The sequence below is a fragment of the Pseudomonas sp. Sample_22 genome (genome assembly GCF_004307635.1).
GTDB lineage: Bacteria > Pseudomonadota > Gammaproteobacteria > Pseudomonadales > Pseudomonadaceae > Aquipseudomonas.
In genome coordinates this window covers 1-57,671 of record NZ_RCNY01000016.1, presented here as the reverse complement: position 1 = coordinate 57,671, position 57,671 = coordinate 1, and the positions used below count along the sequence as shown (strand labels likewise).

Genomic DNA, 57,671 nt, shown 5'->3' with positions numbered 1-57,671 from the left:
GTCCAGTTCCTGGGATTTGTTCAGCAGTTGCGTATAAATCTGCGACGCCACTTCCACATCGCGGGTCAGGTTGAGCAATTCCTGTTGCGTGGCGGGCAGGTCCTGGGCCTTGCTCTCCAGTGCCTTCTGTTGCTGGGTCAGCTCGCCGAGCTGGGTCATCAGCGCGCGGTACGCTGGATGCTGTTTGGTGAACTTGCGGTCCAGCTCCGCCTGTTGCATTTTCAGTTCGGAGATCCGCGTATCGAGGCTGACAACCTGTTCCAGCACCGATTGGGTTTCGAGGGAAATATTGACCGTCTTGCCACGGGTTTGATAACCGTTGAGTGCCTCGCTGGCCTTGGCCAGATCACGCTTGACCTGCGGTAATTGGCCTTGCAGGAACTCCAGGCTCTGCGCCGCTTCCGCCGAGGTGCGTTGCACGTTCTGCTGCACATACAACGAAGAGATCTTGTTGAGGATTTTCACGGCCTCGGCCGCATCGGTGCTGGCCAGGGCCAAACGGATGATTCCCGATTCCTTGCCTTGCTCGGAAATATCCAGCGCATCCTGGTAACCCTGAATGGTCACGATCCGCGGATTGCGCACCACTTCGAAACGCGTGCCGGGGTTTGCCGACAGCTGAGCGATCAAGCCTTCCACGTCGTCCTGTTTGAACGCTTGGCCAGCGACGCCGTCGACCAGCAGGTTGTCGTTTTCATCGAACAACTGGAATCGTTGCTGCTCACCGGCGACCAGCGTGAGTTTCTTGCCGAGCAGTTCTTTTGGCAGATTGAGCCGGCTGATCTCCAGTCGCTCACCACCCCAGGCGTAGCTGTTGAGACCGAAACGCGGGGCCGCGACACTGAACTCGGTTTCGCCGCGATAACGTCGGGCAAGAAAACCGCCGATGACCGGGAAGGTATTGGGGGTGACATCGATATCCAGGCGCAGGTCATCGACCGTTTTGCCGATCACCGCGCGGGACTTGATGATGCCGATTTCGGTCACCGAGGGCGATTGCCCGCCGAGCATGCTGTTGAGATCGGAAAACCCGAGCATGTCGTTCTTCTTCGGCTCGACCTGCACCAGCGCGTTCGCCAGGTACACCGGTGTCGCCAAAACCGCATAGGCAACGCCGGTCACCATAAAGGCTCCGGTGAGCGCGCCGATCAACCATTTCTGATCGATCAAACTGCCAAATATACCGAGAAGATCAATGCTGTCTTGATCGTTGTCGCGGGTGCCGATTACGGACGGTAACTGCATAAGTCTGTTCTTACCATTCATTGATCTGAAGAATATTCATCAACGCGCGAGGCGTTGCGCCCATGAGCTAACAGCATCTTCAATCAATGCATGGGCATGAATAAAAGCGGCCTTGCCTTGACGATATGGATCTTGTATTTCGCGCTCGCTCTGCCATTTACCGAGCAGAAAGACTTTGCCTCTGGCGTGAGAGGCAATATTCAATACTTGTTTTACATGCTGTTTTTCCATGACCAGAATCAGGTCTGATTCATTGACGATGTCGGGCGTCAATTGCCGCGCCTTGAAGGCTTCGGCACAGTGCCCACGGTCTTCGAGAATCTGCCGGGCCGACGCTTCCATGGACTCGCCCACCCTTGCGGACAGCCCTGCGGAGGCCACTGCGATCGTTGTAGAGGCCAGCGCGTCACGCAGCAAAAGCTCTGCTGTCGGACTTCGGCATATATTGCCCACGCAGACGACCAGGATCTTTTTGAACAAAATTTTACTTTCCCGAGTAATGTCAAACGGCCAACATGTCGCGAGGGTTTTAATGAACCCCACGAATCTTCCTGAACTCAGAAATAGATTCACCTGTTAGTACCGAAGCATTAAGTACCACAGCACTTAAAAGGCACCCAACCACAATTAGCGGACTAAAAATAACTGTGATTTTCAGCCGATAGATTTCCGACAAAAAATAACATTCATGCACTTCATACCCGCTTCATTATCGAAACGTGAGTAAAGAGATATCTATTCGAAGTTGTCACTTCTCATCAGGAGAGCAGACATGAAATCAGCACATCTCAAACGACTCGGCGCGCTAAGCCTGATCGCGCTGGGTGCAACGACTCAGGTTCAAGCCAGCGAACTGTTCCCTAACCTGCCCACCAAGACCATTGGTGTGCAGGTCAAGATCCAGAGCTTTTCCGCTGCCGACGCCGCGCAGATCAAAGCGGCAGGGTTCAGCTTTGTACGCTTCGGTGTGTGGAGCGACAGCCTGACTGCTGCGGCCTATCAGAAACAGGTCAGCGATGCCTTTGCGGCGGCCAGGTCCGCTGGCCTGCCGGTTTTGCTCACCGTACGCGCCATCAAGCCGTTGATGGCCGCGACAGGCAATATCAGTGAGCTGACAACGGCTGGCGAATCGTTTGCCAACACGGTGTCGAGACTGGAAACCTCCTACAGCACGCAGCTGGTGGCGATTGAAATCTGGAATGAACCCGATCTTGAGACCTATTGGCCGACACGCAATTTCGACACGACATTCGTGCCGTTCATGAGCGCCATGTGCAAGTCGCTGCAAGACAAACCGCAATCGACGCCACGGGTCGGCTTCGGCTTCGCCCGCCCACCGACTGCGGGCTCCGCCTCGACGGTAGCGCTGAACCGCATCGTCAGCGAACACCCGAAATGCCTGAATGCCATTTCCTACCACCCCTATGGCATGACGAGCACCCAGATCAGCAACGCACAGACGTTTATCCAGCAAAACTTCCATTTGCCGGGCGTCATCAGTGAATGGGGTGTTTCGGCGCTCACTTCCAATGGTGGTGCTGAAGGACAAGCCAGCAAAATCGCTACTTTCATTGCCGATGTGAAACGGCTGAATATCCCGCTGACCTCCATCTACGAATGGAGAAACACTGAATCGGGCAGCAATGACCGGGAGAAGAATTTCGGCCTGCTGACCTCCGACGGCCAACCCAAACCGGCGAAAATCACAGTCGAAACCCACCTGAACGCCGAGTAGCCACCGTGCAACCGCGACCGGTCTGTTCGCAGGTCGGTTGCTTTGAACCTGTGAGCTGTTTTGGCATCGTATTCATCGATACCTCGCCCCGCCTTTAAAACAATCGTTGTCTGGTTGTTGCCGCAGGGGCCATCGATACACGTACACACCCTTGAGTGGCTGTCAGCGCTCGGGTAATGTCATCAGACCCACAGGACAGAGCACGCCCATGACTTCCAAGCTGGAACAACTCAAACAAATGACCACCGTGGTTGCCGACACCGGCGACTTCGAAGCGATCGCTCGCGTTAAGCCGGTAGACGCCACCACCAACCCTTCCCTCCTGCTCAAGGCTGCGGCCATCCCCGCTTATGCCGAACTGCTGAACGCTTGCGTCAATGACTGCAAGGGCGATGTAGGCCTGGCCAGCGACCGATTCGGCGTCGCGGTGGGGCAAGAAATCCTCAAGGTCATTCCGGGCCGTATTTCCACCGAAGTGGATGCACGCCTGTCGTTCGACACCGATGCCGTGCTCAAGCGTGCGCACCGCCTGATCGAACTGTACGAAAAGGCCGGCATTGGCCGCGACCGCGTGCTGATCAAGATCGCCTCCACCTGGGAAGGCATCCGCGCTGCCGAGATCCTGGAAAAGGAAGGCATCCAGACCAACCTGACCCTGCTGTTCTCTTTCGCCCAGGCCGCGGCTTGTGCCGACGCCGGGGTGTTCCTGATTTCGCCGTTCGTGGGCCGCATCTACGACTGGTACAAGAAAGCCACCGGTAACGAGTTCACCGGCGCGGATGATCCGGGCGTGCAATCGGTGACGCGTATCTACAACTACTACAAGGCCAATGACTACAAAACCGTGGTCATGGGCGCCAGCTTCCGCAACCTTAGCCAGATCGAACAACTGGCCGGCTGCGATCGTCTGACCATCAGCCCGGACCTGATCGACAAGCTGGCGGCGGACACCGGCAAGCTGGAGCGCAAACTGGCGCCGGGTCACGCCGGTGAAGCACGCCTGAACCTCAACGAAGCACAGTTCCGCTGGCTGTCCAACGAAGACGCCATGGCGACCGAAAAACTGGCTGAGGGCATTCGTCAGTTTGCTCGTGACCAGGAAAAACTCGAGGCACTGCTGCAAGCCAAGCTGTGATCTGAGTTGGCGTAATGCAAAAAAGGGCGAACCCTGGTGAGTTCGCCCTTTTTTATGGTGCTGTGGCAAATGAGATGTGTGGCGAGGGAGCTTGCTCCCGCTGGGCTGCGAAGCGGCCCCAAAGGCCACAACCGAGTAGCATCAGGCATACAATAGTCGAAGGTTTTACGGCTGCTGCGCAACCGAGCGGGAGCAAGCTCCCTCGCCACAGTTCAGCGGTGTTCTGAAGGTTTACAGGGAATCAGTGCCGCTCCAGCGCATTCACCAGGTCATGGAACGCTTCACGGTTGGAATCGTTCAGGCCCATGAGGATCTTGTGCGCTTCGAGCACTTTGATGCGCACCACTTCTTCAGACTGATCCTGATCTGGCAGGTCATCCAGGCATTCCGGGCACGGCACAGGCTTGTCAACGATGTTGAACACCTGCTCGAAGCCCATGGATTGCAAAAGACGGGTAATGTCTTCGTGGGTGGTGACGACGGTCGGCAGCAGGCCGACCTTTTGCCGCGAAAGGATCGACAGCTTGGCCAAAAGGCCCAGGGTGGTGCTGTCGATGCTGCGGGTTTCGGTCAGGTCGATCACAATGGCGTTGAAGTTCAACGCCGTGAAGATCCGATCAATAGTCGCATCCAACGCCGAACACAGGGTCAGGCGAACTTCACCGACGAACTTCAGGACAAAAGTGCCGTCCTGCTCGGCGAACTGGATTCTACCGGTACTCATTGAAGATTCCTGCTCAACACCAACAGGGCGATATCATCCGGCATCTCCCCTAGCGTGGCCAATCCAAAAACCTGCCGCAGACCATCCAGGCTGCCGCCCGCTGCCTTGACCCGTTGGGGCAACGCAGCTTCTTTTTCTTTGAGTGTGGGTTCTGGCAAAAGGTCCAGAATGCCATCAGACATCAGCGTCAGGCTGAACGTCGGCGGCAGTTCCAGCACGTGGTCTTCGTAGGTGGCCTCGTTGAAGAGGCCAACCGGCAAACCACGCCCTTCCAGATAACGAACACTGTCGGGTGTGTACAACACTGGCAACGGCAAATGACCGCCGATGCTATAGGTCAACAAACCTGTCTCCTCGTCGATGACTCCACCGACCATTGTGACGTGCTTACCCAGCTTACAACTGATCAGCCCCCGGTTGATATGACCAAGGACTTCTGAAGGCTTGAATTCCGGCAATGTGCCGCTGCGCTTCGATTCGAACAGCAGGCGCGTGGTCATGAACTTCAGCAACACCGTAACGAAGGCTGAAGAGGCGCCATGACCGGAAACGTCGGCCAGATAGAACGCGACTCGACGCTCGTCCACCCGGAAATAGTCGACAAAATCACCCGACAGATACAGAGACGGGATGATCTGGTGGGCGAACTTGAACTCGTCAATGGTCCAGGGGCTGACCGGCAGCATGTTCATCTGTACCTGGCGACCGGCGTTCTGGTCTTCCTGGAGCAGGTTAAGGCTGGCGGCGAGTTCGCGGTTGGCCTTCTCCAGCTTCTCGCGGTAGCGCTGGTTTTCCAGCAGCAGACGCGATCGATCCAGGGCTCGACGCACAGAGTGCTCGAGCACGGCCAGATCTTCGAGAGGCTTGATCAGGTAATCCGCCGCACCGAGGCGCAAAGCCTCGACCGCATCGTTCATCACACCGGCACCGGATACAACGATCACTGGCGTCTGCGGCGCGAGTTCGGTGACCTGGCGAATGAGTTCGAGTCCGCCCATCTGTGGCATGCGCAGATCGCAGATGACCAAGTCGGGCTTGTCTTGCTCGAATACCTGAAGACCCTGCTGGCCATTGCTGGCCTGCAAGACGCTGAAACCACTGTCTTCCAAATAGGCGGCGAGGCTCGCGCGCACTACTTCGTCATCATCGATTATCAGCAGCGTGGCACTGGTTTTTGGCATGTGGGCAAACGGCGCCAGAATTAGGTTGGCGTAGCGGCTCGGATTTTAGCCCGGCTCACACTACTGGATTCGCTTCTAGCCTCTCTGTTGCACTGTTTTCGAGCATTCGCCCTATTCGCATGTACACCAGAGGTGCCCTTCTAAGGCGCAGACGGTACTCCCATCCGCGAGGCGTTTCAAGCTCACGCCGATGGTCGCTTGACATCCATCCATGTCAAATCACCGGGAGTTATAAAAACCGCCAGAACCGAAACTCAATGTAAGGACCGCAGTCGCTCAAAAACGCAGAAGGCGGCTCGATGGCCGCCTTCTGTCTTAACCGGTAAAGATCAAAAATCGTCTTCAACCTGACCGTCTTTCACCTTGAATTCACGGTTCTGCAAGTACGCATTACGAATGAAGGTGTACTTGTCACCCGTGATCAGCTTCTCGGACGACAACAGGTTCGCGCGAGTATCGACGATGTTCAGACCGAAGATCGAGTTACGCACCGGCACATCGTTGATATAGCGGTACGGGCCGGTGTAACCGTCGACATACTTCGACGGCGCATCACGCAATGTGCTCGGCCCCAGCAGCGGCAGCATCACGTATGGACCACTGCCGACACCCCAGTAACCGAGCGTCTGGCCGAAGTCTTCGTCGTTGCGTTGCAGGCCCATCTTGGTACCGACGTCGAAGAAACCGAGAAGGCCGAAAGTGGTGTTGAAGATCAAACGAGCGGTGTCGACACCGGCCGCCGCAGGTTTGGCCTGCAAGATATCGTTGGCGAGGTTGGTCACTTCGCCGACGTTGCGGAACATGTTGTGGATGCCGTCTTCAAGGAACTGAGGCGTCACGAACTTGTACCCCTGGGCCAAAGGCTTCAGGGCATAAGTGTCGAGCACGTCGTTGAATTTGTAGATCGGACGGTTGATGCTTTCCCAAGGGTCGTCTTCCGACGCTGCCTGGGCAACGAACGGAACCAGCAACGCGCTGGCACACACACAAAGCTGAGCGAAATGGTTGCTCCAGCGCATATAAAAACTCCTTGGATTGTACCGTCGCCTAGGACTGAGCCGGGCGCAAAGACCGCTAGTATAAGATGTAAAGGCTACTTTAGGCAGCATCCCCCTTGGGTGCGCTCGGGATTCGTGTGGCTGTCATCGATTCACCTCCGTGTCACTCAACTGTCATCGCTGCCCGCTAGCCTCGAGGCTATTTCAGGGTCGTCGACATGCCGCACGCCGAAACCAAGCCTCAATCTGCGCCAAACCTGACGGCCGTGCTGTTCGGGCTCAGTGGTTGCCTGGTGGATTTCGGCGCTCATACGCGTCTGAACGGCAGTCATTCAGTCGAGCACACCGAAGCCACTCCGGGCGCCCTCGAAAGCCTGCACAGTTTGCAGCGCCAACAAATACCGTGCGCATGGCTTGATGAGCTTTCGCCGGCCATCAGCCGATCCCTGGCGATTGCGTTGCCGGCATGGATCAAATCTTCGCAACACTCTGCAACAAACAACCCCTGGCCGGCTCCAGATGCCTGCTGGCGAGCATTGATGGCACTGAATGTCGAGAGACTGGACGGCTGCGTGCTGGTCAGTGGCGAACCGCGTCTTCTGCAATCGGGGCTGAACGCCGGATTGTGGACCATCGGGCTGGCGTCCTGCGGTTCGCTCTGCGGCTTGTCACCCGCACAATGGCAAGCCCTGTCCCAGCAGGAACGGGATATCAGGCGCGGCAAGGCGACCCTGCAACTGTTTAGCCTGGGGGTGCATTCGGTGATCGATCATCTCGGTGAACTCGACACCTGCCTGGCAGATATCAGCTTGCGCCGGCTCAAAGGCGAAAAGCCCTGATTGCGACCCTATGAAGCATGCAGGTTACGCAGGAGTGGATTAATCTTAAGGTCAGCCATAGACCTTTGGCGCATCGCTGCGGTCTATGCCAGTGCCATTTGAGAGAAGGAAGAACGCCATGCCTGCCCGCGAACTGCAAGAACAGCTCAATGCCCTGCGCGAGCAATTGGAACAGAATCCTCCGCTGTCCGAATCCGAGCGCGAAAACCTGCACGAACTGATGCAACAGATCGAACTCAAGCTCGAACTCGAGACCAAGACCCAGGACGCCAGCCTCGCCGACGGTGTCAACCTGGCCATCGATCGCTTCGAACTCGAACACCCTACCCTTGCCGGCACCTTGCGCAATATTGGCCAGGCCCTGGCCAACATGGGGATCTGACCCGCCAAACGCATAAAGCCCCGCTAGCGATAGCGGGGCTTTTTAATGTCTGCTGCCTGAAATGCAGTCCACTGTAGCAGCGAGCCTGCTCGCGATGACGGCGTGTCAGTCGACATCAATGGTGTCTGACATACCGCTATCGCGAGCAGGCTCACTCCTACAGGGTTTCGTTACTGACGGACCAGGCGATGGTTCGGCAATTGAACCTCTTCAGTGCTGCGGTACGGGTTGATGTCCAGCCCGCCACGGCGCACATAACGCGCATACACCGTCAGTTTTTCCGGCTTCAGCAAGCGCTGCAGATCGAGGAAAATGCGCTCTACGCACTGTTCGTGGAAGTCCGAGTGCTGGCGGAAGCTGACGATGTATTCAAGCAAACTCGCGTGATCCAGCGCCGCGCCACGGTAATCCACCACCACGCTGCCCCAATCCGGCTGGCTGGTGACCGGGCAATTGGATTTGAGCAAATGGCTGTGCACGCTCTCTTCAACAGTGCGCGAGTCATCACACCGCAGCAGTTCCGGGCGCGGATGCTCGTAGTTGCTGACGCTGATATCCAGTTCGTCGATGCACACGCCGGGCAGCGCCACGACGCCTTCGGCTTCGACATCCTTCAGGCTGCGAACCCGCACGCCAACCGGTTTGCCGGCAGCTGCCGACAGGTCTTTGACCAGCGTCGCTTCGAGGGTTTCGGTGTCGGCGAACGGCGTCTGGTTCAACGAGTTGAGATAGAGCTTGAAGGACTTCGACTCGATGATGTTCGGCGAATCCGCCGGAATGCTGAACTCACCGATCGCCACCACGGGCTTACCCGACGGCAACAACCACGACAGCTCGAAGCAGTTCCAGAAGTCGATACCTTTGTAAGGCAAGGTTTCAGCCGTCAAGCCGAGTTCGGCCCACTTCGCGGTACGCGGGATCGGGAACAGCAAGGACGGCGTGTAAGTGGCGATGTATTCGCTGGATTTACCCAGCGGCGAGTGTTCGGCTGCGGGATGCATGGCGGAAACCTGACTGAAGAATCAGCGGATTCTATCAGCCTTTGCTTGCGCCTTTGAGTGCTTACTGACTGACAGTCAATTTGCCGACCATGCCGGCCTGGTAATGACCGGGGATATTGCAGGCAAATTCGAGGTGAGTGGCCTTGTTGAAGGTCCAGGTCAGTTCGGCTGTTTTCCCCGGCTCCACCAACACACTGTTGGGATCGTCGTGTTTCATGCCGCCCTTCATGTCATGTCCCATCGAACTGTGATCCATACTGGCCATTGCACCGTGGTCCATTTCTTTCACCCCAGTAGGCGTGAACATGCCACTTTGCTGCATTTGCACCATTTCCTGCTGGTGCTTGGCATGCATCGACGCGTCACCCAGGTTGAATTCGTGCAGCAATTGGCCTTTATTCACCAGCACGAAACGCACGGTCTCGCCAGATTTGATCGCAATGTTCCCGGGGGTGAACGACATGTCACCCATTACCACTTCAATGCTACGGGTCGCCTTGGCGGCAGAGGCCGGCTGGCCAAAATCGTAAGGGTGCGCCGGCGCAGCCCATGCGGGCGAAGTCAGCGCCATCAAACCCGCGACTGCCGCCAGCGTTTTGCGCAAAAACATAGTCATACTCCAACCAGGTAAGGTTCAGCCTGTGCAAAACTCTAAACGGCGATCACTGCCCGCAACCTGACAGCCAGATTACAACTTTGTCAGGCGGGCCTGCGCCGTTGACGCCCACGGTATAAAGCCTTCTCAATTGACCCGAGCCACCCATGAAACTGCTGATCGTCGAAGACCAACCGAAAACCGGCCACTACCTGCGCCAAGGCCTGGCCGAAGCCGGGTTCAACACCGAACTGGTGGCCGACGGCAACACAGGCCAGCAATTGGCATTGAGCGGCGATTACGCCTTGTTGATTCTCGACGTGATGCTGCCAGGTCGCGATGGCTGGCAGATTTTGCAAGCCGTGCGCAGTGCGGGTCTTGATACACCGGTACTGTTCCTGACCGCGCGGGATGCGGTGGAAGACCGGGTCCATGGCCTGGAGCTGGGCGCCGACGACTATCTGGTGAAGCCCTTCGCTTTCTCCGAACTGTTGGCACGGGTACGCAGCCTGTTGCGCCGTGGCAGCGCATCGCCCCAGGAAACCAGCCTGCAACTGGCCGATCTGCGCCTGGACCTGATACGCCGTCGGGTAGAACGCAACGGCCAGCGCATCGATCTGACGGCCAAGGAGTTCGCCCTGCTGGAAATGCTCCTGCGTCGCCAGGGTGAAGTCCTGCCCAAATCGCTGATCGCTTCCCAGGTCTGGGACATGAATTTCGACAGTGACACCAATGTCATCGAGGTGGCGATCCGCCGATTACGCCTGAAGGTCGACGATGAATTCCCCAACAAACTCATCCACACCGTGCGCGGCATGGGTTATGTGCTCGAGGAGCGCCCTGCCTGATGCGTCGACTATCCTTGAGCAGTCGTCTGGCGTTGTTGTTCGCGGCATGCACGGCTGTGGTTTCGCTGTTCGCCGGGGTGTTGTTCAGTCGTGCCAGCGAAACGCACTTCATTGAACTCGACCAGCAATTGCTGGATGGCAAGCTGATTGGCCTGCGCCGCGCGCTACACGAAATTCAATCGAGTGACAGCAAAATCAAACTGGCCGATGAGTTGAGCCGCCAGGCTGACCTGTCACTGCGCATCACCGGAAGCGATGGCAAGCGCTGGTACGACAGTTCGGCAAGCCTGCCCGACAATCTCCCGCAACAATCGGGGCTGTCGACAATCAACAACGACGGCACCGATTACCGCGTCCTGAATGCGCCACTATTTACCGACAAGCCCGACTCGCCGCAGTTGACTCTGTTGCTGGACATCACTCACCACCAGCATTTCCTGCAACGCATGCAGCACCTGATCTGGCTGACGGTGGGTCTATCGGCCCTCGCCACTGCACTACTCGGCGCCTGGGCCGCACAAAGCGGTTTGCGGCCGTTGCGGCGCATGAGTGCGGTCGCCAAGGGTGTTTCGGCACAATCGCTCAACGCACGCCTGCCCGAAGCGAACATGCCGCCGGAACTGGCGGAACTGGCCCACCACTTCAACGCCATGCTCGGGCGCCTCGACGACGCCTTTCAGCGGCTATCGGCGTTCTCCGCTGACATCGCCCATGAACTGCGCACTCCACTGTCGAACCTGTTGACTCACACTCAAGTCACCCTCACCCGCCCCCGGCCCATCGAAGATTATCGAGAAGCACTGCACAGCAACCTCGAAGAACTGCAATGGATGGCGCAACTGGTCAATGACATGTTGTATCTGGCGAAAGCCGATCATGGCCTGCTGATGCCCCAGTGCGAACCGTTGGAATTGGCCGACGAAGTCGATTTCTTGCTGGATTTTTTTGCGCCGTTGGCCGAAGACGCGCAGATCAGTTTAAGTCGCGAAGGCCGCGCCCTCATAAAGGGGGATCGCAATATGCTGCGCAGGGCATTCTCCAACCTACTGGACAATGCGCTACGTTTTACACCGCCAGACGGTCAGATCCGAGTGGTTATCGTCGACTCGGCTGACAGTTCGATTCTACGTTTTGAAAACACCGGTGATCGTATTCCCGATACCCTGCTTCCACGCTTGTTCGATCGTTTCTATCGTGCGGATCCAGCGCGGCGAAAAGACGACAGTGAACACGCAGGACTGGGTCTGGCAATTACCCAGTCAATTGTCCATGCGCACGGTGGTGAAATCTCCTGCACATCCAGGCAACAATCGACTTCATTCATAATTCAGTTCAACAAGCGCGCATAGTGCCTGCGCACAGCTAACACATAGTTCATTACAAACAACTCCACTCGATAGCTCCTCATTAACTCATCCTCGCTATATAGTTTTTTCACTCCTCACCAAGAGTTCACGAATACCTATTGCGAGAATAAAACCATGGAAGAAAAAACAACTGCAACACTGGTAGCTCAGACAATGCTCGCCAGTGACTTTAACGCACAACTTGGCAACCGAGGTGCTTTCGCAGACGACAGACCTCGCATCACGATCATTGCTGGAGGCGCGTTGATACTGACCGCCGCGCAAAACAACGCCACGTCCCCGCATGCCCAGTTGTTTTATTTCGGCTTGAATCCAAACATTCGTAGTGGCACCCACACGATTCCTGGGCCAATGATAACAAGCCTGGTCTATCAAGAAAGAAAGGAAAGTCAGTGGACGTCGTTCGGTGCCATAGAGGGTTCAATGACACTGGAACTGGATCAAGTGCGTAAACGTTTTAAAGCGACATGCTCGTTTACTGTTAAAAACATCAACGAATCAATTGAGGGTGTTGCCAACATGGATGTTTATATTAGCGAGTGGCCAACAGCAATCTGATTGAGCAACACTTTCGCAGCAAGCGACGCTCCTGCCGGAGCGTCGCTTGCACTGGTAATCCTTATGAATACCGCAACGCATGCGCCGGCTCGATCTTCGCCGCTCGCCACGCCGGGTAAACCGTGGCCAGGAAGCTCAGGACAAACCCCGCGGTGCAGATCAACGCAACATCAGCACCTTGCAACTCGGACGGCAAGTTGCTGACGAAGTACACATCGGAACTGAAGATGTGCTGCCCGGTTACCCGCTCTACCCAGCCCACCATCTCGCTGACGTTCAACGCCGCGATCACGCCGAGCACACCGCCAATCAGGGTGCCGACGATACCGATAACCGTGCCCTGCACCATGAAGATCGCCATGATCTGCCGTGGCGTGGCACCGATGGTGCGCAGGATCGCGATGTCCGCGCCCTTGTCGTTCACCACCATGATCAGGGTGGCGATGATGTTGAACGCCGCCACCGCAACGATCATCAGCAACAGCAGGCCGATCATGGTTTTTTCCATTTTCATCGCGCTGAACAGGCTGCCCTGGGTGTGAGTCCAGTCATCGGCCTTGTAGGCGGCACCGAGCCCGGTGGCGATATCGCCCGAGACTTTTGGCGCAGCGTACAAATCCTTCACCGCCAGACGCACGCTTTGTACCTGGTTCGGCTCCCAATGCTGCATCTGCGCAGCATCGGCAAGGTGGATAAGCGCCATCGAGCCATCCAGCTCGGCACCGACCTTGAACACACCGACTACATTCAGACGCTGCATGCGCGGGGTGATCCCACCCGGTGCAGTGCTGACTTCCGGAACGATCAGGGTGATTTTGTCGCCGACGTTCAGGCGAAAGCGCCGCGCCGTGATCTCGCCGATCACGACGCCGAATTCACCCGGTTTCAAGGCATCGAGACGCCCCTGGACGATGTGCTTGGCGACGATCGACACCTGACCTTCCAGCGCCGGATCGACACCGCTGACCTGGATCGGCTGCATCGTGCCCTTGTAGGACAGCATGCCTTCCATCTCGGTGAACGGCACGGCTGCGGTCACTTCCGGGTTTTTCATCGCCGCCGCCGCGACCGGCTGCCAATCATCGATCGGGTTTACACCGACGATGGTGGCGTGCGGCACCATGCCGAGGATGCGCGAGCTCATTTCACGCTGGAAGCCGTTCATCACCGACAGCACCACGATCATCGCCAGCACCCCCAGGGCGAGGCCGATCATCGAAGTCATCGAGATGAAGGAAACGAAGCGATTGCGGCGCTTGGCGCGGGTATAGCGCGTGCCGATAAAGATCGATAACGGTCTGAACATTCGCTGGGGCACCGTATAAAAATAAAAGACCCGAGGCCTGTTCAGGCCTCGGGTTTCAATCCGTCAGATGGGCGTCAGGCAACCTTCCTGCAAGTGCAGGACGCGGTCCATCTGGCGGGCGAGGTTCATGTCGTGGGTCACCACCAGGAACGCTGTGCGCATCGAGGTGCTGAGTTCCAGCATCAAATCCTGAATGCCTTCGGCGGTGTGCGAATCGAGGTTGCCGGTCGGCTCATCGAGCATCACCAGACCCGGATTGTTCACCAGAGCCCGGGCAATCGCCACGCGCTGCCGCTCGCCACCGGACAACTCGGCCGGTTTGTGCTCCAGGCGATGCCCCAGCCCCACCCGCTCCAGCAACGCCGTGGCACGCTGGCGCGCTTCGGGGATCGCAGTCTTGCCGATCAGCAGCGGCATGCAGACGTTTTCCAGCGCGGTGAATTCCGGCAGCAAGTGATGGAACTGGTACACGAAGCCAAGCGCGCGGTTACGCAGCAAACCGCGCTTCTTCTCGCTCAGCGCCGAGAGTTCTTCACCGTCGAGCCAGACGCTGCCCGTTGACGGCGTATCCAGACCACCCAGCAAATTGAGCAAGGTACTCTTGCCCGAACCCGACTTGCCGACAATCGCTACACGCTCACCCGGGTGCAACTCCAGTTGCAGACCGGCCAGTACCTCAACCGACTCCGGGCCTTCCTCGTAGGACTTGCCCAGGCTGCGGCAGCTCAAGATTGCTTTTTCACTCATGCCCGACTCACTCATAACGTAGCGCCTCCGCAGGCTGGGTGCGCGCGGCACGCCAGGCTGGATACAGGGTGGCGAGAAAACTCAGGACCAACGCCGCAGAGCAGACCATCACAACGTCCTGGCTCTGCACCTGCGACGGCAGATAATCAATGAAGTACACGTCGGCGTTGAGAAACTTGTGCCCGATCAAGCCTTCGAGGGCGGAGATCGCGGCACTGACGTTCAACGCGGCGAAGATCCCGACCACCGCGCCGATCGCCGTGCCGACCACACCGATGACCGTGCCTTGCACCATGAAAGTGCGCATGATCGTGCCCGGCGTGGCACCCAGCGTGCGAAGGATCGCGATGTCGCCCTTCTTGTCGTTCACCACCATCACCAGGGTGGAAATGATGTTGAAAGCGGCGACGGCAACGATCAGCAGCAGCAACAGGCCGATCATGGCTTTTTCCATGCGGATCGCCTGATACAGGTTGCCGTGGGTGCGCGTCCAGTCGCGGGCGTAGAAATGATCCTCGCCGAGCTCCCGGGCAATATTCCACGCGGTACGCGGTGCCTGGAACAGATCATCGAACTTCAGGCGCAGGCCCTGGACCTGATCCGGTTTCCAGCGATGCAAGCGCGCCAGGTCCTGAAGGTTGGTGATGCCCAGGTAACCATCGAGTTCGCCCGCGCCAACGTGGAAGATGCCCACCACGGTAAAGCGCTTCATGCGCGGGAACATCCCGGCCGGGGTCACCGTGACTTCGGGCGCCACGAACGTCAGCTTGTCGCCAACCGCCGCACCGAGTTTCGCCGCGGCCTTGTCACCGATGACAATGCCGAACTCGCCTGGCACCAGGTCGTCGAGTTTGCCCTGCTGCATGAAGTGATCGATGATCGACACCTGACGCTCCAGCGCCGGGTCAATGGCATTGAGCAGTACTTTCGAGACCTTGCCGTTGTTGGTCAGCAAACCCTGCATTTGTGTAAATGGCGCTACGGCCGTCACCTGCGGGTTCTGCTTGACCTTGGCGGCCAGGCTTTGCCAGTCGCTGATGGCTTCACCGGATTCGATGGTCGCGTGGGGCACCATGCCCAGCACGCGGGTGCGCATCTCATGATCGAAGCCATTCATGACCGACAGCACGACGATCATCACGACCACGCCGAGGGCGAGCCCGATCATCGAAGTCAGGGAAATGAATGACACAAAATGATTGCGACGCTTTGCACGGGTGTAACGCGTGCCGATAAATACGAAGAGAGGTCTGAACATGTCGGGGCTTGTTCGGAGGGAAAAGGAACGTCCTTGTGGCGGGGGTCGATAACCAGCTTTACACTCAGACCACCGCCGCTACCATGGGTTCGCCATGTCGACATTAGATGAAGAAGATCGCCGCGAATACTACCGTATCGAGGACACGATCGCACTGGAAATTCGGCCCCTGTCCGCTACCGAAGCCACAGGCCAGGAAGTGTTGCAGGATGCTTCCCCACTCTTCAACCTGCTCAGCGAATTGCACCTGAGCGAATTCGAGTCGCAGCACCTGTTGCGCCAGATCAATGAGCGCGACCGCAACATCGCCGCGTTCCTGAAGTCCCAGAACAAACGCATCGATTTGCTGAGCCAGGTCATCGCCCTGACGGTGCTCGGGCAAATTGGCGAACCGCAGCCGGTGATCATCTCCGAGGGTGGCATCGACTTCCAGCACCCCACGCCAATCGCCGCCGGCTCTCGCCTGTCGGTCAAGCTGGTACTGATGCCACAAGCCTTGGGTTTGTTGCTGCGCGCTCGGGTCACTCATTGCGACCGCAAGGGCGATGGTTTTGACGTCGGCACCGAATTCGAACACCTGACCGACGCCCAGCGGCAACTGTTGGCCCGGCATATCTTGCAAAAGCAGGCCCAGGAACGACGCCTGGCCCGCGAACAACTCGAATCAGGCAATTAATTTAAGGAAGAACCGTGACCCTCATCTACGGCCATCGCGGCGCCAAGGGCGAAGCACCGGAAAATACCCTGACCAGTTTTCAGGAATGTCTCAAGCACGGCGTGCGCCGCTGCGAACTGGACTTGCACCTGTCCAAGGACGGCGAGTTGATGGTCATCCACGACCCGACGCTCAAACGCACCACCGACCGGCGCGGCAAGGTAGCCGAGCACACGGCCGCCGAACTGGTGACGTATGACGCGCGCAAGGGTGGCCCTGGCTGGATCAAGCCGTGCCCGATCCCGACCCTGGAAGAGCTGTTCGAAAAATGCGATTTCGAGCATTGGCAACTGGAAGTCAAAAGCGCCTCACGCACCCGCGCCGCGACCACCGTTCTGGCGATCCGCGAAATGGCGCAACGTCATGGTTTGCTGGACAAGGTGACAATCACCTCAAGCTCCCGTGAAGTGCTCAAGGCCGCGCTGGACCTGGTGCCGGACGTTTCCCGTGGCCTGGTGGCCGAGTACGCCTGGCTCGACCCGTTGAAGGTCGCGGCAAGCTATGGCTGCGAGATTCTGGCGCTGAACTGGACCCTGTGTACGCCGGAACGCCTGCAAAAGGCGCAGCGCCAGGGGCTGCATGTGTCGGTATGGACAGTCAACGAGCCCGCGCTGATGCGCAGACTCGCCGACTTCGGCGTTGACAGCCTGATTACAGACTTTCCCGGTTTGGCCACTGCCACGCTCGAGAATTGCTGAAATCGGTCTCCCCGGCCGGCTCAGGCCACCGGCCGGAGCCGCTCAAAAAAGCCGGTTGAGGCCATCGTACGCCGCGACCCGATAGGCTTCGGCCATGGTCGGGTAGTTGAACGTGGTGTTGACGAAATACTTCAGGGTATTGAGTTCGCCCGGCTGGTTCATGATCGCCTGGCCGATGTGCACGATCTCCGAGGCCTGATAACCGAAGCAGTGCACGCCCAGCACTTCCAGGGTTTCGCGATGGAACAGGATCTTCAGCATGCCTTGCGGCTCGCCGGCGATCTGCGCACGCGCCATGCTCTTGAAAAACGCCTTGCCCACTTCGTACGGCACCTTGGCCTGGGTCAGCTCTTGCTCGTTCTTGCCGATCGAGCTGATCTCCGGAATGGTGTAGATGCCGGTCGGCACGTCGTTGACGAAACGCCAGCTGCCATTGTCGACGATACTGCCCGCAGCGGAACGGCCCTGGTCATGGGCGGCACTGGCCAGGCTCGGCCAGCCGATCACGTCACCGGCGCCATAAATGTTCTGGATGCCGGTGCGGTAATTTTCATCGACTTCGATCTGGCCACGGCCATTGACCTTCACGCCAATGTTTTCCAGACCGAGCTGATCGGTGTTGCCAGTACGGCCATTGCACCAGAGCAAGGCATCGGCCTTGATCTTCTTGCCGGACTTGAGGTGCAGGATCACGCCGTTGTCCACGCCTTCGACGCGGTCGTAGTCTTCGTTGTGGCGAACCGTGATGTTGTTGTTGCTGAAGTGGTAGCTCAACGCCTGGGAAATTTCCGAGTCGAGGAAGCTCAACAACTGGCCACGGTTGTCCACCAGTTCAACCAATACACCCAGACCACTGAAGATCGAGGCGTATTCGCAACCGATCACGCCGGCGCCATAAACGATGAGTTTGCGCGGGGTGTGGCCGAGGCTGAGGATGGTGTCGCTATCGTAGATACGCGGGTGGTGGAAATCGATGTCCGCCGGGCGATACGGACGCGAGCCGGTGGCGATGATGATGTGCTTGGCCACCAGTTTCTCGACCACGCCATTGGCGCAGACCACTTCGATGGTTTGCTCGTCGGCGAAGCTGCCGGTGCCGAAGAACACGTCGACGCGATTACGGGCGTAGTAGCCGGTGCGCGAGGCGACTTGTTTGGAGATGACTTTTTCGGCGCTTTTCAGGACGTCCGGGAACGAGAACCAGCGCGGCTCACCAATGGCCCGGAACATCGGGTTGGTGTTGAACTGCATGATCTGCCGGACCGAGTGACGCAGTGCCTTGGACGGGATGGTGCCCAAGTGAGTGCAGTTGCCGCCGACCTGGCGACGGCTATCAACCATCGCCACCTTGCGCCCTGCTTTGGCGGCGTTCATTGCCGCGCCTTCTCCCGCCGGGCCGGAACCCAACACCACCACGTCGTAGTTGTAGACAGCCATGCGTACTCCTCAGAACAGGCCGTGGCGCCATCGGCACCTGCGGCTAAATCACGCCAATCTGTGGCATGAAGGAACAATTTGGGGCCAGTGCAGAACCCGGACACAGTCTATAGAAGCGTCAACGCCGCGCACATTAACCCTTGGTCGCGTCGTAGGCTAGTTTTGCCTGCACTACAACGCCACTTTTCAGTGCTTGAAGCGCCGCAGTCATTCGGTTTTTCCAGCGTTGATGCGTTCAAAAGCGTGACTGGTACGTGTGACGAAACCTGTATCGGCACGGATCACAAAAAATGCGCCGATACCGTGTCTTTCCGCGTAATCCCAACCGCGCTCCGGGCCGAGTATCAACAACAGCGTCGATAAGCCATCGGCCATCAACGCCGAAGGATGAATCACTGTGACCGACGCCAGTGTGTGTGCGACCGGTGTACCGGTGCGGGCATCGAAGGTGTGGGAATAACGCTTTCCATCCTGCTCGAAATAATGGCGGTAGTCGCCGGAAGTGGACAGGCCGTAACCGTCGATGGAGACAATGCGCTCCACCACCTGCTGATTATCTCGTGGTTCTTCCAGTGCGATGCGCCATGGCGAACCGTCGGCCTTGTTGCCGGAGGCTTTGAGTTCACCCGTGACCTCGGCGAGATAGTCGTGGATGCCCATCGCCTCGAGTCGTGCGGCAATCGTGTCCACCGCATAACCGGCGGCGATACTGTTGAAGTCGACCTCGACGGCGGCGTTCTTGCACAACTGGTCGCCGTCGATACGCAGATGGGCATATCCCACGCGCTGCCGCACTTCGGCAAGCGCTTGCGCCGTCGGGACTTTTTCCTCGCGAGCCTGGGGGCCGAAGCCCCAGAGATTGAGCAGCGGCTCCACGGTCAAATCGAACGAACCTTCACTTTGCTCTGACAGCTGCTCGCCGACGCGAACCAATTCGAGAACCGGCGCGGGCATTTTCTGACAACTGTCGACGGGCAACCGGTTGAAGCGTTCGATATCGGAGTCGCTGCGGTAGGTCGACATTTGCCGGTCCACTTCGGCCAGGATCTTTTCGACTTCGACCCGCACCTCTGCCAGAGCGGGAATACCGACGTGACGAACGTATTTGATCGAATACGTGCTGCCCATGGTCTGGCCGCCAAAGCTTTGCATGGCGTCGCCATTGCTGCAGCCCGCTAATGCCCCGAACAACAGCAGATGAACCCAATGCCAACTTTTCAACAAGCCCGACGCTCCCGAAGACATCCCCTGACACCGCGCCAGAGCCCATCATTATGCATGTCCCTGCAAGGGCTGCCCTGCCTGCCCTTCCAGACACTGCACAAACAAAAACGCCCCGACCAAAGCCGGGGCGTTTTCATCTGCAGCTAAAGCTTAGCGCGGGAATGCTGGCGGGTTTACACCGGCCATGTCTTCCATCACGCGAACCACCTGGCAGCTGTAACCGAATTCGTTGTCGTACCAAACGTACAGTACAACGCGGTTGTCTTGGGTGATGGTCGCTTCAGCGTCCACAACGCCTGCGTGGCGAGAGCCAACGAAGTCGGTGGAAACCACTTCCTGAGAGCTGACGTAGTCGATCTGCTTGTGCAGATCCGAATGCATGGCCATCTGGCGCAGGTATTCGTTGATCTCTTCGCGCGTGGTGGCTTTTTCCAGATTCAGGTTCAGGATCGCCATCGACACGTTTGGCGTAGGAACGCGAATCGCGTTACCGGTCAGCTTGCCCTTCAACACTGGCAATGCCTTGGCAGCCGCTGTGGCAGCACCGGTCTCGGTGATAACCATATTCAGCGGCGCGGCGCGGCCACGACGGCTGCCCTTGTGGAAGTTGTCGATCAGGTTCTGGTCGTTGGTGAACGAGTGAACGGTTTCGACGTGGCCATTGACGATGCCAAACTTGTCGTTGACTGCCTTGAGCACCGGCACGATGGCATTGGTGGTGCAGGAAGCCGCCGAGATGATCTTGTCATCAGGGGTGATGTCGCCGTGGTTGATGCCGTGCACGATGTTCTTCAGCGCACCCTTGCCAGGTGCGGTGAGGATCACGCGGGCAGCGCCCGGGCAGGCCAGGTGCTGGCCCAGGCCATCGGCGTCACGCCATACACCGGTGTTGTCGACGATCAGCGCGTTTTCGATGCCGTACTGGGTGTAGTCGACTTCGGCCGGGCTCTTGGCGTAGATAACCTGGATCAGGTTGCCGTTGGCGGTGATGGTGTTGTTGGCTTCATCAATGGTGATGGTGCCATCGAACGGGCCATGAACCGAGTCACGACGCAGCAGGCTGGCACGCTTGACCAGATCGTTCTCGGCGCCCTTGCGGACAACGATGGCGCGCAGGCGCAGGCCGTCGCCACCACCGGTTTTCTCGATCAGGATGCGCGCCAGCAGACGGCCGATACGACCGAAGCCGTACAGGACAACGTCAGTGCCTTTGCGGGCGGAAGCGTTCTGCTGGCCAACCACGTCAGCCAGTTCTTCACGAACGAACTGCTCGGCAGTACGGTCTTTGCCTTCGGCCTTGAATTTGGCCGCCAGCTTGCCCAGGTCAACCGAAGCGGCGCCGAGCTTGAGCTCGCTCATCGCTTTGATCAGCGGGAATGTTTCGTGGACGGACAGCTCGGAATCGTCGGACTGACGGTGACGAGCAAAGCGGTGAGCTTTGAGAATCGCAATGACTGAACGATTGATCAGGCTGCGGCCATAGATCGAGCTCACCACGTTGTTATTGCGGTAGAGCTGACCGATAAGCGGAATCATCGCTTCTGCGAGTGCTTCACGGTCGATCCATTCACCAAGACACTGGTCGGGCTTCTGAGTCACGGGAACCTTCCACATGTAGGGGCAGAAAAAAGGGGCTACATTATGCCGCCGAGTGACGCGTGTAGCAATGCGCGCCTGTCGTGCGACCCGTAACATTTTCCTGTTCAAAAAAATTGCGCAGCGCTAAAGCCCAGTAAAACCGGGGCTTTCAGAAGAGTCAATTTTTTGGAGATATCGTTACCTTGTCCGTAACCCTCCGTAACACCCTGACGTTTTACCACTACATAATTGGATTTTTCCGTTAAAAAACCACGGTATTTTGTCTTTACCACTACATTTCACCAAACCTGCGTAATAGACACAGTCTGCAACTGACAGGCGGCACTCCGGGCCGCTACAATTACCGACTTTGTCGCAACGCTTGGAGCTCAACCTTCCGTGCCCGTTCTGCGTCTACCGCTTCTCCCTGCCGCGGCAGGTAAACAGCACTGGGGCAACCTGCCCGGTGCCGCCCTGAGCCTGGCCATTGCCGAGGCCGCCAGCGCTGCCAAGCGCTTCACCCTGCTGCTTACAGCCGACAGCCAAAGTGCCGAACGACTGGAACAGGAGCTGGGGTTCTTCGCCCCGGATTTACCTGTGCTGCATTTCCCCGATTGGGAAACGTTGCCCTACGATCTGTTCTCGCCGCACCAGGACATCATTTCCCAGCGCATCGCCAGCCTGTACCGGCTTCCGGAATTGAGCCATGGCGTGCTGGTGGTGCCGATCACCACGGCCCTGCATCGCCTGGCGCCGACCACCTTCCTGCTGGGCAGCAGCCTGGTGCTGGATGTCGGGCAAAAGCTTGACGTCGAGCAAATGCGCACCCGGCTTGAAGCCAGCGGTTATCGCTATGTCGATACCGTGTACGAACACGGCGAATTCACCGTGCGCGGTTCGCTGATCGATTTGTTCCCGATGGGCAGCAAACTGCCGTATCGCATCGACCTGTTCGACGATGAAATCGAAACCCTGCGCACCTTTGACCCGGAGAACCAACGCTCCATCGACAAGGTCGATTCGGTCAAGCTGCTGCCGGCCAAGGAATTTCCGCTGCAAAAAGAAGCGGTCACTCGCTTCAAGGCGCGCTTTCGCGAACGCTTCGATGTCGATTTCCGGCGCTGCCCGATCTTCCAGGACCTGAGCAGCGGCATCACTCCCGCCGGCATCGAGTACTACCTGCCACTGTTTTTTGAAGAAACCTCGACCCTGTTCGATTACCTGCCCCAGGACACGCAAGTGTTCTCGCTGCCCGGCATCGAACAAGCCGCGGAGAACTTCTGGAACGACGTGCGCAATCGCTATGAAGAACGCCGCGTCGACCCGTCCCGTCCTTTATTACCGCCCGCTGAACTGTTCCTGCCGGTTGAAGATTGCTTCGCACGCCTGAAAAACTGGCCGCGCGTAGTGGCCAGTCAACAGGATGTAGAAAGCGGCGCTGGCCGCGAACGCTTCCCCGCCCGGGAGTTGCCGAACCTGGCGATCGAAGCCAAGGCAACCCAACCGCTGGCGGCACTGGCGGGCTTCCTCGATCAGTTCCCGGGCCGTGTGCTGTTTACCGCGGAATCCGCCGGCCGTCGCGAAGTGCTGCTGGAACTGCTTGAGCGTTTGAAGCTGCGACCAAAAACCGTCGATAGCTGGCCGGACTTCGTCGCCGGTAAAGAACGCCTGGCAATCACCATCGCACCGCTGGATGAAGGTTTGTTGCTGGACGATCCAGCCTTGGCGCTGGTGGCCGAAAGCCCGCTGTTCGGTCAGCGCGTGATGCAGCGTCGGCGCCGCGAAAAGCGCGCCGACGCCAACAACGACGCCGTCATCAAGAACCTCACCGAGCTGCGTGAAGGCGCCCCTGTAGTGCATATCGACCACGGCGTCGGGCGCTATCTCGGCCTCGCGACACTGGAAATCGACAGCCAGGCCGCCGAATTCCTCGCTCTGGAGTACGCCGAGGGCGCCAAGCTCTACGTGCCGGTGGCCAACCTGCACTTGATCGCCCGCTACACCGGCAGCGACGACGCCCTCGCCCCACTGCATCGCCTCGGCTCCGAGACCTGGCAGAAAGCCAAGCGCAAGGCTGCCGAGCAAGTACGCGATGTCGCAGCCGAGCTGCTCGACATCTATGCCCGCCGTGCCGCCCGCGAAGGCTATGCCTTTGCTGACCCGAAAGCCGATTACGCCACCTTCAGCGCCGGTTTCCCTTTCGAAGAAACCCCCGACCAGCAAACCACCATCGAAGCCGTGCGCGAAGACATGCTCGCGCCAAAACCGATGGACCGACTGGTCTGCGGTGACGTGGGTTTCGGCAAGACCGAAGTGGCGATGCGCGCCGCGTTCATCGCCGTGCATGGCGGTCGCCAGGTAGCGATTCTGGTGCCGACCACCCTGCTCGCCCAACAGCATTACAACAGCTTCCGCGACCGCTTCGCCGACTGGCCGGTGACCGTGGAAGTCATGAGCCGCTTCAAGTCGGCCAAGGAAGTGAACGCGGCAGTGGCGGATCTCGCCGAAGGCAAGATCGACATCGTCATCGGCACACACAAGCTGCTGTCCGACGATGTAAAAATCAAAAACCTGGGGCTGGTGATCATCGACGAAGAACACCGATTCGGTGTGCGCCAGAAAGAACAGCTCAAGGCCCTGCGCAGCGAAGTCGACATTCTCACGCTGACCGCCACGCCGATTCCGCGCACGCTGAACATGGCGGTATCGGGCATGCGCGACCTGTCGATCATTGCCACGCCACCGGCCCGACGCCTGTCGGTGCGCACGTTTGTCATGGAGCAGAACAAGAGCACGGTCAAAGAAGCCCTGCTGCGTGAGCTGCTGCGTGGCGGCCAGGTCTATTACCTGCACAACGACGTGAAAACCATTGAAAAATGCGCCGCCGAACTGGCTGAGCTGGTGCCGGAAGCAAGGATCGGCATCGGTCACGGGCAGATGCGCGAACGCGAACTCGAACAGGTGATGAGCGACTTCTACCACAAGCGCTTCAACGTGCTGATCGCCTCGACCATCATCGAGACCGGCATCGACGTGCCGAGCGCCAACACCATCATCATCGAGCGTGCCGACAAGTTCGGCCTGGCCCAGCTGCACCAGTTGCGCGGCCGGGTCGGTCGCAGTCACCACCAGGCGTACGCCTACCTGCTGACGCCGCCGCGCCAGCAAATCACCGCGGACGCGGAAAAGCGCCTGGAAGCGATCGCCAACACCCAAGACCTCGGCGCGGGCTTCGTGCTCGCCACCAACGACCTGGAGATCCGAGGCGCCGGCGAACTGCTCGGCGACGGACAAAGCGGGCAGATCCAGGCAGTCGGTTTCACGCTGTACATGGAAATGCTCGAACGCGCGGTGAAGTCGATCCGCAAGGGCGAGCAGCCGAACCTCGATCAACCTTTGGGTGGTGGCCCGGAAGTCAACTTGCGCGTACCGGCGTTGATTCCCGAAGACTATCTGCCGGACGTTCACGCCCGCCTGATTCTCTACAAGCGCATTGCCTCGGCCACCGACGAGGAAGGTCTCAAGGATTTGCAGGTGGAAATGATCGATCGTTTCGGTTTGCTGCCGGAACCCACCAAGAACCTGATGCGCATCACCGCCCTGAAATTGCAGGCCGAGTTGTTGGGCATCAAGAAAGTCGATGGCGGCCCACAAGGGGGGCGCATTGAATTCGCGACACAAACGCCGGTGGACCCGCTGACCCTGATCAAACTGATCCAGAGCCAGCCAAAACGCTACAAGTTCGAAGGAGCCACGATGTTCAAGTTCCAGGTTCCGATGGAGCGCCCGGAAGAGCGCTTTAATACTGTAGAGGCGCTGTTCGAGCGCCTCATTCCGAAAACTGCTTGAAGGACGCCGCATGCGCCTGTTTCGCTCACTGACCCTGCTGATGACTTTGGTCGCACCTACGGCGTTTGCCGATGACCTGTATCAGGTCGAAATGATTCTGGTCCGTCAAAACGCCGTGCCGGCGATTGTCAGCCGTGCCGCACCGGAAGACTGGGATGCCGGCGCCAAGCGCATCGACCCTGACAGCTTTCGCACGCCGAGCCTCAATCCAGAAGTGGAAAAGCTCACCGCCAGTAACGACTACAGCGTCCTGATGCATAAAGCATGGCAGCAGACGCTGGGAGAAACACCGGTCAAGGTGGCGATCAGCGATGGCAAGGAGCAGTTCGGTCAGTTCCCTATCGAAGGCACCCTCGATCTAAAACTGGGGCGCCTCACCGATGTTGACGCCGACTTCTGGGTCAATCAGTTCAACGCCGATGGCCTGGTGACCGCCAGCGAACGCCTGAAACAGGAAAGTCATACCAAAAACGGCCAACTGAACTTCCTCGACGCCGGCCACCTCGGCCTGCTGATCAAGATCACTTCATTGACGGCGCCCGCCCCGCGGGAAGCCCCTGAAGTCGTCCCTGACTGATTGAAGTCCTCATGTCCGCGACCCTGAGCAAACCCCTGGCACCTTCCTGGGTCAGCCGATTCAAGGAACAGAGCCTGGAGCGTGGCCGCCGCTACGCACTGGAAAATCGCGTCAGGATCGTCGAAGCCGGCGACGCCACCATCATCGCGGCTTGCGAAGGCTCTGGCGGTAACGTTTACCGTCAGACCATTCGCCTGCGTGAGTCGGCCAAAGGCACCCTGCTGATGGTCGATGCCATCTGCTCCTGTCCGGTTCACAGCAACTGCAAACACTGCGCTGCGGTACTGCTGCAAGTACAGGAGACCCTCGCCTACCCCGCTGCCGCCAAAGACGCCGAACTCCTGGAAAAACTTCAAGCCGTGCTGGAAAACCGTAGCCCCAAGGCCCCGCCGCAAGTCATGGTGGACAACGTGCAGCCAGTGCCGCGCCTGTGGCTGGCGAGCATAGAGTTCAGTGCCTTCGAGCCGCGCAATGGACGGATGCAGCGCTACATCCAGCATCGCGCTGCGCTGTCTTTCAGCTATCTGGACGAATACGTTAGCGGGCAGAAAAACACTGACATCCTGATTCGCCAGGAAACACAGACGCTACGGATAAAACGTCAGCCGGAAGTGGAACAGTCCTACCGTGAACAGCTACGGATCCTCGGTTTCAAAATCGCCACCCGGCAGAGCAAGGCCCTGCCGGAAAGCGCCGGCGAGCTGTTCGAGATGGTCAATGACAGCGCCTGGCTGACCTTCACCCTCAACGATCTGCCCAAGCTTCGAACCCAGGGCTGGGAGCTGCAGATCAACGAGGACTTCGGCTTCGACCTGACGGCCGTGGATGACTGGTACGCCACGGTCGAGCAAACACCGGAACGGGACTGGTTCGATCTGGAACTGGGCATCATCGTCAACGGCGAGCGACTGAGCCTGCTGCCCATCCTGCTGAACCTGATGCGCTCGCACACCGAGCTTCTCAACCCGGAACGTCTGGCTCGGCGTCGTGACGACGAACTGATCCTGGTGAACATTCCAAACCGGCCGAATTCCGAGTACGGCCCCCTGCAAGTCGCCCTGCCTTTCGGTCGCTTGAAACCGGTGCTGGCAACGCTCGGCGAGTTCTATCTGCAAGAGCCGGGCGAAACCACCTTACGCCTGAGCAAGGCCGACGCCACGCGCCTGAATCCGCTGGAAGACCTGCCCTTGCTCTGGGAAGGTGGCGAGCAGATCCGCACCTTTGCCCAGCGTCTGCGCGACATCAAGGATTACACCGCCACCGTCCCCGAAGGCTTGAACGCAACGTTGCGCCCCTATCAGCTTGAAGGCTTGAGCTGGATGCAATCGCTGCGGCAACTGGAGGTGGGCGGGATTCTCGCGGACGACATGGGCCTGGGTAAAACCCTGCAAACCCTGGCGCATGTGCTCACCGAAAAAATTGCCGGTCGCCTCGACCGCCCGTGCATGGTGGTGATGCCAACCAGCCTGATTCCCAACTGGCTCGACGAGGCGGCGCACTTTACGCCGCAGCTCAAGGTCCTGGCTTTGTATGGCGCCAGCCGCAAAAAGCATTTCGAGCATCTGGCGGATTACGACCTGATCCTGACCACCTACGCCTTGCTGCCCAAGGATGTTGACCGTCTAGCCGCACAGCCGCTGCATGTACTGGTGCTGGACGAAGCGCAATACATCAAGAACCCGAACAGCAAGGCTGCACAAGCGGCCCGGGAACTGAACGCCCGTCAGCGCTTGTGCCTGAGTGGCACCCCGCTGGAAAACCACTTGGGTGAGCTGTGGTCGCTGTTTCACTTCCTGCTGCCAGGCTGGCTCGGCGACGTGAAAAGTTTCAATCGTGATTATCGAGTGCCGATTGAAAAGCGCACCAGCGAAGTAAGACTTCAGCACCTCAACGGTCGGATCAAACCTTTCCTGTTACGCCGAACCAAGGAACAGGTCGCTACCGAACTGCCGCCGAAAACCGAAATCATCCACTGGGTCGAACTCAACGAAGCCCAGCGCGACATGTACGAAACCATGCGCCTGGCCATGGACAAGAAAGTCCGCGACGAGATCACCCGCAAAGGCGTGGCTCGCAGCCAGATCATCATTCTTGAGGCGCTGTTGAAGCTGCGCCAGGTGTGCTGTGATTTGCGCCTGGTCAACGACGCCACCCTACCGACGCGCGGCAGCACGTCAGGCAAGCTCGACAGCCTGATGGAAATGCTCGAAGAATTGTTTGAGGAAGGCCGAAGGATTCTGCTGTTCTCGCAGTTCACTTCAATGTTGTCGCTCATCGAAGACGAACTGAAAAAACGCGGGGTGGACTACGCGTTATTGACGGGCCAGACCCGCGACCGACGCACACCCGTGAAAGATTTTCAAAGCGGCAAGCGTCAGATTTTTCTGATCAGCTTGAAAGCAGGTGGGGTCGGCTTGAACCTGACGGAAGCGGACACCGTGATTCATTACGATCCGTGGTGGAACCCGGCGACGGAAAATCAGGCAACTGACCGCGCCTATCGTATCGGCCAGGAAAAGCCGGTTTTCGTCTACAAGCTGATTGCACGCGGCACGGTCGAAGAGAAGATTCAGCACCTGCAGAAGGAAAAATCCGACCTTGCGGCGGGGGTACTGGACGGGCGTCAGGCTGGGGACTGGAAACTGCAGAGCGATGATATCGAAGCGTTGTTTGCGCCGTTGCCGGATAAGCTGGAGAAGCGCTGAGATTTTCAGCAGCTCAACTCCCCCTCCTCGCGAGAAGGTTCGCGCCAACAGTGATTCATGTCGGCTTCAATATCAAAGCCAAGCAAAAATCAAAATGTGGGAGCGAGCCCGCTAGCGATGGGGGGCTATTCGATTCAGTCGTCAACCAATCAATTGAGCTTCTTTGAGCGCTCCGACGGCAGCCAGCCAGCGTGGATCCTGACGATATTCAGTGCTCGCGAACGAGTGCCCGCGCATCCGAGCGATGCGTGCGGAGGGCTTGACCTTCAGCCTTTGCGCGGCACTCAGGGCCAACTCGGCCGCAGCACGATCGTTGCACACCAGGCCCATGTCGCAACCCGCCGTCAGCGCCGCCTCAATGCGACTCGCGGCATCGCCCACCACATGGGCGCCTGCCATGGACAGGTCGTCGCTGAAAATCACACCATCGAACTGCAACTCACCGCGCAGGATGTCCTGCAACCAGCGACGGGAGAAGCCCGCAGGCTGGGAATCGACTTGCGGGTAAATCACGTGGGCCGGCATGACAGCGGCCAATTGCTTGCTCAATCTGGCGAACGGCACCAGGTCGTTGGCACGGATGTCGTCAAGACTGCGTTCATCGTTCGGAATTGCGACATGGGAGTCCGCCTCAGCCCAACCGTGGCCAGGGAAATGCTTGCCGGTGGCCGCCATGCCGGCGCTGTTCATACCGCGAATGAACGCGCCAGCCAACAGCGCTGCACGCTCGGGATCACCTTCGAACGAGCGTGTACCCACTACTGCACTGCGCTGGTAATCAAGGTCAAGCACCGGTGCAAAGCTCAAGTCCAGGCCAACGGCAAGGACTTCGGTGGCCATGATCCAGCCGCACTGTTCGGCCAGGAATTCGGCATTCGGGTTATCGGCGATCGCACGCATGGCGGGCAACCGAACGAATCCCTGACGCAGTCGCTGAACTCGTCCGCCCTCCTGATCCACCGCCAAAAGCAGGTCAGGACGAACGGCACGAATCGCTGCGCTCAGTTCCCGCACCTGGCGCGGATGCTCGATGTTGCGGGCAAAAATGATCAGGCCACCCACTTCAGGTTGACGCAACAGTTGGCGATCTTCAGCCGTCAGCCAGGTACCGGCGACGTCCACCATCAACGAGCCTTGCAGGCCAGCAGTCATAGAGATTCCTTGATAACGATAAACCCGGCTCGCGCGAAATCGCCACCGCAGGCAGTGCCCGGTTGATCGGCGACATTATTTGGCAGCGGGAGCAGAACGAGAGTCGGCATGGGCGGCTAGCTTAGCGGATGTAAGCAGCCGCGCCCACCCGTAAGCGGTCAAACCTTGGCGGCAACCGGTGTCGATTTGCTGCGCGGACGCAATTGTGCGGTAGCCATGGCGGTGTCGGTGACACCTGATTCGGCACGCATGCCGGCGGCGAGGAACGGCACCATCAGGCGCATGACCTGCTCGATGGAGGTGTTCACACCAAAATCGGTCTCGGCAATGGCGCGCAAGGCCTTGATCCCGGACATGCTGAAGGCTGCCGCACCCAGCATGAAGTGCACGCGCCAGAACAGCTCGATCGGTGGGATACGCGGCGCAGCTTCATTGACCAGCATCATGTAACGGCGGAACACCTTGCCGTACATGTCTTCCAGGTAGCGACGCAAATGCCCCTGGCTCTGACTGAACGCCAGACCCAGCAAACGCATGAAGATGGACAGATCGTTACCGCTGCGAGGCTGGACCACCAGCGCTTGCTCGACGAGGATTTCCAGGAGTTCTTCGAGCGTCGGCTTGTTTTCAGGCTTGGCCTGACGACGCTCAAGCTCTTTATCGAGACTGATGCAGAACGGCCCGAGGAATCGTGAGAAAACCGCTTGGATCAGCGCCTTCTTCGATCCGAAGTGATAGTTCACCGCCGCCAGATTGACACCGGCCTTGCTGGTGATCAGACGCAACGAGGTTTCAGCGAAACCTTTTTCCGCGAACAACTGCTCGGCAGCATCAAGGATGCGTTCAACGGTTTCCGACTGGGCCATGGCTACTCCGCCTGACAAACACTTGTTTGAAACATACGTTTCAGCCTGTGCCTTGTCAAGCCTGGCAGTCCGTTTTGGGAACGGTCAGTCAGATATTTAACCATACAACGGCAAAGCTTCAATCCATTGGCTTATCGACCGTCTGGCGGGCAGTAAAAAAAGGGGCATTGCCAAGACCGTTTCACTGTATATAATCCCAGTCACTGTATAAAAAGACAGAGCGATCAATATGCTAAAGCTGACGCCACGCCAAGCCGAGATTCTGGCCTTCATCAAACGCTGCCTTGAAGACAACGGCTACCCGCCAACCCGTGCGGAAATCGCTCAGGAACTGGGTTTCAAATCGCCCAACGCGGCGGAAGAACACCTCAAGGCGCTGGCTCGCAAAGGCGCTATCGAGATGACCCCCGGTGCTTCCCGCGGCATTCGCATTCCCGGTTTCGAAGCCAAGGCCGACGATTCTACCCTGCCAATCATTGGCCGGGTTGCAGCCGGAGCGCCAATCCTTGCCCAACAGCACGTCGAAGAATCCTGCAACATCAACCCGGCGTTCTTCCACCCCCGGGCTGATTATCTGCTGCGGGTTCATGGCATGAGCATGAAAGACGTCGGCATTTTCGACGGCGACTTGCTGGCGGTCCATACCACTCGCGAAGCCCGCAACGGCCAGATCGTGGTTGCGCGGATCGGTGACGAAGTGACCGTCAAACGCTTCAAGCGCGATGGCAGCAAGGTCTGGCTGATTGCAGAAAACCCGGAATTTGCGCCTATCGAAGTGAACCTTAAAGATCAGGAACTGGTGATCGAAGGCTTGAGTGTTGGCGTAATTCGCCGCTAAAGGAGGCTTTATGCAGTTCCCACACACACCACAGCAAGCCCAACTGCCTCTGCTGTTCGAAGCGTTCATGGCGCCGCCGCTGGAGCCAATACTGAAAGAAGTGGTCGAGTCGCCGTGGAGCACCGACCCGGAAGTCTTCAGTGAATTGTCTCTGCGTGGTGCTGCCGGGAACTGCCTGAACCTTCTGGCGCCGATTCTCAGGGAGTTGAGCGAGGAACAGGATGCCCGCTGGCTCACACTGATTGCCCCGCCTGCCAGCCTGACCCAGGCCTGGTTACGGGATGCCGGACTTAATCGCGAACGCATTCTGCTGTTGCAACCACGTGGCACACAGAGCGCCCAGCAGCTGACCTGCGAGGCCCTTCGCCTTGGTCGCAGTCATACGGTTGTCAGTTGGTTGAACCCACTGAGTTCAGCGTCGCGGCATCAGTTGATCAGCGCTGCTCGAACCGGGGATGCGCAAAGTTTGAATATTCGATTGGGTTAACTGGAAAGTGGCGCCCACTCGGGCCGCGCCGGGCTTCTCCAAGGACAGAGAAGCCGATATGAATCGAAATGTGAAAAACCGACAGACGGGATCAATGAAGGACCCGCGAACCCTCTTCCTTGTCGAATTCACCTTCCACCAGGCGTCCAGCCATCTGCACGCCGACACTCAACATCGCCTTGGCAACTTCTACATGCTGGCCTTGCAGGAACGCCTTGGCATCCTCGGAGAAATCCAAAGTAACCAGAGAACCCTCGTCCTCAGCCCTTCGCAGCTCGATACGGCCGTCTGGTAACTCAACAATTTCTAGAAAGGACGTTGGCATAAAGGTTTGTTCTCCACGAAAGGCGGGGATTATATAGGCATCGGCCATGCTTCGCTCGGGATCTTGACCAGATGCCATCCCGAAACTGTTTCTGTCAGCACTCGTTCAGGCCTTCACGAAAGCGGATCGCCAACCCCTTCAGATTCTGACGCCAGCTCTCCAACTCCTCACGACTCAGCTCTTGAGGCGCTTGCTCTTCATCGAGATTTACCGCCAGGATCAAAGGCTGAGTCACGTCGCCTTTAGGCTTGTGCGGTGCACGCGGGGGTTGAAACAGCGCCGCGTGGGCCGCCAGCAGCTTGGCCAACCAGGTTTCCGGGTTGTTGGCCAGTTCAACCATCTCCGCCATTTCCGGGATGGCAATGCTGTCCAGCACTTCACGAGTCAGCAACGACTCGGCCCGGGACGCATTGGCTTGAGGCAAGCGATAGAAACCGGCAATCTCATGACACAACCCCAACAGCGCCCCATACAAGTGAAACAGCGCCGATTCGCGTCCGGCCTGAATCAGCGCCAGGGAGTTCATCGCTCGTCCCTCTTCAGCCTTGGCGAGAGCTTCTAGCGACAGGCCGGCGAAGTAAATTTTCTGGTTGGTACGGGTATAGAGTTCGTGGGCCATGACGGCAGCCTCCACAACGAAATAATTGCTTGATGCAGGTCGGACAGTGTCGTGGATCACTCGATCCGACCGCAAGCACAAAACAAAAAGGCCGCATGAAAACCCTAGGTTTGTCATGCGGCCTTTTCAGTACCCGACGATTTACGCCTTCGCAGTCGGACGCTTGTCTTCGACTTTCCACTTGCCGCCGTCGTAGAACGCTTTCCAGCCCGTCGGTTTGCCGTCGACTTCGGTCTGGACGTATTGCTCCTTGGTCTTGCGGCTGTAGCGGATTACCGCTGGCAGACCGTCCGGGTCTTTCTTCGGTGCTTCGCACAGGAAGTGGTACTTCGGATCGATCTCATCCTTGTGCGGGATGATTTCCATGACCAGAGGAGCACGGGTCTCGCGGTTTTTCGGGAACTGACTGGCCGCAAGGAACAACCCGGAAGCACCGTCGCGCAGGATGTAGGTGTCGTTGACCTTTTCGCATTTCAGCTCAGGCATCTTCACCGGGTCCATCTTCGGCGGCGCCGCGTCACCGCTCTTCAGCAGCTTGCGAGTGTTCTTGCAGGTCGGGTTGGTGCAACCGAAGAACTTGCCGAAACGGCCAGTCTTGAGTTGCATCTCACTGCCGCATTTGTCGCATTCCAGGCTCGGGCCTTCGTAACCCTTGATGCGATAAGTACCCTCTTCGATTTCGTAACCATCGCAGTCCGGGTTGTTACCGCAGATGTGCAACTTGCGCTTTTCATCGAGCAGATAGGCATCCATCGCGGTGCTGCAGATCGGGCAGCGATGCTTGCCGCGCAGGACCAGCGATTCCGACTCACCCTCGTCGTCCGCAGCGATTTCGTCGCCCGGCACCAGGTTGACGGTGGCCTTGCAGCGCTCTTTCGGCGGCAGGCTGTAGCCCGAGCAACCGAGGAATACACCGGTCGACGCGGTACGAATCTGCATCGGACGGCCGCAGGTGGTGCACGGAATGTCAGTCATCACCGGCTGGTTGGCACGCATGCCGCTTTCCGGACTTTCAGCCACTTCGAGTTTTTTCTTGAAGTCACCGTAGAACTCGTCGAGCACGTTTTTCCAGTCGCGTTCGCCCTGGGCCACGTCATCGAGATGCTCTTCCATGCCGGCGGTGAAGCCGTAGTCCATCAGGTTGGAGAAGCTCTCGGCCAGACGCTCGGTGACGATGTCACCCATCTTTTCCGAGTAGAAGCGACGGTTGTGCAGCGCCACGTAGCCGCGGTCCTGGATGGTCGAAATGATCGCAGCGTAGGTCGAAGGACGACCGATGCCGCGTTTTTCCATTTCTTTTACCAGGCTGGCTTCCGAGTAACGCGCCGGCGGCTTGGTGAAGTGTTGGGTCGGATCAAGCTTGATCAGCTTCATCGCATCACCCTGGGCCATGTCCGGCAGCACATCGTCATCACCTGGCTTGGCGATTTGTGGCATGACGCGGGTGTAACCGTCGAACTTGAGAATACGGCCCTTGGCGCGCAATTCGAAATCGCCAGCCCCGACAGTCACGGTGGTGGACAGGTACTGCGCCGGGAGCATCTGGCAAGCGAGGAACTGGCGCCAGATCAGCTCGTAGAGACGCTCAGCGTCACGCTCCATGCCCGACAGCTTGCTTGGCTCGGTATTGGCGTCAGATGGACGAATCGCTTCGTGAGCCTCTTGTGCGCCTTCCTTGCTGCTGTAGACGTTCGGAGTTTCCGGCAGATACTTCTTGCCGAACTCACCTTCAATGTAGGTCCGCGCCATCGCCACGGCATCGGTCGACAGGTTGGTGGAGTCGGTACGCATGTAAGTGATGTAGCCGGCTTCGTACAGACGCTGGGCCATCATCATGGTTTTCTTCACGCCGAAGCCCAGCCGGTTGCTTGCGGCCTGCTGCAGGGTGGACGTGATGAACGGTGCCGACGGCTTGCTGCTGGTCGGCTTGTCTTCGCGCTTGACGATGCTGTAGCTGGACGCCTTGAGCTTCTCCAGCGCGGCCATGGCCTGGGCTTCGTTGAGCGGCTTGAAGGCTTCGCCCTTTTCGCGAGCGACGTCGAAACGCACAGTGGCGCCTTTGGCGGTGCCGAGGTCGGCGTGAACTTCCCAGTACTCTTCCGGGATGAACGCACGGATCTCGCGCTCACGCTCAACCACCAGTTTCACCGCAACCGATTGCACACGACCGGCCGACAGACCACGGGCGATCTTGGCCCACAGCAGCGGCGAAACCATGTAACCCACGACGCGATCGAGGAAACGACGCGCCTGCTGGGCGTTGACACGGTCGATGTCGAGTTCACCCGGCTGGGAGAAGGCTTCCTGAATCGCCTTCTTGGTGATTTCGTTGAACACCACACGCTTGTAGCGGCTGTCGTCACCACCGATGGCTTCGCGCAGGTGCCAGGCAATGGCTTCCCCCTCGCGATCCAAGTCGGTTGCGAGATAGATGGTGTCAGCATCCTTGGCGAGCCTGCGCAGCTCTTCGATGACCTTTTCCTTGCCCGGAAGGATCTCGTACTTGGCTTTCCAGCCATGCTCGGGATCGACCCCCATGCGGGCAACCAGCTGCTTGCGCGCCTTTTCTTTGGGCGACAAGGCCGGCGCTTCGCCCGCAGCAGCCTTGCCGCGCTTGGCGGCGGGCTCTTTGCTGGCGCTAGCCGAACCGCTGGTGGGCAGGTCTCGGATATGGCCGATACTCGACTTCACCACGTATTCGTTGCCCAAATACTTGTTGATGGTCTTGGCCTTAGCCGGGGATTCCACAATGACCAGCGATTTGCCCATGGATCAGAAAATTCCTGAATTCGAGAAGTGAAAGGCGGTTGGCGCCTGACGCGGCACCGCTATATATAGTGGCAACAAGGTGAGGTCAAGCGCAGGGTTTTGCGCGCACTCAGCTTATGGCTTGGTAAAAAGGCTTTCTTCGGCCTGCACCAAAGCAAAGCGTGGCACCTGTTCGCCGTCAACCTCGACGGACTCCAGGAACATGCTCAAGGGACGCACCCAAAAGCCGTAATCGCCATACAGGGCTTGGTAGAAGACCACTTCTTCTTCGGTTTCCGAATGCCGCGCAACACTGAAAACGCGGTACTGCGGACCTTTGTAATGTTGGTAGAGCCCTGGTTGTATCGGCATGCTTTGGCCCTCACTCAAATTTTTTCAAAATAAAAACAAAATAAATCCGGAAAAACAAAAACCGGGGCACTTGGCCCCGGCTTCCATCAACGAGACGCTTAAACGCGTTCGAAGACGGTGGAGATGCCTTGGCCGAGACCAATGCACATGGTGGCGACCCCGAGGTTGCCGCCATTTTGCTTCATCACGTTGAGCAAAGTGCCGGAGATACGCGCACCGGAGCAACCAAACGGGTGACCCAGGGCGATCGCGCCGCCGTGCAGGTTAACCTTCTCGTTCATCTTGTCGAGCACTTTCAGATCTTTCAACACTGGCAAGGCCTGTGCGGCGAAAGCTTCGTTGAGCTCGAAGAAGTCGATATCGTTGATGCCAAGGCCCGCGCGCTTCAGTGCTTTCTGTGTGGCCGGTACTGGACCATAGCCCATGATCGCCGGGTCCACACCTGCCACTGCCATCGAACGAATCACAGCCAAAGGCTGAATGCCCAGGTCCTGAGCACGTTGCGCCGACATCACGATCATGCACGAGGCACCGTCGGTGATCTGCGACGAAGTACCGGCTGTCACGGTGCCGCCCTTCGGATTGAACGCTGGCTTGAGAGCCGCCAGGCTTTCCAGGGTGGTTTCCGGACGAATGGTTTCGTCGTAGTCGAAGGTTTTCAGGAAACCGTTTTCGTCGTAGCCCTGCATCGGGATGATTTCGTCTTTGAACTTGCCTTCCACGGTCGCCTTATGGGCGAGTTGGTGGGAGCGCACGCCGAAAGCGTCCTGTTGCTCGCGAGTGATGCCGTGCATTTTGCCCAGCATTTCAGCGGTCAGGCCCATCATGCCCGAGGCTTTCGCCGCGTACAGCGACATGTGCGGGTTCGGATCGACACCGTGCATCATGCTCACGTGACCCATGTGCTCGACGCCGCCGACGACGAACACGTCACCATTGCCGGTCATGATCGCTTGCGCAGCGGTGTGCAGCGCGCTCATCGACGAACCACACAGACGGCTGACCGTCTGGCCGGCCGACGTGTGCGGGATCTGGGTCATCAGCGACGCCATGCGCGCGATGTTCCAGCCCTGCTCCAGCGTCTGGTTCACACAGCCCCAGATCACGTCTTCGACTTCGCTCGGGTCAACCTTGACGTTACGTTCCAGCAGTTTGCTGATCAGGTGCGCCGACATGTCTTCGGCGCGGGTGTTACGGTGCATGCCGCCCTTGGAGCGGCCCATCGGAGTACGACCGAAGTCGACAATCACGACGTCTCTAGGATTCAAGCTCATAAGTTCACTCTCACTCTAGTTGGGGGCGCTTAACCGAAGAAGCTCTGGCCGTTTTTGGCCATTTCGCGCAGCTTCGCGGTCGGGTGGTACAGCGCGCCCAAATCAGCGTACTGGTCAGCCAGGGCTACGAACTGTGCAACACCGATCGAGTCGATGTAGCGCAATGCACCGCCACGGAATGGAGGGAAACCAATACCGTAGACCAGACCCATGTCGGCTTCGGCGGCGGTTTCGACAATGCCGTCTTCCAGGCAACGCACGGTTTCCAGGCACAACGGGATCATCATCCAGTTGATGATGTCTTCGTCGGTGACTTCACGCTGTTCGAAAACGATTGGCTTGAGCACTTCCAGCACCGACGGGTCGGCCACCTTCTTCTGCTTGCCCTTCTTGTCGGTCTCGTAGGCGTAGAAGCCCTTGCCGTTCTTCTGGCCCAGGCGCTTGGCTTCGTAGAGCACGTCAACGGCCGAGCGACGGTCGTCTTTCATGCGGTCCGGGAAGCCTTCAGCCATCACGTCGCGACCGTGGTGGCCGGTGTCGATGCCGACCACGTCCATCAGGTACGCCGGGCCCATTGGCCAGCCGAACTTCTCCATGACTTTGTCGATACGCACGAAGTCCACACCGGCGCTGACCAGCTTGGCGAAACCGCCGAAGTACGGGAACAGTACACGGTTGACCAGGAAGCCCGGGCAGTCATTGACGACGATCGGGTTCTTGCCCATTTTCTTGGCGTAGGCAACGGTGGTGGCAACAGCCAGCTCGCTGGACTTCTCGCCACGGATCACTTCAACCAGCGGCATCATGTGCACCGGGTTGAAGAAGTGCATGCCGACGAAGTTTTCCGGGCGCTTGAGGGCTTTGGCCAGCAAGGTGATGGAAATGGTCGACGTGTTCGAGGCGAGGATGGTGTCCTCTTTGACCTTGTCTTCAACTTCCGCCAGAACGGCTTGCTTGACTTTAGGGTTCTCGACAACCGCTTCCACCACCAGATCCACGTGACCGAAGTCGCCGTAAGACAGGGTTGGACGGATGCCGTTGAGCACTTCAGCCATTTTCGCGGCGGTCATGCGGCCTTTATCAACACGGCCAACCAGCAGCTTGGCGGCTTCGGCCAGACCTTGCTCGATCCCGGCTTCGTTGATGTCTTTCATCAGGATCGGCGTGCCTTTGGACGCCGATTGATAGGCGATACCGCCACCCATGATGCCGGCGCCCAGAACGGCGGCCTGCTTCACGTCCTTGGCGATTTCGTCGTAGGCCTTGGCCTTTTTCTTCAGTTCCTGATCGTTCAGGAACAGACCGATCAAGCTCTGCGCGGCAGAGGTCTTGGCCAGTTTGACGAAACCAGCAGCCTCGACTTCCAGCGCCTTTTCGCGACCGAAGTTCGCGGCTTTCTGGATAGTCTTGATCGCCTCAACCGGCGCCGGGTAGTTCGGGCCGGCTTGACCTGCCACGAAACCTTTGGCGGTTTCGAAAGCCATCATTTGTTCAATGGCGTTCAGCTTGAGCTTTTCAAGCTTCGGCTGGCGCTTGGCCTTGTAGTCGAACTCGCCGGAAATGGCGCGCTTGATCATTTCAAGTGCGGCTTCCTGCAGCTTCTCAGGGGCAACTACTGCGTCCACTGCGCCGACTTTGAGCGCGTCTTCCGGACGGTTTTCCTTGCCAGCGGCAATCCACTCGATGGCGTTGTCGGCACCGATCAGGCGCGGCAGACGCACAGTGCCGCCGAAGCCCGGGTAGATGCCCAGCTTGACTTCCGGCAGACCGATCTTGGCCTTGGTGGACATGACGCGGTAGTCCGCCGCCAGGCACATTTCCAGACCACCACCCAACGCGATGCCGTTGATGGCAACCACTGTCGGGACGTTGAGGTCTTCGAAATCGCTGAAAATCTTGTTGGCTTCGAGGTTGCCTGCAACAAGCTCTGCATCCGGCAGCTTGAAGTTGTCGACAAATTCGGTGATGTCGGCGCCGACGATGAAAACGTCCTTGCCACTGCTGACGATCACACCCTTGATCGAAGCATCTGCCTTGATGGTGTCTACGGCCTGACGCAGTTCGTTCAGGGTTAGACGGTTGAACTTGTTGACGGACTCACCCTTGAGGTCGAATTTCAATTCGACGATGCCACTTTCAAGAGCCTTAACCGTGATGGCTTTACCTTCGTAAATCATCAACTGATCTCCACGATATGGAAGCTGAACAGTACACGTCGGACGCAGGCGAATGGCTCGGCAGGGACGTTAAACGTCGATGCTACGCCCATTCCCCCGGCACACCCGCCAACGCGATAGTCGGGATTCTGTAGGAGCGATCTGAAATACAAACGCTCAATTCATACGCCCGTTTGATTTGGGTACGCCACCTTCACGGAATTTCCGACAATTGTCAATCGCCCAAAATGCGGGTTGAAACTCGACTTTGCGGTCATTTCTGTAAGACGAAGCTCTCTAACACGCGGGTGCATGTGCTGCCATTCATAGAATCAATCATTAGAAAAGTCGCCCTAATTCGCCGCGGCCTGTGTTTAACAAGCTACGCTGGCGGGACTCGATAGAAAATTTTTGAACGCTGCGGTGAATACCCAGCGTAAGATCTGCGCAAACCAAATTACCGGCCTGCCTGGCCACCCCCGCCCGATGATGTTGTCGGGCTTTTTATTGCCTCATCGCTCCTGCGGGGGCCTGGGGTCAGGCGAGCGCCTTGAGGGTCGCATCGATTTGTTGCAAAACTTCGGTTTCGCCCTTCTCGCCCCAATACAAAGTGATCATTTGTTTGTCGGCTTCGATCTTGAAAACGTTGCCTGGCAACTTTTCGAAATGAATCAGCAACGCAGGATCTTCACAGAGCTCCTGCCATTGGTTCACCCACACCCCCGGCGTTTTCTGCCAATAACTCCAACAGGCTGGCTGACTGCCGCGCCGCGGTCGATGGTACTGGGCACAGGGGTTCGGCGGTTCCTGAGCGAGCCAGTGCGGCCACTCCTGGGGCGCCAGTTGCATGGCCAGGCCGATGCGCCGCGCCTCCATGCGCAGGGCCATCCGACCGCTTTGATGACGTGATGGTCGCAACCATGCCAGAGGGCTGAGTACCACCAGCAGGATTGACACCACTATCCAGACCGTCATATCTGTACTCCCGATTTTGAATGAGCGCATTGAGCCACTTTGGAACCACTGCGCTTGAAACCAGCCATACTTACCAATATTGCATCCCTCAGGAGGAGCACCTCATGCCCTACAACCATATTCTGGTCGCTGTAGATCTAACCGAAGAGTGCGACCCTGTAATCCACCGCGCTCGCGAGCTGTCGGTGAGCAACGGTGCGAAGCTGTCCCTGGTGCATATCGTCGAACCGATGGCCATGGCCTTCGGCGGCGATGTGCCGATGGACCTGTCACAACTGCAACAACAGCAGTTCGATCAGGCCAAGGAACGTCTGGAGCGGCTGATCGTCAAGTATCCGGAGCTTTCCCGGGAGTACAGCCATCTGACCTACGGCCAGCCACGCCAGGAAATTCACCATCTGGCCAAGGAACAAGGATGCGACATGATCGTGGTGGGCAGCCATGGCCGACATGGCCTTGCATTGCTGCTGGGGTCCACTGCCAATGACGTGCTCCACGGCGCGCCTTGCGATGTGCTTGCGGTGCGGCTGCAAAGCAAATCCTGATCACACCTGACCACTGTAGGAGCGAGCCTGCTCGAGATGGTCGTCAACGATGACGCGGGGGCCTGAAACCCCGTGGCGCTCTCAGGTTCATCGCGAGCAGGCTCGCTCCTACAGGGGATTGCATTCCATATGAAAAGCCCGGCATTCATCACTGAGTGCCGGGCTTTTTCACGTCAGGATCAATCAGGCATCCAGTTCGGCCCAGCGCTCGACCATCACGTCGAGCTCAGCCTGCAACTGCGCCAACTGAGCGATCACCGCCGCGGTTTCAGCCGCCGGCCGCAGATAGAACCCGGCATCCGCCATCTGGGCTTCAACAGCTGCAATCTGCTGCTCCATGGCATCGATCTGGCCCGGCAACGCTTCCAACTCGCGCTGCAACTTGTAGCTGAGTTTTTTCTTCGCTGGTGCTTCGACCGCTGCCACCACTGGCGCGGGCTCAGCCTTGACCACCGCGGAGTTCAAGTCGGCCTTGCCAGACTTGCTCTCGGTCACGCCCAGCAGGCGCGGCGAGCCGCCCTGACGCAGCCAGTCCTGGTAACCACCGACGTACTCACGAACCTTGCCTTCGCCCTCGAAGACCAGGGTGCTGGTGACTACGTTGTCGAGGAATGCCCGGTCGTGGCTGACCATCAGCACGGTGCCATTGAAGGTCAGCAAGACCTCTTCCAGCAGTTCAAGGGTTTCGACGTCGAGGTCGTTCGTCGGTTCGTCGAGTACCAGCAGGTTCGCCGGTTTGCTGAACAGCTTGGCCAGCAACAGACGGGCACGCTCGCCACCGGACAGCGCCTTGACCGGCGTGCGGGCACGCTGCGGGCTGAACAGGAAGTCGCCGAGATAGCTCAGCACGTGACGACTCTGGCCGTCGATATCGATGAAATCGCGACCTTCGGCGACGTTATCGATCACGGTCTTTTCCAGATCCAGCTGGTGGCGCAACTGGTCGAAGTAGGCGACGTCGATCTTCGTGCCCTCCTCCACTTTGCCACTGGTAGGTTGCAGACCGCTGAGCATCAGCTTGAGCAGCGTGGTCTTGCCGGTACCGTTGGCGCCGAGCAGGCCGATACGGTCGCCGCGCTGCAACACCATGGAGAAATCCTTGATCAGGAACGGCCCGCCCGGATGAGCAAAGCTCACGTTCTCGAGCACCATCACCTGCTTGCCGGATTTGTCGGCGGTTTCCAGCTGGATATTGGCCTTGCCGGTGCGCTCGCGACGTTCGCTGCGCTCGACGCGCAACGCTTTCAAGGCACGCACGCGGCCCTCGTTACGGGTCCGGCGAGCCTTGATGCCTTGGCGGATCCACACCTCTTCCTGAGCCAGGCGTTTGTCGAACAGCGCATTGGCAGTGGCCTCGGCGGCCAGCTCGGCTTCTTTATGCACGAGGAAACTGGCGTAGTCGCCGTTCCAGTCGATCAGGCCGCCACGATCCAGTTCGAGGATACGGGTAGCGAGGTTTTGCAGGAAGGAACGGTCGTGCGTGATGAACAGCACGGCGCCCTGGAAATCCTTCAGCGCCTCTTCGAGCCAGGCGATCGCACCGATGTCCAGGTGGTTGGTTGGCTCGTCGAGCAGCAACAGATCCGGTTCGGAAACCAGTGCCTGGGCCAGCAGGACGCGGCGGCGCCAACCACCGGACAACTCGGCCAGGGTCTTGTCTGCCGGTAGCTGCAGGCGGCTCAGCGTGCTGTCGACCAGCGTCTGCAAACGCCAGCCATCGCGGGCTTCGAGGTCGTGCTGGACGTGCATCAGCTTGTCCAGGTCGGCATCGGTGACGATGTTCTGGCTCAGGTGGTGATACTCGGCCAGCAAGGCACCGACACCGTCCAGGCCTTCGGCTACCACATCGAACACGGTCCGCTCGTCGGCTACTGGCAATTCTTGCGGCAATTCACCAATCTTGAGGCCGGGTGCGCGCCAAACCGAGCCATCATCGGGCTTCTGGTCGCCCTTGACGAGCTTCATCATGCTGGACTTGCCAGTGCCGTTGCGGCCGATGATGCACACCCGCTCTCCACGGGCGATCTGCCAGGACACCTTGTCCAACAACGGCATAGCGCCGAAAGCAAGGGACACATCGCTGAATTTGAGCAGGGTCATGAGCTTCTCCAAAAACCGGGCGCGCATTCTACCTGAATCGAGGCTTCAGAAGGCCGGCAATTTCACTGTCGAAGCACTCTGCACAACAAATGTTGCGAACTGATGCAGACAGGTCCGCAAAGCTTTCACCCGCTGCTGGCAAAAGGCTAAGCTACGGATAATTCAGTGCGAGCATCGCCAGCACTCTTGTCATGGTTTATCTGTCCGGACGTCTCATGCGCAGTCGCCTTTTCAATTTTTTGTCGTGTTTTTTACTGTCTGCCGCTGCCGTTCAATCCGCCCAGGCCGTAGACCTCTCCACCCAACGCCAGTATTACGATGAAGCCAAACGCGCCCTGGCCAAGGGCGATAGCGGCCCGTATTTCCGTTACAGCCAGGCCCTGGCCGATTATCCGCTGGAACCCTACCTCGCTTACGATGAGCTGACCGCACGTCTGAAAACCGCGAGCAACGCCGAGATCGAAAAATTTCTCGCCGAGCATGGCGACCTGCCGCAGGCCAACTGGATGAAACTGCGCTGGTTGCGCTGGCTGGCCGAACGGGGTGATTGGGCGACTTTCATCAAGTATTACGACCCCAAGCTCAACTTCACTGAGTTGGACTGCCTGAATGCGCAGTATCAAATCAGCCACAACCTCAAGTCCGAGGGTTACGCCAACGCCAACAAGCTGTGGCTGTCCGGGAAATCGCAACCGGCGGCGTGTGATGCGCTGTTCGGCATGTGGGCCGCCGACGGCCAGTTAACCGAACAGAAACGTTGGGAACGCACCAAGCTCGCCGCTCAGGCGCGCAACTATCCACTGGCCACCAGCCTGGTGAACGGCCTCACCACCCTCGCCCCTCGCGGCCGCTTGCTGATCGATGTGGCGCAAAACCCGGAATTGTTGAATCAGCCATCACGCTTCACGCCAGCTGACGAACCGATGTCCGATGTGGTCAGCCTCGGCCTGCGCCGTCTCGCCCGCCAGGACCCGGACAGGGCCATGAACCTGCTCGACGGGTATGCCAGCAGCATGCATTTCTCCCGGGATGAAAAAGTCGCGATCGCCCGGGAAATCGGATTGACCCTCGCCAAACGCTTCGACAGCCGCGCGCTGGACATGATGACCAGGTACGACCCGGAACTGCGCGACAACACCGTGTCCGAATGGCGTATGCGCCTGTTATTGCGCCTGGCCCGCTGGGACGACGCCTATCAGCTGACCCGCCGTCTGCCCCAGGATCTCGCCACCACTAACCGCTGGCGTTACTGGCAGGCCCGTAGCCTGGAGCTGGCACAACCGCAAAGCCCAGAACCGCAAACCCTATACAAAAATCTTGCTCGCGAACGTGACTTCTATGGATTTCTCGCGGCAGATCGTTCGCAATCCGCCTATTCGCTGAACAACAAACCGCTGGTGATGAGCCAGGCGCTGATCAACAAGGTTCGCAACACCCCCGGTATACGCCGGGCTCTGGAATTTCATGCTCGCGGGCAAATTGTCGACGGTCGTCGTGAGTGGTACCACGTCAGTCGCCACTTCAACCGCGACGAAATGGTTGCCCAGGCCAAGTTGGCCTACGACCTCAAATGGTATTTCCCGGCCATTCGCACGATCAGCCAAGCGCAGTATTGGGACGATCTGGATATACGATTCCCGATGGCCCACCGCAACACGCTGGTACGTGAAGCGAAGAATCGCGGCTTACATCCAAGCTGGGCATTCGCCATCACCCGTCAGGAAAGTGCCTTCATGGAGGACGCCCGTTCCGGCGTCGGCGCGTCGGGCCTGATGCAGTTGATGCCCGCCACGGCCAAGGAAACCGCACGCAAGTTCAGCATTCCGTACGCGTCGCCGCAGCAGCTGTTCGACCCGGACAAGAATATTCAGCTCGGTGCCGCCTACCTGAGCCAGGTGCACAGCCAGTTCAACGGCAACCGCGTCCTCGCCTCCGCCGCCTATAACGCCGGCCCCGGGCGTGTTCGTCAGTGGCTGCGCGGTGCCGACCACCTGAGCTTCGACGTGTGGGTGGAAAGCATTCCGTTCGACGAAACCCGCCAGTACGTGCAAAACGTGTTGTCGTACTCGGTGATCTACGGCCAGAAACTCAACTCGCCACAGCCGATCGTGGATTGGCATGAGCGTTATTTCGACGATCAGTAATAGCCCTGTCGGAGCTGGCGAGGCTGCGATCTTTTGATCCGTGCTTCTCCTTGGGACACAAAAATGCCCGCATCGATTGATGCGGGCATTTTTGTTAAATCAAGATCAAAAGATCGCAGCCTTGCTTCACTCGACGGCTCTTACCGGGGGAAGTTCGAGTTCTGCCTGGCCATCACTGAACTGCAACGCCGCCAACCGCGCATACAGCGCATTGCTCGCAATGAGTTCTTGATGCGTGCCCACCGCCACCACTTTCCCTTGGTCCATCACGGCGATACGGTCGGCGTTTTTTACCGTGGCCAGCCGATGGGCGATGACCAGGGTCGTGCGGTTTTTCATCAGGCTCGGCAGGGCTTGCTGGATCAGATGCTCGCTTTGCGCATCGAGGGCGCTGGTGGCTTCGTCAAGCAAGAGGATCGGCGCGTCCACCAGCAACGCCCGGGCGATCGCCAGACGCTGGCGCTGGCCGCCGGACAAGCCGAGGCCGCCATCGCCCAGATGCGTCTGGTAACCGTTGGGCATGGCTTCGATAAAGTCGTGGGCGTAGGCGATTTTTGCCGCATCCTGGACCTCGGCGAGCGTCGCCGTCGGATTGCCGTAGCGGATGTTCTCTTCGATGCTGCCGAAAAACAGTGCTGGGGACTGCGAGACCAGGGCGAAACAACGACGCAAATCCAAAGGATCGAGCCGGGTCAATTCAGTGCCATCAAGCAGGATGCGTCCCTCGGAGGGGTCGTAGAAGCGCAGCAGCAAGTCATACACGGTCGACTTGCCTGCCCCCGAAGGCCCGACCAATGCCAGGGTTTCGCCCGAGCGGATGCTCAGGCTCAAGCCATCGACCGCATAGCTTTCGGGACGCGACGGGTAGGAAAAACGCACATCCTCAAGCAGCAGCTCGCCCTTCACCCGCGCAGGCAAGGCCACCAGACCAGTCGTCGGTGGCCGGATGATATTTTCCGAGCGCAACAATTCGGCGATCCGCTCAGCTGCGCCGGCCGCACGTTGCAATTCGCCAATCACTTCGCTCAAGGTGCCGAATGCACTGCCAACGATCAGGCTGTAAAAAACGAACGCCGCCAGCTCCCCCGCAGAAATGCGCCCGGCAATCACGTCCATGCCGCCGACCCAGAGCATGACCCCGACTGCACCCAGAACCAGGACGATGACCAGGGTAATCAGCCAGGCCCGCTGAAAGATGCGTCTGCGCGCGGTGTTGAATGCGTCTTCAACGGTTACGGCAAACCGCTGCTGGTCCTGGGCCTGGTGGTTGTAGGCCTGCACGGTTTTGATCTGGCTGAGGGTCTCGGAGACATAACTGCCGATATCGGCGATGCGGTCCTGGCTCAAGCGCGACAGGTTGCGCACGCGTCGGCCAAAAATCAGGATCGGCGCAATCACCAATGGCAAGGCGACGACAACGATGCTGGTGAGTTTGGGATTGGTAATGAACAGCAGGACGATCCCGCCGATGACCATCAACAGGTTCCGCAGGAACATCGACAGCGAAGAGCCGATCACCGATTGCAGCAGTGTGGTATCGGCAGTCAGTCGCGATTGAATTTCCGAACTGCGGTTGTTTTCATAAAACCCTGGATGCAGATAGATCAAATGGTTGAAAACCTGCCGGCGAATATCGGCGACACAGCGCTCGCCGATCCACGACACCAGATAAAACCGGGCGAAGGTACCGACCGCCAGCCCCAATACCAGCAGCATGAACACGCCGATGGACTGGTTGAGCAAATGCGGTGACTGGGTCATGAAGCCCTGATCCACCAGCATGCGTATGCCCTGCCCCATGGACAGGGTAATGCCCGCCGTGACGACCAACGCCAGCAAGGCACCCAATGCATGCCAGCGATAGGGCGCGATGAAACGGCTGGCCAGACGAATGGCACGGCGGTGGCGAACAGTGAGCATCGGCATCATCCAGGCGAGAGCAACTGAGAAAAGCAACTTACACCGATCAATGGGGTGGAACTTGGTAAATCACAATGAGTCAGGTTAATTATGTCCATCAAGACTAGGGGCTAGACGCTATCGGTCTAAAGTTCGGGTGGCAACACCACGATATTTCTGGTGGACTGATATTGCCGTCCGGGAGTGATCGCAGGGAGATGTCACAGCCTGGTCACCTGGCGGTTTTAGAGTGGGTACACAACCTGATGAGGAGACAGGCCATGTCCTTGCAAAACAGCAGCGATGACAAGATTCAAGTGATCCGCACGCAGCCAGACCAGTCTCTGGGTTGCTCGATTATCGATGAACAGGGCCGCGAAGTACCGATCACTGAAGACATGATCCAGAAAGCTTGCCGCGATCTGGACAAGCGATTGGTCAAGCCTGCCGAAAAAAAGTGATATAGCCACCGTCTTCTTGACCCGGCCCTGGTTGGCCGGGTTTTTTATGCCTGCCTGTTGTGGCAGCTCTACAGCGATGATCTTTAAATAATTGTCGCGCCCAACGCCGCCACAATCTGCCGCAGTACCGGTGCATCCCCTTCGATCCGCACCTGCAAGCCATCGATCTCACGACGCGACGGATAATTCTTGCGTAACAAATCGAATGCCGCACGCTGCTCGCTCACGCTGCCTACAAGGCTGCGGCGAAAATCCGCATCGTCGCGGCGCGGGTCGTACACGCCACGGCACAACATCGCCAATGCCCAGGCCGGATCGCTTTGCGCGTTCAAGGTCACTTGCGACAACCACGGCGCCGGCAACAAATCACTCAAGCGGACCTGGGCCGGTTGCCCAAGGAAATCGCAGTACGCCTGGTAGATTTGCGCGGTACCGCGCTGCTTGCCATCAAGGCTATAGCCGGCAATGTGCGGCGTTGCCAGAACGCAAAGCTCGGCCAGCGCCACATCGACTTCCGGCTCACCTTCCCAGACATCCAGCACCGCCTGCAGGTCTTCGCGCTCCAGCAACACATCGCGCAAGGCAGCATTGTTGACCACCGGACCACGACTGGCATTGATCAGCCAGGCACCGGGCTTGAGCTGGTTCAAGCGTTTTTTATCAAACAGATGCCAGGTCGACTGCGGGCCTTGCTTGGTTAGCGGTGTGTGCAGGCTGATCACGTCGCACTGCGCGATGATGTCCTCGAGACTGACGTAATCACCACCTTCAACAGCTTGACGTGGCGGGTCGCAGACCAGCACCTTCCAGCCCAGCCCCTGCAGGACCTTGACCAATCGCCCGCCCACTTCGCCGGCCCCGACTACGCCGTAGGTGCGCTGCGTCAGATCGACGCCTTCGATTTCGGCCAGGGTCAACAAGCTGCCGAGCACATAGTCGACCACGCCCCGGGCGTTGCAACCCGGCGCACTGGACCAGGTGATACCGGCCTGCCGGAAGTAATCGAGGTCCAGGTGATCGGTGCCGATGGTGCAGGTGCCGACAAAGCGCACTTTGCTGCCGTCGAGCAACGCGCGGTTGACGTTGGTCACTGATCGCACCAGCAGCACGTCGGCCTGTTCGACGGTGGCGCGGTCAATGGATCGACCCGGCACCCGGCGGATTTCACCGAAACCTTCGAAGAAGGCATCGAGCAGGGGGATGTTTTCGTCGGCAACAATCAGCATGGCAGGCTCCTTTGGCGGATCGGCAGTGTAGGCGTAGATGGCACATCGCGCCTAGCACGCTGCTGGCAAGTGTTTACAAATCCCTAACACTGGTCTTTTCCTGACCGCTGCGTCAACGCGTAGAATGCGCGCCTGTGCATCAAAACCCTTTTGGACGCTTCGCTATTGAACCCTGTCATTGAAAACACCGTCGCCGCGGCTCCTGCGCGGACGACTCCCGTACGCATGGAGCTCAAAGGCTTGCTCAGCCTGGCTATGCCGATCATGGTCGCGCAATTGGCCACCACCGCCATGGGCTTTGTCGATGCGGTGATGGCCGGCCGCGTCAGCCCGCGGGATCTGGCCTCGGTGGCGCTGGGCAACTCGATCTGGATTCCGGTCTACCTGCTGATGTCCGGTGTTCTGCTGGCCACCACTCCCAAGGTCGCGCAACGTTTTGGCGCTGGGCAGCTTGACCAGATTGGTCCTCTGGTACGCCAGGCATTGTGGCTCGCACTGTGTGTCGGGTTGATCGGCAGTGGTCTGTTGCTCGCGGCCGAGCCGATCCTGCACTGGATGAAAGTCGATGCACAGTTGATCGAACCCAGCATGGGTTACCTGCATGGCATCGCTTTCGGCTTGCCGGGCATGGCCTTTTATTATGTGCTGCGCTGCTACAGCGACGGCATGGGCCGGACACGTCCGAGCATGGTCATTGGCTTGTGCGGCCTGTTACTGAATATCCCGCTGAACTATGCGCTGATCTACGGCCATTTCGGCGCCCCGGCCCTGGGTGGCGTCGGTTGCGGCTGGGCCAGCGGCATCGTGATGTGGTTCATGGCGCTGAGCATGGCCGGCTGGACTTTCTGGGCGCCGTTCTATGCGCGTACTCGCGTATTGGTGCGCTTCGATCGCCCGCAATGGGCGGTGATCAAGCGCCTGGTCGGCATTGGCCTGCCAATCGGTATCGCAGTCTTCGCCGAGTCGAGCATCTTCGCGGTCATCGCCCTGTTGATCGGTAGCCTCGGCTCCACCGTCGTGGCCGGCCACCAGATCGCCCTGAACATCAGCTCGCTACTGTTCATGATTCCTTACTCGCTGGGCATGGCGGTAACCGTGCGGGTCGGCCAGGCATTGGGCGCAGGCAACCCGTGGCAGGCGCGGTTCGCGGCGAAAGTCGGGCTCGGTGCAGCGCTGGTGTTCGCTGCATTTTCGGCGACACTGATCCTCTGCCTGCGCGAACCTATCGCTTCGATCTACACGCCCGACAAGGCAGTGATCCAGATTGCGTCGATGCTGATCGTCTACGCCGCGCTGTATCAGTTCTCGGATGCCATTCAGGTGATCTGCGCCGGAGCGCTGCGTGGCTACCAGGACACGCGGGTGACGATGATCCTGACGTTGTTCGCCTATTGGGGCATCGGGCTGCCGGTTGGGTATGTGCTGGGGCTGACCGATTGGCTCGGCCCGGCCAGCGGCCCGAGCGGGCTGTGGGAAGGCCTGATCGCCGGTTTGAGTTGTGCGGCATTGATGCTGTCGATACGGCTGACCCGCAGTGCGCGCAAACGCATTCGCATCAGCCGCTCGGTGGGCTGATAACCCAAAAAAAGACCTGCTTTTGCAGGTCTTTTTTTTGTCCGTCAAACGGACTTTTTGCGAATCCAGTACAGGTAAGTCCCTGCATCTTCATGTTGGCCCACCAGCTCGTGGTCGAGAAACACGCAGAACTTGGGAATATCGCGACGAGTCGACGGATCGGTGGCGATCACCTTGAGCAAACCGCCGGGGACCAGGTCACGGATGTGCTGGTGCAGCATCATCACCGGTTCCGGACAGTTGAGGCCGGTGGCGTCGAGGGTGCCGTCAACCGGCGTATCAAGCATTTCACTCATGATCAACTCCTGAAACTTGCCGGCATTGTCGCCCATTGCCGGGTTTGTGGCGAGGGAGCTTGCTCCCGCTCGGCGGCGAAGCCGTCGCAAAACCTGTGTATGAGGTGTACCTGATATCGTGAGGCCACTGAACTCAGGGCCGCTTCGCAGCCCAGCGGGAGCAAGCTCCCTCGCCACAAAGCCATCGGCGTAAATCAGCGGGACTTGGGTTTCTTCACGTCGAGCCGGCGAAGGTGGCAGGTCACTTCTTCACGGTCGTGGTACAGCTGCTTGCAGCCGATCTCGACCTTGATGCCCCGGGCCTTGAAGCCATCGGCAATCCGCTCCAGCAGGCGCTTCACCTCGGCATAGCGCTGTTTCATCGGCAGCTTGAGGTTGACCACTGCTTCGCGGCAATGCCCCTCGCCGATCCACTCCTCGAGCATCGCGGCGTTGCGCGCCGGTTTCTCGACGATGTCGCAGACCATCCAGTCCACCGGTTGCTTGGGCTTGAAGGTGAAACCGTCGGCCATCAAGTGCTGCACCAGGCCGGTGTCCATCAGGCTTTCGGCCATCGGCCCGTTGTCAATCGCGGTCACCAGCATGCCGCGGTTGACCAGTTGCCAGGTCCAGCCACCCGGTGCGGCACCGAGGTCGACGCCAGTCATGTCACTGTGCAAGCGTTCGTCCCACTGATCACGCGGGATAAAGTGGTGCCAGGCCTCCTCCAGCTTCAAGGTCGAACGGCTCGGCGCCTCGCGAGGGAACTTCAGACGCGGAATGCCCATCGGCCACATCGCCGAATTATTCGACTCAGCCAGGCCGACGAACACTTCACGCCCGCTCTTGAACGTCAGTAGCAGGCGCGGTTTATTGGCATCATCTACCAGTTTGCCAGCCGCCATCAGCGCTTTGCGCAAATGCACTTCGAATTTTTTGCAGAAGTTCGACAGTTCCTTGCCATCGTTGGTATCGACCATTTCCAGCCAAAGGCTGCCGCACACGGGAAAATCCGCCATGTGTGCGAGGATTACGCTGATGCGGTCGGTTTCCGGCAGATCAATGAAAATACCCCGTGCCCATTGGCGTGGGAAGATCAGTCGTTCAAAACGCTGACCACGCATCAGGCGCTCGGCGCCATCTTCTTCGGTGCAGACAAATTCGGCGCAGGCGCTGGCGGCCTTGGCCTTGGCATAACCGGCCACGTTCAGTTGTGCGGCAAGGTCGGAAATCTCCGAACAGACTTCGCCTTCGAAGCCCGGCCGGCAATGCATGAATAGGGTGTTCATTCTTACTCCTGGGCAGATGGCGAGACATTCAACCACTGCGCGATGCCCAGGCTTGCTCTGCAGCAAAGCCTGTCACGAAAACCGGCGCATGATAGCCGAGATCGGAACCTGGGGTCTGTCCATAGAGTCCAGTTATTAGCCAGCTACTTGAAACAGGGCTAGGTTTAATGCTCTGCCCGTCCCCTCAGTCTGCAGCCGTGCGGACTTAAAGGAGTGATCGTAATGCCGTCCCTCGATAGCCTGAAGACTTTGAAAACCCTGCAAGTCGACGACAAGACCTACCACTATTTCAGCCTGCCCGATGCCGCCAAAAGCCTGGGTGATCTGGACAAGCTGCCCATGTCGTTGAAAGTGCTGCTGGAAAACCTGCTGCGCTGGGAAGATGAAAAAACCGTGACCGGCGCCGATCTCAAGGCGATTGCCGCCTGGCTCAAGGAGCGCCGTTCCGACCGCGAAATCCAGTACCGCCCGGCGCGCGTGCTGATGCAAGACTTCACCGGTGTACCTGCGGTGGTCGACCTGGCCGCCATGCGCGCGGCGATGGCCAAGGCCGGTGGCGATCCGCAGCGGATCAACCCGCTCTCCCCCGTCGACCTGGTGATCGACCATTCGGTGATGGTCGACAAATTCGCCACCAGCAGCGCTTTCGAACAGAACGTCGATATCGAAATGCAACGCAACGGCGAGCGCTACGCGTTCCTGCGCTGGGGCCAAAGCGCCTTTGATAACTTTAGCGTGGTGCCGCCGGGCACCGGGATCTGTCACCAGGTCAACCTGGAATACCTGGGCCGCACCGTCTGGACCAAAGACGAGGACGGCCGCACGTACGCCTTCCCGGATACGCTGGTGGGCACCGACTCCCACACCACCATGATCAACGGCCTCGGCGTCCTCGGCTGGGGGGTAGGCGGCATTGAAGCGGAAGCGGCGATGCTCGGGCAACCGGTGTCGATGCTGATCCCGGAAGTGATTGGCTTCAAACTCACCGGCAAACTCAAGGAAGGCATCACCGCCACTGACCTGGTGCTGACCGTGACCCAGATGCTGCGCAAGAAAGGCGTTGTGGGGAAATTCGTCGAGTTCTACGGTGACGGCCTCGCCGACCTGCCGCTGGCCGACCGCGCGACCATTGCCAACATGGCCCCGGAGTACGGCGCCACTTGCGGCTTCTTCCCGGTGGACGACGTGACGCTGGAATACCTGCGCCTGTCCGGGCGCCCGATTGAGACCGTAAAACTGGTCGAGGCCTACAGCAAGGCGCAAGGGTTGTGGCGCCTGCCGGGCAAGGAACCGGTGTTCACTGACAGCCTGGCGCTGGACATGGCCAGTGTCGAAGCCAGCCTCGCCGGACCAAAACGCCCACAAGACCGGGTTTCACTGCCGAATGTCGCGCAAGCGTTCAGCGACTTCCTCGGCCTGCAAATAAAACCTACCAGCAAGGAAGAAGGTCGCCTGGAAAGCGAGGGCGGCGGCGGTGTGGCGGTGGGTAACGCCGATCTGGCCGGTGAAGTTGACTACGACTTTGAAGGGCAAACGGTGCGGCTGAAAAACGGCGCGGTGGTGATTGCCGCGATCACCTCCTGCACCAACACCTCCAACCCGAGCGTTATGATGGCTGCCGGTCTGGTGGCGAAGAAAGCCGTGGAAAAAGGCCTGCGCCGCAAGCCCTGGGTGAAAAGCTCCCTTGCCCCCGGCTCGAAAGTGGTCACCGACTATTACAAGGCTGCCGGCCTGACGCAGTACCTCGATGAACTGGGTTTCGCTCTGGTGGGCTATGGCTGCACCACTTGCATCGGCAACTCTGGCCCGTTGCCGGAACCGATCGAAAAAGCCATCCAGAAAGCTGACCTGACCGTAGCCTCGGTGCTGTCGGGCAACCGTAACTTCGAAGGCCGGGTCCATCCGCTGGTGAAAACCAACTGGCTGGCCTCGCCGCCATTGGTGGTCGCTTATGCACTGGCCGGCACCGTGCGCATCGACCTCAGCCGCGAACCCTTGGGCGAAGACCAGAGCGGCAATCTGGTTTATCTGCGGGATATCTGGCCAAGTACACAGGAAATCGCCGACGCGGTGGAGCAGGTCAACACCGCCATGTTCCACAAGGAGTACGCCGAAGTCTTTGCTGGCGATGAACAGTGGCAAGCCATTGAAGTGCCGCAAGCGGCGACCTACGTCTGGCAGGACGATTCGACTTATATCCAGCACCCGCCGTTCTTCGATGACATCGGCGGACCACCGCCAGTGGTGAAGGACGTCAACGGCGCGCGCGTGCTTGCGCTGCTCGGCGACTCGGTGACCACCGACCACATTTCCCCGGCCGGCAACATCAAGGCTGACAGCCCGGCGGGCCGCTACCTGCGCGAAAAAGGCGTGGAGCCACGGGACTTCAACTCCTACGGTTCGCGCCGCGGCAATCATGAAGTGATGATGCGCGGCACCTTCGCCAACATCCGTATTCGCAATGAAATGCTGGGTGGTGAAGAAGGTGGCAACACCCTCTACATCCCCACCGCAGAGAAGTTGGCGATCTACGATGCGGCCATGCGTTATCAAGCCGCGGGGACGCCGCTGGTGGTAATCGCAGGGCAAGAATATGGCACCGGCTCGAGCCGTGACTGGGCGGCCAAGGGCACCAATCTGCTGGGGGTCAAAGCGGTCATCGCCGAGAGTTTCGAGCGGATTCACCGCTCCAATCTGGTGGGCATGGGGGTGCTGCCGCTGCAGTTCAAGCTCGATCAAAACCGCAAGAGCCTGAATCTGCGAGGCACTGAAACCCTGGATATTCTCGGCCTGAGCGATGTTGAGCTGACGCCGAGAATGAACCTGACCCTGGTGATCAACCGTGAAAACGGCACCAGTGAAAGGATCGAGGTACTGTGCCGGATCGATACGCTTAATGAAGTGGAGTACTTCAAGTCGGGAGGAATTCTGCATTACGTGTTGCGGCAGTTGATTGCGTCGTAGCCGCTGCACCGACAGAAACACCGCCTTGATGGCGGTGTTTCTGTTTGGGTTATTAAAATCAATGGGCTAGCGAGCCTGCTCGCGATGACGGTGTACCATTCGCCACTGATCTTGAACGACACTCCGCTACGTGAGCAGGCTCGCTTCAACAGAGGGCGGGTTCAGGCCCCCTTAAATTTCAGATAAAAGGATTTTCAATGTTCGCCCTGCCATGGACTTTTCTGGCCCTGCTCTCCCTCGGCTATGGCATGGCCCTGGCCTATGGCCGTCTCGGCTGGCTTGTCGGGATTTCCGTCGGCTTGTTACTGATCGCCGGTTTCGCCGTTCGTCAAACGAAGCTGCCGTTCGGCCGCTATCTCGGCCACGGTCTGTTCATCTTCCTGGCGCTGGCATTGGCGATGCACTGGTTGCCGGGCTTCCATAACGGTCGGGTGATCGACCCGCAGCGTTTCACCGACGATGCCGTGCGGTTTTCCATGTACCTGAATCTGGATAAACCCCTGATCGGTTTCTGGCTATTGCTGGTCTGTCCGTGGATTGTCGGTCGGCGTTCACTGCGGCTATTCATGTATGCCACGCCAGTCGCGCTGGCCCTGAGTGCCGTGCTTGCACTGGGCGGCGCACTGTTGCTGGGCGTCATTGCCTGGGCGCCGAAATGGCCAGACGCTGCCTGGCTATGGTTGCTCAACAATCTGCTGCTGGTGACGCTGGTCGAGGAAGCGCTGTTCCGCGGCTATATCCAGGGCGGCTTGAGCCGATATTTCAAGAACCTGGCTCAGGGGGAAAACCTCGCCCTGTTGCTCGCCTCGCTGGTGTTTGGCTTGGCGCATGCGGGAGCCGGATGGCAATGGGTACTGTTGGCGAGCCTGGCCGGAATCGGCTACGGCCTGGCCTACCGCTTCGGCGGACTGGCCGCCGCCCTCGCCACGCATTTTGGTCTGAATGCCCTGCATTTCGGCTTGTTCACCTATCCGATGCTCGTCGGCTGACGCAAGGGTCATTTTGCGACGGACCGCTGATAATTGAAAAATAAGCTCAACCATTCGCTGGCGATGCCGATACAGCACTTGAAAGCCTTGCGGATTAAAAAAGCCATGCGTAACAACCAGCCAATTACACAACGCGAACGGACCTTCCCGGCCCAGCAACGGTTGATTTCCACCACCGATGCCAAAGGCATGATCACCTACTGCAACGACGACTTCGTCGAGATCAGCGGGTTTTCTCGTGAAGAACTGATCCGTGCGCCGCATAACCTGGTGCGTCACCCCGACGTCCCGGCCGCGGTGTTCTCGCACATGTGGGCGACACTGAAACAAGGCTTGCCATGGATGGGTATTGTCAAGAATCGCTGCAAGAGCGGTGATCACTATTGGGTCAACGCCTACGTGACACCGATCTTCGAAGGCAATCAGGTGATCGGTTACGAGTCGGTGCGGGTCAAGCCCACCGCCGAACAGATCCGCCGCGCCGAAGCGCTCTACCAACGCATCAACCAGGGCAAGTCGGCGATTCCTTCCAGCGATAAATGGTTGCCGGTTCTACAAGACTGGCTGCCGTTCATTCTGGTCAGCCAGTTGAGTTTCATGATTGGTGCCACCCTGACCTCGCAGTGGGGTTTCGCCCTCGCCGCCGCGCTCTCGGTGCCGTTGGGCCTGATGGGCCTGAGCTGGCAGCAGCGTGGCATCAAGCGTTTGTTGCGCCTGGCCGAGCAGACCACGTCCGACCCGTTGATCGCGCAGATGTACACCGACAGCCGCGGCGCCCAGGCGCGCCTTGAGATGTCGATCCTCAGCCAGGAAGCACGCTTGAAAACCTGCCTGACTCGCCTGCAGGACACGGCCGAACACCTGACCGATCAGGCCAGGCAGTCCGACGCCCTGGCCCACAGCAGCTCCACCGGCCTGGAACGTCAGCGCGTCGAAACCGAGCAAGTCGCCACCGCCGTCAATCAGATGGCCGCAACCACGCAGGAAGTCGCCAGCCATGTGCAGCGCACCGCCGATGCCACCCAGGAAGCCAATCGCCTGACCGGGCGCGGGCGCGACATCGCCGGGGAAACCCGCGAAGCCATTCAGCGCCTGTCGGTGGTGGTTGGGGAAACCGGCCTGACCGTGACCCAACTGGCCAAGGACAGCGACGAAATCGGTGGCGTGGTCGACGTGATCAAAGGGATCGCCGACCAGACCAACCTGCTGGCGCTGAACGCCGCCATCGAAGCGGCGCGGGCCGGCGAGATGGGTCGTGGTTTTGCAGTGGTCGCCGACGAAGTGCGTCAGTTGGCGCAACGTACCAGCGAATCCACCGGGCAGATTCATGCGCTGATCGCCAAGCTGCAGCAAACCGCAGGCACTGCCGTACAGACCATGGAAGCCGGGCATCGCCAGGCCGAAGAAGGCGTGGCGCGGGTGCTGGAAGCCGATCAGGCACTGGTGGGGATCAGCGAAGCGGTGGCCAACATCACCGACATGACCACCCAGATCGCTGCCGCCACGGAAGAGCAAAGCGCCGTGGCCGAAGAAATCAGCCGCAACATCAGCAACATCTCTGACCTGGCAGACCAGACCTCGGAACAGGCTCAGAACTCGGCGTTGTTGAGTGAAGAGCTGACCAAAACCGCGAATACGCAATACTCGTTGGTGGAGCGGTTCAACCGCTGATGGGTGTGCACTGATCGTT

General features: G+C 58.8%; 48 protein-coding genes (1 of these 48 running past the window's edge). 21 read left to right on the top strand and 27 right to left on the bottom strand.

Features of this window, described 5'->3' with window-relative positions; all coding sequences use genetic code 11:
* On the bottom strand, positions 1-1,245 hold the 5' portion of the coding sequence (locus D8U73_RS03345; RefSeq protein ID WP_056857045.1) for a polysaccharide biosynthesis tyrosine autokinase. It extends 984 nt beyond the left edge of the window; only the first 1,245 of its 2,229 coding nucleotides appear in the window; the start codon lies at positions 1,243-1,245; its stop codon lies off the left edge, out of view.
* A gap of 39 nt (positions 1,246-1,284) precedes the next feature.
* Complete coding sequence (locus tag D8U73_RS03340) at positions 1,285-1,725, bottom strand: low molecular weight protein-tyrosine-phosphatase (RefSeq protein WP_056857102.1); 441 nt, start codon at positions 1,723-1,725, stop codon at positions 1,285-1,287.
* A 292-nt stretch (positions 1,726-2,017) separates the two neighbouring features.
* Between D8U73_RS03340 and D8U73_RS03335 the strand changes: the two genes are divergently transcribed.
* Together D8U73_RS03335 and tal are read left to right on the top strand one after the other, a co-directional pair.
* On the top strand, positions 2,018-2,980 hold the full coding sequence (locus D8U73_RS03335) for a glycosyl hydrolase family 5 (protein ID WP_130903729.1): 963 nt from the start codon (positions 2,018-2,020) through the stop codon (positions 2,978-2,980).
* Positions 2,981-3,188: 208 nt separating this feature from the next.
* Positions 3,189-4,115, top strand: a complete 927-nt coding sequence (gene tal / locus D8U73_RS03330) for a transaldolase (RefSeq protein WP_056857043.1) — start codon at positions 3,189-3,191, stop codon at positions 4,113-4,115.
* Between the two features lie 241 nt (positions 4,116-4,356).
* Here the strand turns inward: tal and rssC are convergent, their stop codons facing one another.
* The 3 genes from rssC to D8U73_RS03315 form a co-directional block, all read right to left on the bottom strand.
* Positions 4,357-4,839 carry an anti-sigma factor antagonist RssC gene (rssC, locus tag D8U73_RS03325; protein ID WP_056857042.1) on the bottom strand — a complete coding sequence of 161 codons (483 nt, stop codon included), beginning with the start codon at positions 4,837-4,839 and terminating at the stop codon, positions 4,357-4,359.
* Entirely contained in the window at positions 4,836-6,020 is a 1,185-nt protein-coding gene (rssB, locus tag D8U73_RS03320; protein ID WP_130903728.1) for a two-component system response regulator RssB, read from the bottom strand. Before rssB ends, rssC begins: the two co-directional genes overlap by 4 nt.
* A gap of 329 nt (positions 6,021-6,349) precedes the next feature.
* A complete protein-coding gene (locus D8U73_RS03315; protein ID WP_130903727.1) occupies positions 6,350-7,039 on the bottom strand; it encodes a VacJ family lipoprotein in 690 nt (229 codons plus the stop codon).
* Between the two features lie 197 nt (positions 7,040-7,236).
* On the opposite strand from D8U73_RS03315, the gene D8U73_RS03310 reads away from it, so the two are divergent.
* Both D8U73_RS03310 and D8U73_RS03305 read left to right on the top strand, forming a co-directional pair.
* On the top strand, positions 7,237-7,857 hold the full coding sequence (locus D8U73_RS03310; protein WP_056857039.1) for a phosphatase: 621 nt from the start codon (positions 7,237-7,239) through the stop codon (positions 7,855-7,857).
* Between the two features lie 118 nt (positions 7,858-7,975).
* The gene (locus tag D8U73_RS03305; protein ID WP_056857038.1) at positions 7,976-8,239 is read left to right on the top strand and encodes a DUF4404 family protein; all 264 of its coding nucleotides are present in this window, start codon (positions 7,976-7,978) and stop codon (positions 8,237-8,239) included.
* A 170-nt stretch (positions 8,240-8,409) separates the two neighbouring features.
* Here the strand turns inward: D8U73_RS03305 and queF are convergent, their stop codons facing one another.
* Both queF and D8U73_RS03295 read right to left on the bottom strand, forming a co-directional pair.
* Positions 8,410-9,240: an NADPH-dependent 7-cyano-7-deazaguanine reductase QueF gene (queF, locus tag D8U73_RS03300; RefSeq protein ID WP_130903726.1), complete on the bottom strand. Its 831-nt coding sequence runs from the start codon at positions 9,238-9,240 to the stop codon at positions 8,410-8,412.
* Between the two features lie 61 nt (positions 9,241-9,301).
* Entirely contained in the window at positions 9,302-9,850 is a 549-nt protein-coding gene (locus D8U73_RS03295; RefSeq protein WP_056857036.1) for a cupredoxin family protein, read from the bottom strand.
* Positions 9,851-10,002: 152 nt separating this feature from the next.
* Between D8U73_RS03295 and D8U73_RS03290 the strand changes: the two genes are divergently transcribed.
* From D8U73_RS03290 to D8U73_RS03280, 3 genes are all read left to right on the top strand, one after another.
* Positions 10,003-10,683 (top strand): heavy metal response regulator transcription factor, encoded by a 681-nt coding sequence (locus D8U73_RS03290; protein WP_056857035.1) that lies wholly within the window; start codon positions 10,003-10,005, stop codon positions 10,681-10,683.
* On the top strand, positions 10,683-12,032 hold the full coding sequence (locus D8U73_RS03285; RefSeq protein WP_130903725.1) for a heavy metal sensor histidine kinase: 1,350 nt from the start codon (positions 10,683-10,685) through the stop codon (positions 12,030-12,032). Before D8U73_RS03290 ends, D8U73_RS03285 begins: the two co-directional genes overlap by 1 nt.
* A gap of 132 nt (positions 12,033-12,164) precedes the next feature.
* On the top strand, positions 12,165-12,608 hold the full coding sequence (locus D8U73_RS03280; protein WP_130903724.1) for a hypothetical protein: 444 nt from the start codon (positions 12,165-12,167) through the stop codon (positions 12,606-12,608).
* Positions 12,609-12,669: 61 nt separating this feature from the next.
* On the opposite strand, the gene D8U73_RS03275 is transcribed toward D8U73_RS03280, so the two are convergent.
* The 3 genes from D8U73_RS03275 to D8U73_RS03265 all read right to left on the bottom strand — a co-directional run bounded on the left by D8U73_RS03275 (position 12,670) and on the right by D8U73_RS03265 (position 15,919).
* Positions 12,670-13,914: a lipoprotein-releasing ABC transporter permease subunit gene (locus D8U73_RS03275; RefSeq protein ID WP_056857032.1), complete on the bottom strand. Its 1,245-nt coding sequence runs from the start codon at positions 13,912-13,914 to the stop codon at positions 12,670-12,672.
* A 63-nt stretch (positions 13,915-13,977) separates the two neighbouring features.
* Positions 13,978-14,661, bottom strand: a complete 684-nt coding sequence (gene lolD, locus D8U73_RS03270) for a lipoprotein-releasing ABC transporter ATP-binding protein LolD (RefSeq protein ID WP_177336614.1) — start codon at positions 14,659-14,661, stop codon at positions 13,978-13,980.
* 7 nt (positions 14,662-14,668) lie between these two features.
* Positions 14,669-15,919, bottom strand: coding sequence for a lipoprotein-releasing ABC transporter permease subunit (locus D8U73_RS03265; protein ID WP_056857030.1), 1,251 nt, complete (start codon positions 15,917-15,919; stop codon positions 14,669-14,671).
* 94 nt (positions 15,920-16,013) lie between these two features.
* Here D8U73_RS03265 and D8U73_RS03260 point away from each other — a divergent pair, with 94 nt between their 5' ends.
* Positions 16,014-16,595, top strand: a complete 582-nt coding sequence (locus tag D8U73_RS03260; RefSeq protein ID WP_056857029.1) for a PilZ domain-containing protein — start codon at positions 16,014-16,016, stop codon at positions 16,593-16,595.
* A gap of 14 nt (positions 16,596-16,609) precedes the next feature.
* Complete coding sequence (locus tag D8U73_RS03255; RefSeq protein WP_056857028.1) at positions 16,610-17,332, top strand: glycerophosphodiester phosphodiesterase family protein; 723 nt, start codon at positions 16,610-16,612, stop codon at positions 17,330-17,332.
* A gap of 42 nt (positions 17,333-17,374) precedes the next feature.
* Here the strand turns inward: D8U73_RS03255 and sthA are convergent, their stop codons facing one another.
* The 3 genes from sthA to D8U73_RS03240 all read right to left on the bottom strand — a co-directional run bounded on the left by sthA (position 17,375) and on the right by D8U73_RS03240 (position 21,607).
* Positions 17,375-18,769, bottom strand: coding sequence for a Si-specific NAD(P)(+) transhydrogenase (gene sthA, locus D8U73_RS03250; RefSeq protein ID WP_053161582.1), 1,395 nt, complete (start codon positions 18,767-18,769; stop codon positions 17,375-17,377).
* A gap of 207 nt (positions 18,770-18,976) precedes the next feature.
* Positions 18,977-19,921, bottom strand: coding sequence for an FAD:protein FMN transferase (locus tag D8U73_RS03245; protein ID WP_241668495.1), 945 nt, complete (start codon positions 19,919-19,921; stop codon positions 18,977-18,979).
* 222 nt (positions 19,922-20,143) lie between these two features.
* Positions 20,144-21,607, bottom strand: a complete 1,464-nt coding sequence (locus tag D8U73_RS03240) for a glyceraldehyde-3-phosphate dehydrogenase (protein ID WP_056857026.1) — start codon at positions 21,605-21,607, stop codon at positions 20,144-20,146.
* A 363-nt stretch (positions 21,608-21,970) separates the two neighbouring features.
* Between D8U73_RS03240 and mfd the strand changes: the two genes are divergently transcribed.
* The 3 genes from mfd to D8U73_RS03225 are packed head-to-tail and all read left to right on the top strand — an operon-like array spanning position 21,971 to position 28,702.
* Positions 21,971-25,420 carry a transcription-repair coupling factor gene (mfd, locus tag D8U73_RS03235; RefSeq protein WP_056857025.1) on the top strand — a complete coding sequence of 1,150 codons (3,450 nt, stop codon included), beginning with the start codon at positions 21,971-21,973 and terminating at the stop codon, positions 25,418-25,420.
* A 10-nt stretch (positions 25,421-25,430) separates the two neighbouring features.
* Complete coding sequence (locus D8U73_RS03230) at positions 25,431-25,997, top strand: CsiV family protein (RefSeq protein ID WP_130903722.1); 567 nt, start codon at positions 25,431-25,433, stop codon at positions 25,995-25,997.
* A gap of 11 nt (positions 25,998-26,008) precedes the next feature.
* Positions 26,009-28,702 carry a DEAD/DEAH box helicase gene (locus tag D8U73_RS03225; RefSeq protein WP_130903721.1) on the top strand — a complete coding sequence of 898 codons (2,694 nt, stop codon included), beginning with the start codon at positions 26,009-26,011 and terminating at the stop codon, positions 28,700-28,702.
* Positions 28,703-28,843: 141 nt separating this feature from the next.
* On the opposite strand, the gene nagZ is transcribed toward D8U73_RS03225, so the two are convergent.
* The gene (gene nagZ, locus D8U73_RS03220) at positions 28,844-29,854 is read right to left on the bottom strand and encodes a beta-N-acetylhexosaminidase (RefSeq protein WP_130903720.1); all 1,011 of its coding nucleotides are present in this window, start codon (positions 29,852-29,854) and stop codon (positions 28,844-28,846) included.
* 158 nt (positions 29,855-30,012) lie between these two features.
* Positions 30,013-30,720, bottom strand: a complete 708-nt coding sequence (locus D8U73_RS03215; RefSeq protein WP_056857021.1) for a TetR/AcrR family transcriptional regulator — start codon at positions 30,718-30,720, stop codon at positions 30,013-30,015.
* A 229-nt stretch (positions 30,721-30,949) separates the two neighbouring features.
* Between D8U73_RS03215 and lexA the strand changes: the two genes are divergently transcribed.
* Both lexA and sulA read left to right on the top strand, forming a co-directional pair.
* Complete coding sequence (gene lexA / locus D8U73_RS03210) at positions 30,950-31,558, top strand: transcriptional repressor LexA (RefSeq protein ID WP_056857020.1); 609 nt, start codon at positions 30,950-30,952, stop codon at positions 31,556-31,558.
* A gap of 10 nt (positions 31,559-31,568) precedes the next feature.
* Entirely contained in the window at positions 31,569-32,045 is a 477-nt protein-coding gene (gene sulA / locus D8U73_RS03205) for an SOS-induced cell division inhibitor SulA (RefSeq protein ID WP_056857019.1), read from the top strand.
* Between the two features lie 91 nt (positions 32,046-32,136).
* On the opposite strand, the gene D8U73_RS03200 is transcribed toward sulA, so the two are convergent.
* From D8U73_RS03200 to D8U73_RS03170, 7 genes are all read right to left on the bottom strand, one after another.
* Positions 32,137-32,370: a hypothetical protein gene (locus D8U73_RS03200; RefSeq protein ID WP_046041430.1), complete on the bottom strand. Its 234-nt coding sequence runs from the start codon at positions 32,368-32,370 to the stop codon at positions 32,137-32,139.
* Between the two features lie 94 nt (positions 32,371-32,464).
* Positions 32,465-32,989, bottom strand: coding sequence for a DUF6586 family protein (locus tag D8U73_RS03195; RefSeq protein ID WP_056857018.1), 525 nt, complete (start codon positions 32,987-32,989; stop codon positions 32,465-32,467).
* 141 nt (positions 32,990-33,130) lie between these two features.
* Complete coding sequence (topA, locus tag D8U73_RS03190) at positions 33,131-35,758, bottom strand: type I DNA topoisomerase (protein WP_056857017.1); 2,628 nt, start codon at positions 35,756-35,758, stop codon at positions 33,131-33,133.
* Between the two features lie 114 nt (positions 35,759-35,872).
* Positions 35,873-36,109 (bottom strand): DUF1653 domain-containing protein, encoded by a 237-nt coding sequence (locus D8U73_RS03185; protein WP_007986363.1) that lies wholly within the window; start codon positions 36,107-36,109, stop codon positions 35,873-35,875.
* Between the two features lie 98 nt (positions 36,110-36,207).
* A complete protein-coding gene (gene fadA, locus D8U73_RS03180) occupies positions 36,208-37,383 on the bottom strand; it encodes an acetyl-CoA C-acyltransferase FadA (protein ID WP_056857016.1) in 1,176 nt (391 codons plus the stop codon).
* A 29-nt stretch (positions 37,384-37,412) separates the two neighbouring features.
* A complete protein-coding gene (fadB, locus tag D8U73_RS03175; RefSeq protein ID WP_056857015.1) occupies positions 37,413-39,560 on the bottom strand; it encodes a fatty acid oxidation complex subunit alpha FadB in 2,148 nt (715 codons plus the stop codon).
* 516 nt (positions 39,561-40,076) lie between these two features.
* Positions 40,077-40,514 (bottom strand): hypothetical protein, encoded by a 438-nt coding sequence (locus tag D8U73_RS03170; protein ID WP_056857014.1) that lies wholly within the window; start codon positions 40,512-40,514, stop codon positions 40,077-40,079.
* A gap of 104 nt (positions 40,515-40,618) precedes the next feature.
* Here D8U73_RS03170 and D8U73_RS03165 point away from each other — a divergent pair, with 104 nt between their 5' ends.
* Positions 40,619-41,059: a universal stress protein gene (locus tag D8U73_RS03165; RefSeq protein ID WP_056857013.1), complete on the top strand. Its 441-nt coding sequence runs from the start codon at positions 40,619-40,621 to the stop codon at positions 41,057-41,059.
* A 183-nt stretch (positions 41,060-41,242) separates the two neighbouring features.
* Here D8U73_RS03165 and D8U73_RS03160 read toward each other — a convergent pair whose 3' ends face one another.
* On the bottom strand, positions 41,243-43,159 hold the full coding sequence (locus D8U73_RS03160; RefSeq protein ID WP_056857012.1) for an ATP-binding cassette domain-containing protein: 1,917 nt from the start codon (positions 43,157-43,159) through the stop codon (positions 41,243-41,245).
* A 215-nt stretch (positions 43,160-43,374) separates the two neighbouring features.
* On the opposite strand from D8U73_RS03160, the gene D8U73_RS03155 reads away from it, so the two are divergent.
* A complete protein-coding gene (locus D8U73_RS03155; protein ID WP_130903719.1) occupies positions 43,375-45,303 on the top strand; it encodes a transglycosylase SLT domain-containing protein in 1,929 nt (642 codons plus the stop codon).
* Positions 45,304-45,429: 126 nt separating this feature from the next.
* Here D8U73_RS03155 and D8U73_RS03150 read toward each other — a convergent pair whose 3' ends face one another.
* Positions 45,430-47,232: an ABC transporter transmembrane domain-containing protein gene (locus D8U73_RS03150; protein ID WP_177435508.1), complete on the bottom strand. Its 1,803-nt coding sequence runs from the start codon at positions 47,230-47,232 to the stop codon at positions 45,430-45,432.
* 251 nt (positions 47,233-47,483) lie between these two features.
* Between D8U73_RS03150 and D8U73_RS03145 the strand changes: the two genes are divergently transcribed.
* Positions 47,484-47,663 (top strand): PA1571 family protein, encoded by a 180-nt coding sequence (locus D8U73_RS03145; RefSeq protein WP_056857010.1) that lies wholly within the window; start codon positions 47,484-47,486, stop codon positions 47,661-47,663.
* A gap of 83 nt (positions 47,664-47,746) precedes the next feature.
* Here D8U73_RS03145 and pdxB read toward each other — a convergent pair whose 3' ends face one another.
* Positions 47,747-48,889 carry a 4-phosphoerythronate dehydrogenase PdxB gene (gene pdxB, locus D8U73_RS03140; protein WP_130903717.1) on the bottom strand — a complete coding sequence of 381 codons (1,143 nt, stop codon included), beginning with the start codon at positions 48,887-48,889 and terminating at the stop codon, positions 47,747-47,749.
* 225 nt (positions 48,890-49,114) lie between these two features.
* Between pdxB and D8U73_RS03135 the strand changes: the two genes are divergently transcribed.
* Positions 49,115-50,464, top strand: coding sequence for an MATE family efflux transporter (locus tag D8U73_RS03135; RefSeq protein WP_130903757.1), 1,350 nt, complete (start codon positions 49,115-49,117; stop codon positions 50,462-50,464).
* Between the two features lie 44 nt (positions 50,465-50,508).
* On the opposite strand, the gene tusA is transcribed toward D8U73_RS03135, so the two are convergent.
* The gene (tusA, locus tag D8U73_RS03130) at positions 50,509-50,760 is read right to left on the bottom strand and encodes a sulfurtransferase TusA (RefSeq protein WP_056857100.1); all 252 of its coding nucleotides are present in this window, start codon (positions 50,758-50,760) and stop codon (positions 50,509-50,511) included.
* A 194-nt stretch (positions 50,761-50,954) separates the two neighbouring features.
* Positions 50,955-52,028 (bottom strand): 23S rRNA (cytidine(2498)-2'-O)-methyltransferase RlmM, encoded by a 1,074-nt coding sequence (rlmM, locus tag D8U73_RS03120; protein WP_130903716.1) that lies wholly within the window; start codon positions 52,026-52,028, stop codon positions 50,955-50,957.
* Between the two features lie 222 nt (positions 52,029-52,250).
* Between rlmM and acnA the strand changes: the two genes are divergently transcribed.
* From acnA to D8U73_RS03105, 3 genes are all read left to right on the top strand, one after another.
* A complete protein-coding gene (acnA, locus tag D8U73_RS03115) occupies positions 52,251-54,992 on the top strand; it encodes an aconitate hydratase AcnA (RefSeq protein WP_130903715.1) in 2,742 nt (913 codons plus the stop codon).
* Positions 54,993-55,189: 197 nt separating this feature from the next.
* Positions 55,190-55,981 carry a CPBP family intramembrane glutamic endopeptidase gene (locus D8U73_RS03110; protein ID WP_130903714.1) on the top strand — a complete coding sequence of 264 codons (792 nt, stop codon included), beginning with the start codon at positions 55,190-55,192 and terminating at the stop codon, positions 55,979-55,981.
* A gap of 105 nt (positions 55,982-56,086) precedes the next feature.
* Positions 56,087-57,652 carry a PAS domain-containing methyl-accepting chemotaxis protein gene (locus D8U73_RS03105; protein WP_056857099.1) on the top strand — a complete coding sequence of 522 codons (1,566 nt, stop codon included), beginning with the start codon at positions 56,087-56,089 and terminating at the stop codon, positions 57,650-57,652.
* Positions 57,653-57,671 lie beyond the last annotated feature (19 nt).

Coding starts and splice junctions, on each gene's coding strand:
- D8U73_RS03335 (WP_130903729.1), top strand. CDS start 2,018: ATGAAATCAGCACATCTCAAACGACTCGGCGCGCTAAGCCTGATCGCG.
- tal (WP_056857043.1), top strand. CDS start 3,189: ATGACTTCCAAGCTGGAACAACTCAAACAAATGACCACCGTGGTTGCC.
- rssC (WP_056857042.1), bottom strand. CDS start 4,839: ATGAGTACCGGTAGAATCCAGTTCGCCGAGCAGGACGGCACTTTTGTC.
- rssB (WP_130903728.1), bottom strand. CDS start 6,020: ATGCCAAAAACCAGTGCCACGCTGCTGATAATCGATGATGACGAAGTA.
- D8U73_RS03315 (WP_130903727.1), bottom strand. CDS start 7,039: ATGCGCTGGAGCAACCATTTCGCTCAGCTTTGTGTGTGTGCCAGCGCG.
- D8U73_RS03310 (WP_056857039.1), top strand. CDS start 7,237: ATGCCGCACGCCGAAACCAAGCCTCAATCTGCGCCAAACCTGACGGCC.
- D8U73_RS03305 (WP_056857038.1), top strand. CDS start 7,976: ATGCCTGCCCGCGAACTGCAAGAACAGCTCAATGCCCTGCGCGAGCAA.
- queF (WP_130903726.1), bottom strand. CDS start 9,240: ATGCATCCCGCAGCCGAACACTCGCCGCTGGGTAAATCCAGCGAATAC.
- D8U73_RS03295 (WP_056857036.1), bottom strand. CDS start 9,850: ATGTTTTTGCGCAAAACGCTGGCGGCAGTCGCGGGTTTGATGGCGCTG.
- D8U73_RS03290 (WP_056857035.1), top strand. CDS start 10,003: ATGAAACTGCTGATCGTCGAAGACCAACCGAAAACCGGCCACTACCTG.
- D8U73_RS03285 (WP_130903725.1), top strand. CDS start 10,683: ATGCGTCGACTATCCTTGAGCAGTCGTCTGGCGTTGTTGTTCGCGGCA.
- D8U73_RS03280 (WP_130903724.1), top strand. CDS start 12,165: ATGGAAGAAAAAACAACTGCAACACTGGTAGCTCAGACAATGCTCGCC.
- D8U73_RS03275 (WP_056857032.1), bottom strand. CDS start 13,914: ATGTTCAGACCGTTATCGATCTTTATCGGCACGCGCTATACCCGCGCC.
- lolD (WP_177336614.1), bottom strand. CDS start 14,661: ATGAGTGAAAAAGCAATCTTGAGCTGCCGCAGCCTGGGCAAGTCCTAC.
- D8U73_RS03265 (WP_056857030.1), bottom strand. CDS start 15,919: ATGTTCAGACCTCTCTTCGTATTTATCGGCACGCGTTACACCCGTGCA.
- D8U73_RS03260 (WP_056857029.1), top strand. CDS start 16,014: ATGTCGACATTAGATGAAGAAGATCGCCGCGAATACTACCGTATCGAG.
- sthA (WP_053161582.1), bottom strand. CDS start 18,769: ATGGCTGTCTACAACTACGACGTGGTGGTGTTGGGTTCCGGCCCGGCG.
- D8U73_RS03245 (WP_241668495.1), bottom strand. CDS start 19,921: ATGCAAAGCTTTGGCGGCCAGACCATGGGCAGCACGTATTCGATCAAA.
- D8U73_RS03240 (WP_056857026.1), bottom strand. CDS start 21,607: ATGTGGAAGGTTCCCGTGACTCAGAAGCCCGACCAGTGTCTTGGTGAA.
- D8U73_RS03230 (WP_130903722.1), top strand. CDS start 25,431: ATGCGCCTGTTTCGCTCACTGACCCTGCTGATGACTTTGGTCGCACCT.
- D8U73_RS03225 (WP_130903721.1), top strand. CDS start 26,009: ATGTCCGCGACCCTGAGCAAACCCCTGGCACCTTCCTGGGTCAGCCGA.
- nagZ (WP_130903720.1), bottom strand. CDS start 29,854: ATGACTGCTGGCCTGCAAGGCTCGTTGATGGTGGACGTCGCCGGTACC.
- D8U73_RS03215 (WP_056857021.1), bottom strand. CDS start 30,720: ATGGCCCAGTCGGAAACCGTTGAACGCATCCTTGATGCTGCCGAGCAG.
- lexA (WP_056857020.1), top strand. CDS start 30,950: ATGCTAAAGCTGACGCCACGCCAAGCCGAGATTCTGGCCTTCATCAAA.
- sulA (WP_056857019.1), top strand. CDS start 31,569: ATGCAGTTCCCACACACACCACAGCAAGCCCAACTGCCTCTGCTGTTC.
- D8U73_RS03200 (WP_046041430.1), bottom strand. CDS start 32,370: ATGCCAACGTCCTTTCTAGAAATTGTTGAGTTACCAGACGGCCGTATC.
- D8U73_RS03195 (WP_056857018.1), bottom strand. CDS start 32,989: ATGGCCCACGAACTCTATACCCGTACCAACCAGAAAATTTACTTCGCC.
- topA (WP_056857017.1), bottom strand. CDS start 35,758: ATGGGCAAATCGCTGGTCATTGTGGAATCCCCGGCTAAGGCCAAGACC.
- D8U73_RS03185 (WP_007986363.1), bottom strand. CDS start 36,109: ATGCCGATACAACCAGGGCTCTACCAACATTACAAAGGTCCGCAGTAC.
- fadA (WP_056857016.1), bottom strand. CDS start 37,383: ATGAGCTTGAATCCTAGAGACGTCGTGATTGTCGACTTCGGTCGTACT.
- fadB (WP_056857015.1), bottom strand. CDS start 39,560: ATGATTTACGAAGGTAAAGCCATCACGGTTAAGGCTCTTGAAAGTGGC.
- D8U73_RS03170 (WP_056857014.1), bottom strand. CDS start 40,514: ATGACGGTCTGGATAGTGGTGTCAATCCTGCTGGTGGTACTCAGCCCT.
- D8U73_RS03165 (WP_056857013.1), top strand. CDS start 40,619: ATGCCCTACAACCATATTCTGGTCGCTGTAGATCTAACCGAAGAGTGC.
- D8U73_RS03160 (WP_056857012.1), bottom strand. CDS start 43,159: ATGACCCTGCTCAAATTCAGCGATGTGTCCCTTGCTTTCGGCGCTATG.
- D8U73_RS03155 (WP_130903719.1), top strand. CDS start 43,375: ATGCGCAGTCGCCTTTTCAATTTTTTGTCGTGTTTTTTACTGTCTGCC.
- D8U73_RS03150 (WP_177435508.1), bottom strand. CDS start 47,232: ATGATGCCGATGCTCACTGTTCGCCACCGCCGTGCCATTCGTCTGGCC.
- D8U73_RS03145 (WP_056857010.1), top strand. CDS start 47,484: ATGTCCTTGCAAAACAGCAGCGATGACAAGATTCAAGTGATCCGCACG.
- pdxB (WP_130903717.1), bottom strand. CDS start 48,889: ATGCTGATTGTTGCCGACGAAAACATCCCCCTGCTCGATGCCTTCTTC.
- D8U73_RS03135 (WP_130903757.1), top strand. CDS start 49,115: ATGGAGCTCAAAGGCTTGCTCAGCCTGGCTATGCCGATCATGGTCGCG.
- tusA (WP_056857100.1), bottom strand. CDS start 50,760: ATGAGTGAAATGCTTGATACGCCGGTTGACGGCACCCTCGACGCCACC.
- rlmM (WP_130903716.1), bottom strand. CDS start 52,028: ATGAACACCCTATTCATGCATTGCCGGCCGGGCTTCGAAGGCGAAGTC.
- acnA (WP_130903715.1), top strand. CDS start 52,251: ATGCCGTCCCTCGATAGCCTGAAGACTTTGAAAACCCTGCAAGTCGAC.
- D8U73_RS03110 (WP_130903714.1), top strand. CDS start 55,190: ATGTTCGCCCTGCCATGGACTTTTCTGGCCCTGCTCTCCCTCGGCTAT.
- D8U73_RS03105 (WP_056857099.1), top strand. CDS start 56,087: ATGCGTAACAACCAGCCAATTACACAACGCGAACGGACCTTCCCGGCC.